Below are 55802 nucleotides of genomic sequence, written 5' to 3' on the forward strand. Positions count from 1 at the left end.
GGTCTGCCACTCGGCCCGCGGCCGGTCGGCATAGATCTCGATGCCGTTGCCCTCGGGGTCGCGCAGATAGGCGGCCTCGCTCACGAGGTGGTTCGAGGCGCCGTCGATCCGCAGCCCGCGCCCGATCGCAGCCCGCATCCAGCGGCCGAGGTCGGCGCGCTCGGGCAGCAGGAAGGCGGTGTGAAAGAGGCCCGCCCCGCGCGGAGCAAAGACGGCGGCCGGGTCGTGGCGCAGCTCGAGAAGCGGTGTCGATCCGATCCCGAGCACCAGGCTCTCGCCATCGCGGCGCAGGGCCGCAAGGCCGATCGCGGTCTGGTAGAAATCGCCGACCCGGTCGAGGTCGCGCACCGTCAGCGCCACGCGGTTGACGGTCATCGGGGCATCATTGCTGGCCATGGTCCTGTCTCCTGTGTCGGGATGGAAGAAGGGGCCGGGCGTATCGCCCGGCCGGGCATCAGAGGGATCGGGCGGTCAGGCCAGGGTGAAGGCGAGGAAGCCGCCACCGATCAGCGCCTGAACGAAGAGGGCGAGCCCCCAGAAAGCCGGGTATTCCCAGCCGCCGTTGGGGTTGGTGAACCAGAAGCCGTTCTTGCGGTGGCCGAACCAGGCGGCGCCCAGGATCACCGGGATCATCACCAGCGCCACGAGGCTGGTCTCGAAGCCGACGATCAGCGCGATGCCACCCAGCACCTCGGCCGCCATCGTCGCATAGGCGAACCAGCCGGGCAGGCCGAGCGAGCGGAAATAGCCCGCGGCGCCCGCGGGGGTGAAGACGAAGATCTTCAGCCAGGCATGCGCCAGGAAGAGCCCGCCGAGGCTGACGCGCAGCACCAGCGCGGCGAGAGCGATGGCCTCGGCCGAGCCGAAACCGAAAGTCGAGAGAAGCGAAGTCATGATCCGTATCCTTGTCCGTGTCGGCGGCCGCCGTGGCCGTCCCTGTGATGGGGAAGAGATAGCGCCTTGCATCACGGCACAGAATGGGCATTATCATTCAATCAATTTCGCCATTTTGGAGATAATCTGAATGGATCTGCTCGACGGCATCCGCACCTTCGTCGCCGTGGCCGAGAGCGGCTCGTTCACCGCCGCGGCGGCACGGCTGGGCATCACCAACAAGGTGGCGAGCAAATACGTCGCGGCGCTCGAGGAGCGGCTGGGCCACACGTTGCTGTACCGCACCACGCGGGCGGTCTCGCTGACCGATGACGGGGCGCGCTGGCTGCCCTTTGCGCGGGCCGCGATCGATGCGGTCGAGGCGGCGCAGGGCGCCTTGCAGGAGCCGGGCGAGGGGCTGACCGGGCGGCTGCGGCTGGCCTGCGGCACGACGCTGGGGGAACTCGTGGTGGCCGACACGGTGCGCGCCTTCCTGGCCGAGCATCCGGGGATGCGGGTCGAGATGGTGATGTCGGACGGGCTGACCGACCTTGCCGCGGGCGGTTTCGACATGGCGGTGCGCATCGGCATCCCGCTCGATTCCAGCCTGCGGATGCAGAAGGTGGGCGAGACCGTGCTGCGTGTCGCGGCGAGCCCCGCCTATCTCGCGCAGGCGGGCGTGCCGCTGCATCCGGCCGACCTTGCCCAGGGCCATCGCGCGCTTCTCGACCTGAACGAGGCGCGCCCGGGCCGGTGGGGCTTCGAGACGCCCGAGGGGCCGGTGACGATGACCCTGCCGGGCAGCCTTGCGGTGAACAGCGCGGCGATCACCATTCGCATGGCCCTGGCGGGCGACGGGCTGGTACATGCGCCCGATATCTTCCTGGCGCCGCATCTGGCGGCCGGAACGCTGGTCGAGGTGCTGGGGGATTTCGCCGGGCCGGCGCATCCCATTCACCTGCTGACCCTGCCCACGGCCTTTCGTCAGCACAAGACCACCGCCTTCGCCGCGGTGCTGCGCCGCCGGCTTGCCGCGCTCTAGCGGCCGCGCAGGCGGTCGCGCAGCAGGAAGGCGGCAGTGGCGATCTCGGCCCCCGCCCGCCAGAAGCGCTGAAGCGGCATCGGCGTGATCCGCGGCCGCACCGGCAGGTCGATCCGGGCGCGGCCGCCGCTGGCGATGCGGGTGGCGATCGCCGCGCCCGCCACCGTCGCCATCGCCACGCCGCGGCCGTTATAGCCCAGCATCAGGTGCACGCCCGGCTCGGGCGCGATCAGATGCGGGAAATGGTCGGCGGTGACGGCCACCTGGCCATGCCAGCGGAAAGGCCAGTCGAGCCCCTTCAGCGCCGGCCAGCGCGCCTCGGCATGGCGGGCGAGGTGGCGATAGTCGGCGGCGCTGCGGGCGTCGCGCTGCGGCCCGCGGCCGCCGATCAGCAGCCGCCCGGCCTCGTCGAGCCGGTAATAGACCCCCTCCCAGTCGGCCTCGTACAGCGCCGATCCCGCCGGCATCACGGCGCGCCGCAGCGCCTCGGGCAGCGGGTCGGTGGCGGCGATATAGGTGTAGACCGGCGCGATCACCCGCTTCAGCCCGGGCCAGAGATTGCCGGTATAGCCGTTGGTGGCGATCACCAGCTCGGGCGCCAGCACCGCGCCCTGTGCCGTGCGTACCCGCCACAGCCCGCCTTGGCGGGCGACGGCAAGGGCGGGGCTCTCGCCATGCAGCCGGGCGCCGGCGCGCTGCGCGGCAAGGGCAAGGCCGCGGGTATAGGCGAGCGGGTTCAGATGCCCGCCGCGCGGATCAAGCGCCCCGGCGCGGTAGAAGTCGCTGCCGGTCGCGGCCCGCATCTGCGCACCATCGAGCAGCCGCACCGCCCCGCCGCGCGCCGCGCTTTGCCGGACAAGTTCACGCAGCTCGGCCACCCCCGCGGCATCGACCGCGGCGCGGATCGTGCCGGTGCGGGCGGGGGCGCAGTCGATGCCGTGCTTGTCGATCAGGTCAAAGACCACCCCGGGCGCGCGATGCGCCAGCGCCACCATGCGCCCGCCCAGATCCTGGCCCCACCGCGCCTCGACCGCGTCGGGCAGCAGTTTCAGCCCCGGGTTCACCTGCCCGCCATTGCGCCCCGAACAGCCATGGCCGATCGCCTGGGCCTCGAGCAGCGTGGCGGACAGTCCCGCCTCGGCCAGATGCAGCGCGCTCGACAGCCCGGTCAGGCCGCCGCCGACGATCGCCACATCGGCGCGGATCTCGCCGGCAAGCGGCGGGGCGTTGACCTGTGGCTTGGCGGTGGTGGTGTAGAGGGGGCGGAAAGCGTCGGGCATCGGCGGGCTCCGGGGCAGGGGAGCCCCAGATCTGCCCCGGCGCGGCGTCGCCGTCCAGCCCGATCGGGGCTCAGCCGCGGGCGCTGAACTCGAAGGAGAAGCGCGCGGGCGTCTCGGGCGGCGGCGGGAAGGGCGCGGCGCGGCGGATATGGTCGAGTGCCGCGGCATCGAGCGGTGCCGAGCCCGAGCTGCGCAGGATCGTGACCCGCGCCAGCCCGCCGCCCGGAGCGATCTCGAAGCCGACCAGCGCCGTGCCGCGGCCCGAGCCACGGTGCTGCGGCACGGCGCGGATCTTGCGGATCACCGCGGCGGCATAGCGCGCGGGCGAGGCGGCGGTGCCAGAACCGCCGCCCCCCGCCGTGCCCTGCGCCTGCGTGCCGCGGCCGGCCTCGCTGCCCTGTGCGGCGCCGCGGCGCGCGTCGTGATCGGCATTGCCGCGGGCCTGCGCCTTTTGCGGCGCGGCGGCGGCCTTGCGCGGCGCCTCTGCGGCCTTGCCGGGGGCTTTCGGGGCGGGCTTCGGCTTTGCGGCGGGGGTCGGCTGCGGCCGAGGCGCGGGATCGGGCAGGGCGGTCAGGGGCTCGGGCGTGGGCGCCGGGGCCTGTACGGCCGGCACCACGGGATCGAGCGCCTCGGCCACGGGAGAAAGCGCCGCGACGGGCGCGACCGGCTGCGCGCCCTCGGCCGTCTCGGCCGGCGCCACCGGGGCAAGGGTACCCTGAGCGAGATCGGCAAAGCCGTTGCCGAGAAGCGCGATCTCGGTGCCACCACCGCCGCCGGGCGGCGCCTCGTTCAGCCCCGGGGCCGAGCCGGCCAGAACCAGCGCGTGGACCGCGCCCGACAGCAGCAGCGCCGCAACCGCCACCGTGCGGCCAAGGATGGATCTGCGGGTCATTCCTTCCCCTCCCGTTCGGCGAGAATGCGCACCTCCTGCGCACCGGCGGCGCGCAGCGCGCGGGCAAGTGCCACCAGTGCCGCGGCGGGGGCGGCGCGGTCGGGCAGGATCCGCGCGGTGCCGGCGGTGTCGGCGGGCAGGGTGGCGACGAAGCCTGCCGCATCTGCCACCCCCTCGGGCCAGAGGGCCGTGCCCTCGGCATCGAGCGCGACGGTGCCGCGCATCGGGGCCGGGTCGCCGCCCGTCAGATGCGCCAGCTGCAGCCCGGCGGGCGGGCGCGCGCCGATCGCGCCGGCGACCAGGAAGAAGGTCAGCAGCAGGAAGACCACGTTGATCAGCGCGATCGTCGGTTCCGAGCGGCGGCGGGCGAAACGGTGCATCGGCTTACCCCAGCACCTGCACCCGGGCGCCCGGCACGCGGCGCAGGGTGGCAAGGAGATCGGCAAGGCGCTGACTGCTGACGCCGGGCGCCAGCGCGACGAGCAGGCGCGGCGAGGTCTGGCCGGCCAGCGCCTCGGGCAGGGCCTCGGTGTCAAGGGCGCGGCCGTTCAGGCTCAGCCCGTCCGCGCTCAGCCGCACCAGCATCGGCCGCTCGCCCGTCGTGACCGCCCCCGCGCCGCCGGTCGCCAGCGGCAGTTCGGTGGTGCGGGTGAAGGTGGTGGCGAGCATGAAGAACATCAGCAGAAGGAAGATGACGTCGATCAGCGATGTCATCGACAGCGGGCGGCGGAGGCGGGGACGGGTGGCCATGGCTCAGCCCTGCACGGCAACCAGCGGGCGGGATGCGGTTTCGGGCGTCTCGGGCAGGGCCGGGCCGCACAGCACCTCGACCATCAGCGCCGCGCCCTGCGCCTCGCGCGCGATGCGGCTTTCGGTCCAGCTGAGAAACAGCGACACCGGCATCGCGATGCCGAGCCCCATCGCCGTGGTCAGCAGCGCGACCCAGATCCCGCCGGCGAGCTGCGACGGGTCGACCGAGGACCCGCCCGCCTGCAGCGTCTGGAACGCCTCGATCATCCCCAGAACCGTGCCGAACAGGCCCAGAAGCGGCGCCGTCTGCGCGATCGCGTCAAGAAGGCGCAGCCCGGCCTCGGCGCGCGCGGCATGGGCCTCGGTCTCGGCCTGAAGGCGGGGGCGGAGCGTTTCGGGCGCGCCCGCGGCCATCGCCCGCGCAGCGAGCCGGTCAAGCGCACTGCGCCCCGAGGCGAGGCGGGCCATCGCGGCGGTGCGCTGGCCTGCCTGCCAGTCGGCGAGCGCGGCGGCAAGCGCCGGATGCGGGCCGACGCGCAGCATGGCCAGATCCCACAGTTTCCACAGCACCGCCGCGCCGGCGATCACCGAGATCGCGAGCAGCAGCGCCACCACCCAGCCCCCGAGGGCCACGAAATCGACGAGCGCCGCATGCGCCGCCGCGAACCATCCGCTCATCCCGTCACCTCCATGCCCGCAACGCGCGAGGCGGGGGCGAGGGCGCCGATGCAGGCCCCCTCCGCCACGCCCTCGCAGCGCGTCGCGCCGTTGATCAGAACCTGCCCGATCGTGCCGCAGTCGGTGCCGGCCAGATCGAACTGCCGCAGCCGCGGCTTGCCCGCCGGCAGGTCGCGGAAATCGAGCAGCATCAGCCGCTCGACCTCGCCCGCCTTGGTGAACACCACCGCTTCCAGCACCAGCGCCGAAAGATCGGCGCCAAGCTGGTTCTCGGCCAGGAAGCTCAGCCGGCAGGCCGCCCCTTCGGGGGCGGCTCCGGCCAGTGTCAGTCCGAGCCGGGGGGCGTCTTGCGCGGCAAGCGGGGTCGCCGCCGCGCAAAGCGCTGCAAGAAGCGCTGCCCTTACCACGTGATCGCCTTCGCCAGCGACAGCTTGACGTTGCGCCCGGGCGCGTTGTCGAGCGACAGGTTGTTGCGATAGTCGCGGTCGAAGACGTTCTCGACGCCGAGGTTGACCTGGAGCCCCTGCAGCGCGCCATCCTGCGGCGCCCAGGTGACGAAGAGGTCATGCACCGCAAAGCCCGCGCCCGAGGTCGTGCTGGAGGCGGTGGTGATGCCCGAGAAGCCCTGCACCCGCCAGCCGGCCCGGATGCCCTGATCGGGGAACTTGGCACCCAGCGTCAGCGCGATGTTCTCGGCCGGCGTGTCGGTCAGGGTCTTGCCGGTCGCGTCGTCCTTCGACTTCACCTTGGAATAGGCAAGCTGACCGAACCAGCGCTCGGCCTCATAGGCCGCCTCGAGTTCGCCGCCCCAGATCTTCGCCGAGTCGATGTTGTGGAAATAGGGCACGTTGACCGACCCCGAGGGGTTCGCCGCGATCAGGTCGGTGAGGTCGTTGTGGAAGAGCGTCGCCTTCGCGGTCAGGCTGTCACCCTCGCTGAGCAGGCCCTGGGTCTGATAGGTCAGGCCCGCCTCGATCGTGGTCGCCTTTTCCTTGTCGAGGTTGAGGCTCGGGGTGCGGCCGGCGCTGCCGCGGCCGTCGCTCTGGTACAGCTCGTCAAGCGTCGGCATCCGCTCGGTGCGGGCGAGCGAGCCGAAGACGCCCCAGCTGTCGTTCAGCTCGTAAAGTGCGGCGATCTTCGGCGAGACGGCGGTGCCGCTCTGATCGGTGCCGCCGGCGGCCGCGGCCGCGCTGTCGGGGCTCAGCCAGCTGCGGTCGGCGCGCAGGCCCGGGGTGATCGTCAGCCGGTCGTTCCAGACGAATTCACCCTGCACATAGAGGCCGAGCTTGTCCTCGGTGCCGCCCGGGTGGAAGGCCAGCGCGCCGAGCGAGGAAGTGGCGAAGCGGTTCTGATGCGAGAGCTGCGCGCCGAGGGTGACATAGTTCTCCCAGGCGCCGCGGCTCATCTCGATGGTGTTCTCGACCTTGAGCGCCGTCGTCTCGTAGCTTGCGGTGTTCGGACAGAGCACCTGATAGCTGCCGGGCGAGCAATAGGCGCCGAGCGAGAAGTTGTCGCGCTCGGTCGAGGTCTTCGAATAGCTGAGCGTGGCGTTCAGGTTCAGCCAGGGATTGCCCGCGCCCTCGTGCGCATAGGTCAGCGCCACGGTGTCGTCGATCGCATGCAGGTCCGAGGTGCCGAAATAGCTGGCCACCGCGCCGCCGGTCTGCGCCACCGCGGCCTTGTCGAGGTCGCTGTCGGTGCGCGACAGGCTGAAGGTCAGGCGCTGGTCCCCCGCCTCGCCGAAGTGGTAGTTGCCCTTGATCAGCCCCGACCAGCGCTCGCCCGCCGTCGCCTGGATGGTGTCGCCGGCGCCGTCCTTCATGTCGCCCGAGTTGCCGGTCGAGAAGCTGGCGAGCAGGTCGGCGTTCGCACCGAGCTTCTGCGCCAGCGTCACGGTGCCGACGGTGCCGTCGCCGTTGCTGTCATAGCTGCCCTTGAAGCGCACCGCGCCGGTCTGGCCCTCGGGGATGAAATCGGTGGCGTCCTTGGTGGTGAAGTTCACCACGCCGCCGATCGCGCCCGAGCCGTAGAGGGTCGAGGACGCCGGCCCGCGCAGCACCTCGACACGCTTGTAAAGCTCGGGGTCGCCGAAGAACGAGCCGGTGCGATACTGCTCGAAGAACTTCACCGCGCCGTCGACGGTGACGATGATCCGGTTCTGGCTCGAGGTCTGCTCGGCATTGCCGATGCCGCGGATGTTGAAGGCCTGACCAAGGGCGCGCGCCGAGGCGCCCGCCGCCTGCACGCCCGGCACATTGGCGAAAAGATCGCCGATGCTGCGCGGCTGTTCGCGGTCGAGGTCCTGCTGGTCAAGCACGGTCACCGCCTGCGGCGTGTCGATCGCCACTTTCGGCGTGCCCCAGCCGAAGACCAGCCGGCCAAGCAGGGTGAAGGCGCTTTCGGCCTCTTGCGCCGCAAGGGCGCCGGGTTGGGCCGCGATCAGCGCGGCGGTGGTGACGGTGAGCAGAAGGTGCCCGCGACGGGCGGAAGGCAAGCGTGCCATGGTGTCCCCTTTGTGTCTCTGCGGGGGGCTGGCACGAAGCTGGCGGTGCAGAATCTGGCTTGATCTCTCTGGCGACGGGCCTTAAGGAATCCGAGTTAATTAGTCAAGTATGTCTTCCGACATCTCATCGCGCCCAGCCGAGGCCCTGCCTCCCGCCAGATCCGCGCCTCCATCGACAAGAGGAACGCCATGGCCGCTGACGGCACCCTGACCCATCCCCTGACGAGCGACCGCATCCGCGCCCTGCGCGCGGAGGAGCCGAAACTGCGGGCGCGCGACTTTGCCGCCCGCCACGGCCTTGCCGAGGCCGAGCTGGTGGCGGCGCAGGTCGGCCACGGGGCAACCCGTATCGCCGCCCATCCCGATCAACTGATCCCGCTGGTGTGCACGCTTGGCGACGTGATGGCGCTGACCCGCAACGAGAGCTGCGTGATCGAGCGGCGCGGCACCTACGAGAAATACCACTCGGGCGCGCATGCGCAGATGGTTCTGGGCGACGAGATCGACATGCGATTCTTCGGCAGGCACTGGCTCCATGCCTTCGCGCTGGAAGACGGCGACAGCCGCTCGATCCAGGTCTTCGATGCGGCGGGGGACGCCGTGCACAAGGTGCATCTCAAGCCGGAATCCGATGTCGCGGCCTTTGCCCGGCTGGTCGAGGCGCTGCGGCTTGACGATCAGTCCGACAGCCTTGCGCTCGAGCCCCGCGCGCTGACCGAGGCACCGAAGGGCGATGCCGAGCGGGTCGAGGTGCTGCGCGCCGAATGGGCGAAGATGACCGACACGCATCAGTTCCTGCGCCTCGTCTCGAAGCTCAAGTTCAACCGGTTGGGCGCCTATCGCCATGCGGGCGCGCCCTATGCCGTGGCGATGGCGCCCGAGTCGGTGGGGCTGCTGCTCGACCGCGTCGCGGCATCGCAGACGCCGCTGATGATCTTCGTCGGCAATCAGGGCTGCATCGAGATCCACAGCGGCACGATCGAGACTGTCACCCCGATGGGGCCCTGGATCAACGTGCTCGACCCGCGCTTCAACCTGCACCTGCGCGGCGACCACATCGCCGAGGTCTGGCTGGTCGACAAGCCGACGAACAACGGCCCGGCGCTGAGCCTCGAGGCCTTCGACGCCGATGGCGGGCTGATCCTGCAGATCTTCGGCTCGCGCAAGCATGGCGGCATCGACGCCTTCAACGCGACGCTTGCGGGGCTGCCGCGCAAGGAGGCGGCGCAATGATCGGCGCGCGCCTTGCCGCGCCGCTGCTGGCGGCGTTGCTCGCCGCGCCGGCGCTCGCCGCGCCGCCCGAACGGGTGGTCAGCCTTGGCGGCGCGGTGACCGAGATCGTCGTGGCGCTTGGCGCGCAAGACCGGCTGGTGGCGCGCGACAGCACTTCGGACTATCCGCCCTCGGTCACGGCGCTGCCCGATGTGGGCTATGTCCGCGCGCTGTCCCCCGAAGGGGTGCTGGCGCTTGGCCCTGACCTGATCCTCGCCGAGGCGACGGCGGGGCCGCCCGAGGCGATCGAGGTGCTGCGCGCGGCGGGGGTCGCGTTCATCACCCTGCCGGGCGCGGCCTCGCCCGAGGGCGTTCTCGAGAAGATCGCGGTCGTGGGCCATGCCCTTGGCCGCGAGGCGGCGGCGGCCGAGCTGACCAGCAGTTTCCGCGCCCGGATGGCGGCGGCCGAGCGCGCCGCGGCCGAGGTCGCGCAGCGCAAGCGCGTGCTCTTCGTGCTGGCGATCCAAGGCGGGCGGGTGATGGCGGGGGGCGAGGGCTCCTCGGCCGATGCGATCCTGCGCCTCGCCGCGGCCGAGAACGCCGCGACCGGGTTCACCGGCTACAAGCAGATGACCGACGAGGCGGTGCTTCAGGCTGCGCCCGATGTGATCGTGATGATGGACCGCGAGGGCGATCTGGCGGTCACCGATGCCGATGTGCAGGCGCATCCGGCGCTTGGCGCGACGCCCGCGGCGCGGGCGGGCGCGGTGATCCGGATGGACGGGATGCTGCTTCTGGGCTTTGGCCCGCGCACCCCCGAGGCGGTCGAGGCCCTGCACGCGGCGCTTTATGCCCCGGCGGAGGGCGGCTGAGATGGCGATGGCGCTCGACCTGCCGCGGCCGGGGCAGCCGCGGGCGGCGCGGCTGCGGCCCTGGCTGGTGGCGCTGCTGCTGGCGGCGGCGCTCCTGTCGGTGGGCAGCGGCGCCGCCGGCGTCTCGCTGCACGGTGTGCTGGGCGATCTGCTCTCGGGGCAGGGGATCTCGGCACGCGACAAGGTGGTTCTGCTCGACATCCGCCTGCCGCGGCTGGCGATGGGGATCCTCGTCGGCGCCGGGCTTGCGGTGGCGGGCGCGGTGATGCAGGGGCTCTTCCGCAACCCGCTTGCCGATCCGGGCATCGTCGGTGTCGGCGCGGGGGCCGGGCTTGGTGCGGTGGGGGCAATCGTTCTGGGCGGGCTTCTGCCCGGCGCGCTGGTCGCGACCTTGGGGCAATACCTTGTGCCGGTCGCGGCCTTTCTCGGCGCCTGGGGCGCGACGCTGCTGCTTTATCGTGTGGCCAGCCGCGGCGGGCGGACCTCGGTCGCGGTGCTGCTGCTCGCGGGCATTGCACTTGCCGCGATGGCCGGGGCGCTGACCGGGGTGCTGACCTATCTCGCCGATGACCGGCAGCTGCGCGATCTGACCTTCTGGGGCATGGGCTCGCTTGCCGGGGCAAGCTGGCTGCGGCTGATCGCGGGGGCGGCGCTGATCGCGCCGGCACTGCTGCTTGCGCCGCGGCTTGCGCGCGGGCTTGATGCGCTGGCGCTTGGCGAGGCGGCGGCCGCGCATATGGGCACGGATATCGAGCGGCTGAAGCGGCACAGTGTCCTTGTCGTCGCGGCGCTGGCGGGCGCCGCGGTCGCGCTGGCGGGCGGCATCGGTTTCGTCGGCATCGTCGTGCCGCATCTGCTGCGGCTGCTGGCCGGGCCCGGCCATCGCCGGTTGCTGGTCGATGCGGCGCTGCTGGGCGCGGCGCTGCTGGTGCTCGCCGATCTCGTCGCGCGCCGCGTCGTGGTGCCGGCAGAACTGCCGATCGGCATCGTCACCGCGGTCTTGGGCGCGCCGGTCTTCCTGTGGATCCTGCTGCGCCGCCGCGGCTTCGGGGGGCTGTGACATGCTGCGCATCGCCGATCTGCATGTGCGTCTTGGCCGGTCCGAGGTGCTGGCGGGCATCGACCTTGACGCCGCGCCGGGCGAGGTCACGGTGATCCTCGGCCCGAACGGTTCGGGCAAGTCGACGCTTCTGCGCGCGGTCTCGGGCGAGATCGCCTATGCCGGCTCGGTCCGCCTTGCCGGCCACGAGGTGGCGCAGACCGCGCCCTGGCGGCTTGCCGCGCTGCGCGGCGTGATGGAACAGGCGAGCACCGTCGCCTTCCCCTTCACCGTCGCCGAAGTCGTGCGCCTTGGTCTGCAATCGGGGATCGAGGCGGGCGAGGAGATCGTCGCCGCGGCGCTGGCCGAGGTCGGGCTCTCGGCCTTTGCCCACCGGCCGATCCAGGAGCTGTCGGGCGGGCAGCAGGCGCGGGCGCATCTGGCGCGGGTGCGGGCGCAGGTCTGGCACCCTTCGGGCCATGCCGGGCCGCGCTGGCTCTTGCTCGACGAGCCGGTGGCCAGCCTCGACATCGGTCATCAGGTCGAGGTGATGGCGATCCTGCGCCGCTTTGCGCAAGGCGGTGGCGGCGTCGTCGCGGTGCTGCATGACCTGAACCTGGCGGCCAGCGTTGCCGACCGGATCGTGCTGATGGCTGCGGGCCGGATCGAGGCGGCGGGCCCGCCCGAGGCGGTGCTGCGCGACGATCTGCTGTCGCGGGTCTACGGCTGCCCGCTGCGGGTCGGCGTGGCGCCGGCGCGCGGGCCCTGGGTGCTGCCGCCGCCGATCGAGGCGCTGTCGGCCTGATCCGGCCCGAACACATGAAAAGGGGGCGGCCGGGCCGCCCCCTTCGTCGTTTCAAGGGCCGGCGATCAGTTCGCCGCGCCCTCGGCCGCGATCTGCGCCCGCGCGACGTCGGTCAGCTTCGGCGAGACGCTCTCGGCCGCGCTCAGCCCCGCGGGCTTCGGCAGCGGCGCGCCGATGTCGCCCATCTTGCCCGCCGGCGTCGTCAGCCCGTAGGTGTTCGAGCCGCGCTGGAAGAAGCGGCGCGTGTCCTCGACCGAGCCGAGCCAGCGCGGGTCCTGCGGCCGCTGGTGGCTGTCGATGTAGAGCGCCACGTCCCAGGCATCGGCATCGCTGAGATCGGCATTGCCGAGCGGCATGTTGTGCTTGATGAAGCCCGCGGCCTTCTCGAGGTCGTGCATCCCCGCGCCCCAGTTGAACGAGTTCTCGCCCCACAGCGGCGGGAAGGCGACGTGATCGCCGTTCTTCACCCCGGCGCCGTCGCTGCCGTGGCAGGCGGCGCAGCGCGCCTCGTAGACGGCCTCGCCGCGGGCGTAATCGGGCTTCTGTTCGGGCACCGGCAGGTAGATATAACCGCGCGGCTCGATGATCGCGTCCGAGGGGATGCCGGTCGCCAGCCACTTCATGTAGCTTTCGAGCGCGACCATCACCTTGCTGTTCGGCGCTGGCGGCGTGCCGTTCATCGAATAGGTGAAGCAGCCCGCAAGCCGCTCGTAGAGCGTGTTCACATGCAGGTTCTTCGAACGATACTGCGGGAAGTCGACGGTCGTCGCCCAGATCGGCGCGGCATCGGCCTTGGCGCCGGCGTTCAGGTGGCAGTTGGTGCAGGCGAGGTCGTTGCCGACATAGGTGCCGCGCAGCTGCTGGGTGTTGATGAAGATGTCGCGGCCGAAGCGGATCATCTCGCCCTCGGGCCCCTCGGGGATCTGGTCGGGCGTGGGCGGGGTGTGGGTATAGACCTTCGGGTTGTTGATCCGCTTTTGCTGCTTCTCATAGGCGGTCTGCGCGGCGGTCCAGTCGATGGCGTCCGCGAGCGGCGAGGCCTTCATCTTCGGCATGTCCCAGGCGAGGTTCGCCGCGGTGTAGCCGGTGACATGGCCCGCGGTCGGGTCGAGCGTGGCGACGAAGGCCGCGAGCGCCGCACGGTCCTCGGGCGTGAGCTTGCGCGCGACCGCGGCCATCAGCGCCACGGTGCTGTCGTCCGAGGGCTGATCGCCTTCGGCCAGCTGCTCGAGCCGGGTCATCACATAGGCGGGCTCCTGTCCGGCGATGCGCGGGAAGGTGGCGCTCTGGCCCTCGCCGTTCTGGCCGTGGCAGCTGGCGCAGGCAGGCACGCCCGCATCCCAGGCGCCATTGCGGAAGATCGCCTCGCCGCGGGCGACATCGGCGGGGGTGTCGGTCTCGGGCAGCGGCCAGTCCTGCTTCTCGGGCGCAAGCGCGGCGAAATGCGCGGCAAGCGCATCGATCTGCGCCTCGCTCAGCTCGGGGGCGATGCCCGACATCGTGTCGCCGCGCCGGGTGCCGGCGGCAAAGCCGCGCAGCGCGCCGGCGAGGAAGCCCGCGTCCATGCCCGCGATCATCGGTGCACCGACATCGGCACTGCCGAGCCCGGTCTCGCCATGGCAGGTGGCGCAGGCGGGAACGGTGTCGGTGCCCTCGGTGATCAAGGTGGTGATGTCGTCTCCGGCCTGGGCTGCGCTCGCGGCGAGCAGCAGCGTCAGACCGGCAAGCGTCTGGCGACGGGCGTGCATGGCTGGACCTCCCTGTCCTGTCCCTGAAATGCGTGGTGCGATGTTTTGTCCTATTGGATCGTGCCGTGTCGGGATATCGGGGTTTACCCCTAGGGTGCCGCAAAAGCGGGCGATCCGCACGGAAAACCGTCAATCCACGGTTGCGCCGGGCCCCGCGGCGGCACGCAGCGCGTCGAGCCGGGCGCTCAGCTCGGCATGGAGCGCACGGCGCTCGGCCGGGGTGAGGAAGGCGCCCAGCTCGACTTCGCGCGGGCCGCCGGCAAGGGTCAGGTAATCGGCGACCGGGCCGCCGCTCGGGTGCAGGCAGGGACGCACCCACCACGGGTTCGCCTGCCATTCGCGCGGCACGGTGCCGCGCGCCTGCCGGGTCAGGGTGATGCGTCCGGGGCTCAGATCGAGCCGCTCGACGATCTCGCCCGCCCGCCAGGACCGGCCAAGCGCGACCCAGAGCGCCCAGAGCGTGGCGCCGATGAAGGGCAGCAGCCCCCACAGCACCGGCGAGCCGAGCGCGGCGAGCAGCGGCAGGCTGAGCAGCGCCGCGGTGATCGAGATGAAGGTGACGAAGCCCGCGGGCGGCAGCGAGCGATGGGGCCAGAGCAGGAGCCTGACCTCGGGCACAGAGCCTAACCAGCGGTAGGGCATGGGGATGCCTCGCAACATCGCGCCCCCCAGCCTAGGCGGGAGGGCGCGACGCGGCAAGCCTGCAGGCGGGCCTTCGGGGGAGGATCAGGCCGGCTGCAGGCTGCGCCGGGCGGCGAGGCGGGCGTGCACGATCATGCCGCCCGCCATCGCGAGGGTGAAGGAGAGGCCGGTGACCCCGCTCCAGCCGAGCGAGGCAAGCGCCGGGCCGGGGCAGAAGCCGGCCAGCGCCCAGCCCGCGCCGAAGAGAACCGAGCCCGCGACAAGCCGCGCGTCGATGCGCGGGGCGGGGGCGGGCGGGAAGGGGGCGCCGGTCAGCGCGCGGCGGGTGCGCGCGGCGATGCGCCAGGCGACGATCATCGGCGCCACCGCGCCGCCCAGCACGAAGATCAGCGTCGGGTCCCAGGCGCCGGCGAGGTCGAGAAAGCCCTGCACCTTCGCCGGATCGGTCATCCCCGAGACCAGCAGGCCAAGGCCGAAGAGCGCGCCCGAAAGGGCGGAAATCACGAGACGCATCAGATCGCTCCGAGCAGGTGGCGGACAAGGAACAGGGTGACGAAGCCGGCGCCCAGATAGACGAGCGTGGCGACGATCGAGCGCGGCGCAAAGCGCGCCATGCCGACGACGCCATGGCCCGAGGTGCAGCCATTCGCCATCCGCGTGCCGATGCCCACGAGAAGCCCCGCCAGCACCACGAGCGGCAGCTCGCGCGCCTGAGCGAAGGCCGGCGCGCCGAAGGCGAGGGCGGCGAGTGCCGGGGCCGCGATCAGCGCCGCGACGAAGGCAATCCGCTCGCGCGCCGGATCCTCTCCCGCCAGCAGCGTGCCGAGGATGCCGCTTGCGCCGAGGATGCGGCCGTTGCCGAGCAGCAAGAGCGCCGCCGAGGCGCCGATCATCAGCCCTCCGGCAAGGCCGGCGATCCAGTCATGGGGAATCATCGCGAACATGGCGGTCCTTTCGTTCCTGCCCGGGAATCTGGGGCGGGGCAGGGGCCAAGTCCACCGGTCGCGGGAAATAAGGACCGCGGCGCGTCGGGGCTGCCCGGCGTCGGAACCCGGGTTCGGTGCGGGGAGGAGGGGCGGAACGCGTGTGCGGAATCTGGCACCTGCGCAGATCAATGTTCTGTCTGTGCCGCGTGGATTTCCATCTGCCAGCACGTTTTCCCGGCGAAACGGCAAAAGGCCCCGGGGCTGCCGGGGCCTTTCGGTGCGATTGCTCCGCGCCCGTCAGTGGCTGTGGGCGTGGTCCCAGTCCTCGCGCTTCGGCAGCTGCTCGAAGGTATGCTCGGGCGGCGGGCTCGGCAGCGTCCATTCCAGCGTGTCGGCGTATTCGTTCCAGTAATTCGCCTTGGCCACGCGGCGCCCGGCGAGCAGCGTATAGGCCATGATCCCGAAGAACAGCAGGAAGGAGGCGAAGCTGATGAAGGCGCCGATCGAGGAGACCTTGTTCCAGGTCGCGAAGGCCTCGGGATAGTCGATGTAGCGCCGCGGCATGCCCTGCCGGCCAAGGAAGTGCTGCGGGAAGAAGATCAGGTTCGAGCCGATGAACATCATCCAGAAATGCAGCTTGCCCGCCCATTCGGGGTATTGCCGGCCCGACATCTTGCCGATCCAGAAATAGATGCCGGCAAAGATCGCGAAGACGGCGCCAAGGCTCATCACATAGTGGAAATGCGCCACGACGTAATAGGTGTCGTGATAGACCCGGTCGAGCGGCGCCTGGCTCAGCACCACGCCGGTCACGCCGCCGATGGTGAACAGGAACAGGAACCCGAAGGCCCAGAGCATCGGCGTCTTGAACTCGATCGAGCCGCCCCACATCGTGGCGATCCAGCTGAACACCTTCACGCCGGTCGGCACCGCGATCACCATTGTGGCCAGCATGAAATAGCTCTGCTGCGTCAGGCTGAGGCCCACGGTGTACATGTGATGCGCCCAGACGACGAAGCCCAGCACCCCGATCGCCACCATCGCATAGACCATCGGCAGATAGCCGAAGATCGGCTTGCGGGCGAAGGTGGCGATGACGTGGCTGATGATGCCGAAGCCCGGCAGGATGATGATGTAGACCTCGGGGTGGCCGAAGAACCACAGGATGTGCTGATAGAGGATCGGGTCGCCGCCACCGGCCGGGTTGAAGAAGGTGGTGCCGAAGTTGCGGTCCATCAGCAGCATGGTGATGGCGCCCGCCAGCACCGGCAGGCTGAGCAGGATCAGCCAGGCGGTGACGAAGACCGACCAGGCGAAGAGCGGCACCTTGTGCAGCGTCATGCCCGGGGCGCGCATGTTCAGGAAGGTGGTGATGATGTTGATCGCGCCGAGGATCGAGCTGGCGCCCGAGACGTGCACGGCAAAGATCGCCAGATCCATCGCATAGCCGCCTTCCGAGGTCGACAGCGGCGGATAGAGCACCCAGCCCACCCCCGCGCCATGCCCGCCGCCGCCGCCGGGCGCGAAGAGCGAGGCGATGCCGAGCGCGACGCCCGCGACATAGAGCCAGTAGCTGAGGTTGTTCAGCCGCGGGAATGCCATGTCCGGCGCGCCGATATGCAGCGGCATGAAGTAGTTGCCGAAACCGCCGAAGAGCGCCGGGATCACCACGAAGAACATCATCAGCACGCCGTGATAGGTGATCATCACGTTCCACAGATGGCCGTTCGGCGTGCATGGCTGGCTCGGATCGGCGATCAGCCGCGCGCCTTCCTCGCACATGTATTGCACGCCGGGGTTCATCAGCTCGAGCCGCATGTAGACCGTGAAGCCGACCGAGATCAGCCCGACGAAGGCTGCGGTGATCAGGTAGAGAACCCCGATGTCCTTGTGATTGGTGGACATGAACCAGCGCGTGAAGAAGCCGCGGCTGTCATGCGCACCGCCGTGAAGGGCTGCGTCCGCCATGTATTTCCTCCCTGTGTGCGGCCGGGTCTCCCCTCCCGTTTGCGCCGCATTGGGGGAAGCCTAGGGTGCAATTCCGCGCCGGGCAACGATTTCGAGAGAGGGGATGCGAAAAAATGTCGCAGGGCCGCGCGGATGCCGGGGGGCAGGGGCGCGGACATGGAAAGGCCCGGGCGGATCGCGCCGCCCGGGCCCGGTCGGGAAGATCCCGATCTTACTTCTTGACCGAAGCCAGGTAGGCCGCGACTTCCTCGCCGCCCTTCGGCAGCTTGAAGGTCATCTTCGAGGCGCCGGTGCCGCCGTGGCTGTCGATGAACTTGGTCGGGTCGACGACATATTCGGCGATCAGCTCTTCGTTCCAGACGAGGCCGGCGGCCGCGGCGCCCTTGATGCCGTCGCCATAGTTGAAGTCGGGATAGCTTGCGGCGGGGCGGCCCACGACGCCGTAGAGGTTCGGGCCGACCTTGCCGCCCTTGACGATCGCGGTGCCGTCATCGGCAACGATCGAGTGGCAGGCCTTGCACTTGGTGAAGAGCTTGGCACCGGCTTCGACATCGTCCGCGAAGGACGGGGCGGCGAAGGCGACGGCGGCGAGAGTGACGTAGAGGCTGAGCTTCATCGCGGGTTCCTTGGTTCTTGTCTCGGCCCGGGGTCCGGCCGGGCTGGCTGCTCTTGGCAGCCGGTCCCCCTCAATACCACGGGTCAAATGGTCGCGTTATTCAATTCTGCACAGGACCCCGCCGGGGTATCGAAAATTGCGACGAAAGTCTTGTGCAGCGCGGCATCGAGATCGGCCATCGCCACCGGTAGGCCGAGATCCACGAGCGAGGTCACGCCGTGATCGCGAATCCCGCAGGGCACGATTCCCCCGAAATGGCTCAGGTCCGGCTCGACGTTGATCGAGATGCCGTGGAAGCTGACCCAGCGGCGCAGCTTCACCCCGATCGCGGCGATCTTGTCCTCGGCGATGGCGCCGTCGGGCCCGCGCGGCCGGTCGGGGCGGCTGACCCAGACCCCGACGCGGCCCGGCCGGATCTCGCCCGTCACGTTGAACTCGGCGAGCGCCGCGATCACCCAGCGTTCGAGGTCGCGCACGAAGCAGCGCACGTCGCGGCCGCGCCGGTTCAGGTCGAGCATGACATAGACCACCCGCTGACCGGGGCCGTGATAGGTATATTGCCCGCCGCGGCCGGCGTCATAGACCGGGAAGCGGTCGGGATCGACCAGATCCTCGCGCCTGGCCGAGGTGCCCGCGGTATAGAGCGGCGGGTGCTCGAGCAGCCAGATCGCCTCGTCGGCCTCGCCGCGGGCGATCTTCGCCACGCGCTCCTCCATGAAGGCGAGCGCCTCCTCATAGGGAACAAGACGGTCGGACTGGATCCATTCGGGCATCGGCACCTCCTGCGGCTGTGCCGGAGGTAGGGGAAGAATCACCTTGCCTCAAGGGCGATTCGCCCAAACACTTCACGCCTGTTTGAACAGGGGCGGCGGGATTTTTGCCGTGGGGGCGGTGCGCCGCGCGATTTGAGGAGGGATGGATGAACAGCAGATTGCTTGGGGCGGGGCTGATCCTTGCCATCGCCGCGGGACCCGGTGCGCCGGCCTTCGCGGGCGGGTCCGACATCGTGGGCGGCATCATCGGCGGCATGATCGGCGGCGCGATCGTGAACGAGGCGAACCGCTCGCGGCCGCCGCGTACCGTGGTGCGCACCGTGCCGGCGCAGCCCTCGGTCAGCTCCTACCAGCGCGAGCAGAATCGCGAGGTGCAGACCGCACTGAACTATTTCGGCTATCCGGTCGGCACGCCCGACGGGGTGATCGGGGCGCGCTCGCGCTCGGCGATCTCGCAATATCAGGCGCTTCTGGGCTATCCGGCAAGCGGCGCGCTGAGCGAGGTCGAGCGGCAGATCCTCGTCACCGCCTATCAGCGGGCGATGATCGGCGGGCCGCAGATCCAGCAGGCGATGGCGGGCCCGCAGGGCATCCGCGGCCTGCTGCTGCAGCAGCGCGACCAGATGATGGGGGGCGGCGCGGGCGGCAGCTATGCCGCCAACAGCTATGGCGGCCTGCCGCCCGAGGTGGCGAAGGCGGTCGACGAGATCGCGCGCAACTCGGGCGTCGAGGGGCAGCAGCTGATCAGCCGCGCGGGCTTCATCCAGCTGGCCGACATGAACAGCGACGGCCGCACCGACTATCTGATCGACACCTCGGTCACCGGCTCGGGGTTCTGGTGCAACGGGTCGGCCTGCACGGTCGAGGTCTTTGCCTCGACCCCCTCGGGCTATCAGCGCAACGATTTCCAGCTGGCCGGGGCGACGCCCGCGGCCTTCAGCTGCCAGCAGGGGCAATGCGCGATCGTCGCGCCGGGGGCGGCGCCGGTGCCGGTGGCGACGCCCGCGCCCGTTCCGGCGGCTCCCGCGCTGCCGCCCGCGGTGATGGCCGCGCAGCCCGCCGCGCCGGCGATGCCGGGCTTTGCGACGCAGGTGGCGCAGCCCGCCCCGGCCGTGCCCGCGATGCCGGCCTTCGGCGCGGCGATGGTGCCCCCCGCGCCGACCTGGACCGGCTATTGTGCCAAAATCGCGGCGGCGACCGGCAGCAATGGCGGGCTGCAGACGGTGGCGGTGATGAGCGACCCGGCGCAGGCGCTGGGCGAGCAGTTCTGTGCCGCTGGGCAGGCGGTCACCGCCGAGGGCGAGCGTCTGGTGGCCCAGATCCAGGGCTTCACCGCCGAGCAGGTGGCGCAGCAATGCTCGGACTTCGGCGCGCTGCTCTCCGATCAGGTCGCCGCCCTGCCGCAGACGCCCCGCGACGACGAGATCGCCGCGGTGCAGGGCTTCCTGAAGAGCACGGGCATGAGCGCGGCGCAGCTGGCGGGCACCGCCAAGGTCTGCCTCTCGAGCGGCTATGCGCGCGACGCGATGCCGGTGGCGCTCGGCTCGGCGCTGGTGCTCGCGGGGACGGGGGATCTCGCCTATGCCGAGCTGGTGGGCCATCACCTTGTCGCGGGTCTTGGAACGGACAAGCGCCCCGATCTCGCGCTTGACTGGTTCGACATGGCGCAGGGCGCGCAGGTGCCGCTGCCGGTGGCGGGCGGGGCGGATCGCGGGGCGCTGATTCACAAGGCGGCGCTTGTGCTCAATGGCCGGGCCGAGGCGCCTGCCACGGCGTCGCAGCCGGTGCCCGGCGTGCCCGGATTCGCCGCCGCGGCCGGGGCGCTGATCCCGGCCGTGGGGGTGGCGGCGCCGATCCAGCCCGCGCCCGCACAGCCCTGAACCCGGAATTTCCAAGCAGGACTGGGGTTTTGCGAGGGGGCGCCACGGCGCCCCCGATTTTTTCGCAAAGAAATGCGAGGAAACGAAATTTTCCGCTTTTCATTCCCGATGGGCTCCGCTAAATGCCTCTCCACCAAGCCAGAACGTGCGGTTGTGGCGGAATTGGTAGACGCGCAGCGTTGAGGTCGCTGTGGGGTAACTCCCGTGAAAGTTCGAGTCTTTTCAACCGCACCATTCTAAACCCCCGGGGGCGCAAGCTCCCGGGGGTTTGGTTTTTCGGGGTGGCGATTTCCGCAGCTGCGTCACGGGGCAGGCCGCGGGGGCGGGGCTTGCATGCCGCCGCGCCGTCGTTCTAAGAACGGCGCAGCCGGGTGATTAGCTCAGTTGGTAGAGCGCCTCGTTTACACCGAGGATGTCGGGGGTTCGAGTCCCTCATCACCCACCATCTCTTCCAAGATCACGAACCGCGGAATTTCCGTGGCGCGGTTCCTGCCGTGCAGGGGCGGGGAGTGCTGTTTTCAGGCGCGAGCTTCGTTCGGGCGCAGGCCCGGGAGGGCGGCCGCCGCACGCTGTCGCGCCGGCGGCCGCCTGTCGTCAGTTCGCCTCGAACTGGTAAAGCCAGGTCTCGGTCAGCGGCTTGCCGTCGAGTTCGAGATACATCCGCAGGTCGACCACCGTGCCCGGCGACACCTCGAGGTCGAAGTTGCCGCGCCAGACGTTGCCGTTCGGCACGGGTTCCGAGAAGGTGCGGCTGATCGCGCCGGCGCTGGCGCTCGCCACCACCTTCGGGAAGACGCCGTAGGGGATCTGCGTCATCACCGAGGGGCGGTCGAACTCGACCGCGAAATGGTGCACGTTCGGCGGCCGCACATGGCCCGGCTGGCCGCCGCGGCCGATCCGGGTGGCGATGGTGCGGGCGATGTTGGTCGCCGGGAAGGGCTCGTCGCTCAGCCAGTGGAGCCGATAGTGCAGGTCGTAGCTCGCCCCCTTCAGCGCCGGCCCCTCGGGCACCCAGAAGGCGCCGATGTTGTCGTTGATCTCGTCGTCGGTCGGGATCTCCATCAGCTCGATCGCGCCCTTGCCGAGCGGGGTGATCGGCTCGACCCACAGGCTCGGGCGGCGGTCGTAGAAGACGCCGTCGAGGAAGTGGTCGAAGTTGCGGTCGCGTTGCAGCAGGCCGAAGCCGCGCGGGTTCTCGTCGGCGAAGGCCGAGATCCGGGTCTCGTCGGGGTTGTTGAGCGGGCGCCAGATCCGCTCGCCCATGCCGGTCCACATCGCGAGCCCGTCCGAATCGTGCACCTCGGGGCGCCAGTCCTGCATCCGGCCCTTGCCGTATTCGCCGAACCAGAACATCGAGGTCAGCGGCACCAGACCGAGCCGCTCGACATCGGCGCGCAGGAAGACCTTGGCCTCGATCTCCATGATCACGCCCTTCGAGCGGTCAAGCCCGCGGGTCATGCGGAAGCGATAGGCGCCGGTGACGCTCGGCCCGTCGAGCAGCGCGCAGACGGTGACCGGGGTGTCGGGGGTCGAGTCCCGTTCCTGCGCGATGTAGAATTCGCGGAAGTCGGGGAATTCCTCGGGCGTCGCGGCGGCGGCGTTCAGCACGATGCCGCGGGCCGAAAGCCCGTATTGGCCGTCCGCACCGATCGCGCGGAAGTACGATGCGCCCTGGAAGGCAACCCAGTCCTGCCGCACCCAGTCGTCGGCCTGATACCATTCCTGCAGCCGGAAGCCCGCGAAGCCCGCATCCGAGGGCAGCTGCCGCGCCGGGTTGTCGGCCGGCATGTCGAACAGGTCGGGATTGTAGCGGATCTCGGTCGCGAGCCCGTCCTCGACGAGGAACATCTGCACCCGCTTCGGCGCATACATGCCAAGCGGGAAGAACTCGAGCGGATAGCCCTGTTCCTTGCCGGTGTCGGGCTGGCCCGAGAACAGCGCCTTCTGCGTGCGGAAGACCAGCTCGCCGTGGCGGGCATAGTCGATCTGCTGCACCACCGCCGGATTGGGCATCAGCGGCGGGACATAGGCGGCGCCGGCCATCTTCTGCGCCCGCGCGATCAGCGCGTCATAGGAGAAGGGTTGCGCGTCGGGGGCGGCGAAGGCCTCGGCCGAGGGCAGGATCAGGGCGCCCGTGAGGAAGGTTGCGCCCTGCAGGAAAGTTCGTCTGTTCATGTCTGTGATCTGCGTTGAGATGCGTCCGGCGCACCATATTTCCGGGCCGCGACCTTGTGCAGATCAAAGCGTGCGGGCGACCATCGCGAGGCCGTCATTGTGGCTTTCGCGCCCGGGCGTCAGGCGGTGGGCGGGGTCGCGAAGGCTGTCGCCGCGGGGGAGCACTCGGGGCGCGCGTCGAACTGCATTGATTTCAGGCAGTCGTGGGGCGGTTTCGCCCCCCGGGGGGCTCGAAAACCGACTCGGGGCGGCGCGCAAGGAAAAAGGCGCCGCGCGGGGGCGGCGCCTTTCGGTGGGTCTTACCGGGCGAGGTCGAAGCGGTCGGCCTCCATCACCTTGGTCCAGGCGGCGGCGAAGTCGCGCACCACCTTTCCGGCGTTGTCGTCCTGGGCGTAAAGCTCGGCATAGGCGCGCAGGATCGAGTTCGAGCCGAAGACGAGGTCGAGCCGCGTCGCCGTCCATTTCACTGCGCCGCTCTTGCGGTCGCGGATCTCGTAATGGTCGCCCGCCTTCACCCAGGTGTTCGCCATGTCGGTCAGGTTGACGAAGAAGTCGGGCGTCAGCGCGCCGACCCGGTCGGTGAGCACGCCATGTGCCGATCCCCCGTGGTTCGCGCCGATGACCCGCAGCCCGCCGAGCAGCACCACCATTTCGGGCGCGGTCAGCCCCATCAGCTGGGCGCGGTCGAGCAGCAGCTCCTCGGGGGCGACGACATAGTCCTTCTTCAGCCAGTTGCGGAAGCCGTCATGGATCGGTTCGAGCGGGGCAAAGCTCTCGGCGTCGGTCATCGCCTCGGTCGCGTCGCCCCGGCCGGGCGAGAACGGCAGATCGAGCGCCACGCCCGCGGCCGCGGCCGCCGTCTCGACGCCGAGATTGCCGGCAAGAACGATGGTGTCGGCGAGGCTCGCGCCGGCTTCCGCGGCGAGCGGTTCGAGCACCGCCAGCACCTTCGCCAGACGCGCGGGTTCGTTGCCTTCCCAGTCCTTCTGCGGCGCCAGCCGGATCCGCGCGCCATTCGCGCCGCCGCGATAGTCGGACTGGCGGAAGGTGCGGGCGCTGTCCCAGGCGGTGGCCACAAGCTCGGCCGTGCCCAGCCCCGAGGCCGCGATCTTCGCCTTCAGCGCGGCGACGTCATAGCCCGTCGGGCCCTGCGGCACCGGGTCTTGCCAGATCAGATCCTCGGCCGGCACCTCGGGCCCGATGTAGCGCGCCTTCGGCCCCATGTCGCGATGCGTCAGCTTGAACCAGGCGCGCGCGAAGGTGTCGTTGAAATAGGCCGGATCGGCCATGAACTTCTCGCAGATCGCGCGATAGACCGGGTCGACCTTCATCGCCATGTCGGCGTCGGTCATCATCGGGTTGTGGCGCTTGCTGGGATCGGAGGCGTCAAGCGGCTTGTCCTCTTCCGCGATCGCGACCGGCTCCCATTGCCAGGCACCGGCGGGCGACTTGCGCAGCTCCCACTCATGGCCGAAGAGCATGTCGAAGAAGCCCATGTCGAAGACCGTGGGATGCGTTGTCCAGGCGCCCTCGAGCCCCGAGGTCACCGCATTCGCTGCCTTGCCGTGCTGGTTCGGGTTCGCCCAGCCCAGGCCCTGCATCTCGGGGCCGGCGCTTTCCGGATCGGGGCCAAGCGCCGCGGCCGAGCCGTTGCCATGGGTCTTGCCCACGGTATGCCCGCCCGCGGTCAGCGCCGCCGTCTCCTCGTCGTTCATCCCCATGCGGGCGAAGGTCTCGCGCACCTGGGCCGCGGTCTTCAGCGGGTCGGGCTTGCCGTTCACCCCCTCGGGGTTGACGTAGATCAGCCCCATCTGCACCGCGGCGAGCGGGTTCTCCATGGTCTCGGGCTTGTCGACGTCGCCATAGCGCTCGTCCGACGGCGCCAGCCATTCCTTTTCGGCGCCCCAATAGGTGTCGATCTCCGGCGCCCAGATGTCGGCGCGGCCGAAGCCGAAGCCGAAGGTCTTCAGCCCCATCGTCTCATAGGCGACGGTGCCGGCCAGAAGGATCAGGTCGGCCCAGCTGACGGCATTGCCGTATTTGCGCTTGATCGGCCACAGCAGCCGGCGTGCCTTGTCGAGCGAGACGTTGTCGGGCCAGGAGTTGAGCGGGGCAAAGCGCTGGTTGCCGGTGCCGCCACCGCCGCGCCCGTCCGCCGCGCGATAGCTGCCCGCCGCGTGCCAGGCCATGCGGATCATCAGCCCGCCGTAATGGCCCCAGTCGGCCGGCCACCAGTCCTGGCTGTCGGTCATCAGCGCCGCCAGATCGCGCTTCAGCGCGGCGACGTCGAGGCCCTTCACCGCCTCGCGATAGTCGAAGCCCGCAAGCGGGTTCGTCTTGGTGTCGTGCTGGTGCAGGATCTCGAGCTTGAGGGCATTCGGCCACCACTCCATCACCGAGCGCGCCTCGCTGGTGATCGCGCCGTGCATCACCGGGCATTTGCCGGCGGTTTTCATCTCGTTGCCGTCCATGGTCTCCTCCAGGGCTTGGGTCATGATCTGAAAGGGGCCGGCGCTGCGTCCGGTTCCCCGATGGATGCAGGCTAGCGGAGGGGCGTGATAAAGGATAATTGCATTTCCTTACGGCGTTGATAAGTTCACCTGATGAATCCGCTGACGATGAAACATCTGCGCTATTTCGAGGCGCTGGCGCGGCTTGGCCATTTCGGCCGGGCGGCCGAGGATTGCGCGATCACCCAGCCGGCGCTGTCGATGCAGATCCGCGAGCTCGAGGAGATCGTCGGCGCGCCGCTGGTCGAGCGCGCGGCGCGGCAGATCCGGCTGACCGCCCTTGGCGAGGATTTCGCCACCCGCGCGCGCGAGATCCTGCGCGCGGTCGACGAGCTGGGTGATCTGGCGCGCGCGGCGCGCGGCAGTCTGGCCGGCCGTTTCCGGCTGGGGGTGATCCCAACCGTCGCGCCCTATCTGCTGCCGCGCATCATCCACGCCTTGGCCGAGACCCACCCCGGCCTCGATCCGCGCCCGCGCGAGGCGGTGACCGGCAAGCTGATCGCCGATCTGCTGGCGGCGCGGCTCGATGCGGCGATCGTCGCCTTGCCGGTTTCCGAGCCCGCGCTCGACGAGGTCGCGCTGTTCGACGAGGAATTCGTTCTGGTCCGCCCCCCCGCCGATGCCGGCAAGCCGGTGCCAAGCGCCGAGAAACTGCGCGAGATGCGGCTTCTGCTGCTGGAAGAGGGGCATTGCTTCCGCGATCAGGCGCTCTCCTTCTGCAAGATCCCGCCCTCGGCGCCGCGCGCGCTGATGGAGGGCAGCTCGCTTGCCACGCTGGTGCAGATGGTGGGGGCGGGGATCGGGGTGACGCTGATCCCCGAGATGGCGGTGCCGGTCGAGACCCGCTCGGCCGAGGTCGCGATCGCGCGCCTGCCCGAGCCGCGGCCGCGGCGCACCATCGGCATGGTCTGGCGCCGGTCGAGCCCGCTCGCCGATCAGCTGGCGGGCATCGCGGCGATCGTGCGCGGCGTCGGGTGCGGTGACGTGGCGCACTGAGCGGGCGCTCTTGCGGTCGGGCATGGACAGCGGCCCGCGAAACCGCGACAAGCAGAAGGATTTGCCGCGGGCCCCGGCCCGGGCGCGCAGGGATTGCGGAAGGAATTTGGGCATGGCCGGAAAGAGCGCTGCAACGGAAGAGCGTCTGTCGCAGAACCCGCACGCGGTGCGCGAGACGCGCGAGAAGAACCTCGAGGTGGCGATCGGCCGCCAGGTGCGCGAGCTGCGCAAGCGGCAGCGGATGACGGGCTCGGACCTCGCCGCGCAGACCGGGCTGTCGGTCGGCATGCTCTCGAAGATCGAGAACGGGGTGATCTCGCCCTCGCTGACCACGATCCAGTCGCTCGCCCATGCGCTGCGGGTGCCGCTGGTGCAGCTCTTTTCGGGCTATGAGGAGCCGCGCGGCTGCATGCATGTGAAGGCGGGCGAGGGGGTCGAGATCGAACGTGCCGGCACCCGCGCCGGGCATCAGTATCACCTGCTCGGCCATATCGGCTCGAACAATTCGGGCGTGGTGGTCGAACCCTATCTGATCGTGCTGACCACCGAGAGCGACCGCTTCCAGACCTTCCAGCACGAGGGGATCGAGATGCTCTACATGCTCGAGGGCGTGGTCGACTACCGCCACGGCGAGCAGGTCTATCGCCTCGAACCCGGCGACACGCTGCTCTTCGATTCGGATGCGCCGCATGGGCCCGAGGAGCTGATCGAGCTTCCGGCGCGCTATCTGTCGATCATCACCTATCCGCAGGTTGCGTGAGGGGTGGGCGGGCGGGGTGATCTGCCCGGAATTGCGGCTTGGGGGGCTGGGGCGCGGGGAAAACTGCCCGGAAAAGCGGCACGATTTGCATCGTGAGAAATTCTTCTTCTCAAGAAGCAAAATGAATTGTGAAGAAAATAAATTGCCTGCTAGTCAATCCGTGACGGCTCAAGCCGAAGCTGAACGGAGAAGACCATGTGTGGCATCGTTGGCCTCTTTCTGAAGAAGGACGCTTTGCGCCCCCGGCTCGGGGACATGCTCACCGACATGCTGATCACCATGACCGACCGCGGCCCTGACAGTGCCGGGATCGCGATCTATGGCGATGCGTCGGAGGGGCTGAAGATGACGGTCCAGTCGGACACGCCGGAGACGGCGTTCGCCGGGCTCGACGCGGCGCTTGGCGCGGCGCTCGGCGCGCCGGTCGCGATGGCGGTGATCGACACCCATGCGGTGCTGACGATCCCGGCCGGGACCGAGGCGGCGGCGCGGGCCTTCGCGGCCGAGGCGGGCCTGCGGGTGATGGGCGTCGGATCTGCGATGGAGATCTTCAAGGAGGTCGGGCTGCCGAAGGACGTGGCGGCGCGCTTCGGGATCCGGGCGATGGCGGGCAGCCATGGCATCGGCCACACCCGGATGGCGACGGAATCGGCGGTCACCACGATGGGCGCGCATCCGTTCTCGACCGGCGACGACCAGTGCCTGGTGCACAACGGGTCGCTGTCGAACCACAACGCGATGCGCCGGGTGCTGAGCGCGAAGGGCTTTGCGCCGCAGACGCAGAACGACACCGAGGTGGCGGCCTGCTACATCTCCTCGCGGCTTGCCGAGGGCGCGAACCTCGGCGAGGCGCTCGAGGGCACGCTCGAGGATCTCGACGGCTTCTTCACCTTCGTCGTCGGCACGAAGAATGGCTTCGGCGTGGTGCGCGACCCGATCGCGTGCAAGCCCGCGGTGATGGCCGAGACCGAGGATTACGTCGCCTTCGGTTCGGAATACCGCGCCTTCGCCAAACTCCCGGGGATCGAGGCCGCGCGGGTCTGGGAACCGGAACCCGCCACCGTCTACTTCTGGGAGCGCTGATCATGCAGACGATCGACCTGTCCACCACGGCCCTTCGCGAGCTGAATGCCGCGCTGCAGGCGCAGGCCGCCAGCACCAACCAGACCGCCTGGGTGATCGAGAATCCGAAGGGCGCGCATGCCGTGGCCGTCGGCCTCGATGCGCCGATCGAGGTCACGGTGAAGGGCTCGACGGGCTATTACTGTGCGGGGATGAACAAGCAGGCCACCGTGCATGTGACGGGCTCGGCCGGGCCGGGCGTGGCCGAGAACATGATGTCGGGCACCGTCATCATCGAGGGCGACGCGAGCCAATATGCGGGCGCCACCGGCCATGGCGGGCTTCTGGTGATCAAGGGCAATGCGTCCTCGCGCTGCGGCATCTCGATGAAGGGCATCGACATCGTGGTCTATGGCAACGTCGGGCACATGTCGGCCTTCATGGCGCAATCGGGCAATCTGGTGGTGCTGGGCGATGCCGGCGAGGCGCTTGGCGACAGCCTCTACGAGGCGCGGCTCTTCGTGCGCGGCTCGGTCAAGTCGCTCGGTGCCGATTGCATCGAGAAGGAGATGCGGCCCGAGCATCTGGCGATCCTGGCCGAGCTTCTGGAGAGCTCGGGCGCGCCGGCGAAGCCCGAGGAGTTCAAACGCTACGGTTCTGCCCGCACGCTCTACAATTTCCACGTCGACCACGCCTCGGCGTATTGAGGACCCGACCCATGGACAAGACCCCCCAGACCCTGCCGCGCGACAGCTGGACCTTCTCGCCCGAGATCAACGCCGAGATCCGGCGCGCCGCGGCGACCGGCATCTATGACATCCGCGGCGGCGGTGCGAAGCGGAAGATGCCGCATTTCGACGACCTGCTGTTCCTTGGCGCCTCGATGTCGCGCTATCCGCTCGAGGGCTATCGCGAGAAATGCGGCACCGGGGTGGTGCTCGGCACGCGCTTCGCGAAGAAACCCATTGAGCTGAAGATCCCGGTGACGATCGCCGGGATGTCCTTCGGCGCGCTCTCGGGCCCGGCGAAGGAGGCGCTCGGCCGCGGCGCGACGATGGCCGGCACCTCGACCACCACGGGCGACGGCGGCATGACCGACGAGGAGCGCGGCCATTCGGAAAAGCTCGTCTATCAGTATCTGCCGAGCCGTTACGGGATGAACCCCGACGATCTGCGCCGCGCCGATGCGATCGAGATCGTGGTCGGCCAGGGCGCCAAGCCCGGCGGCGGCGGCATGCTCTTGGGCCAGAAGATCACCGAGCGGGTCGCGGGCATGCGCAACCTGCCGGTCGGCATCGACCAGCGCTCGGCCTGCCGGCATCCGGACTGGACCGGCCCCGACGATCTCGAGATCAAGATCCTCGAGATCCGCGAGATCACCAACTGGGAAAAGCCGATCTACATCAAGGTCGGCGGCGCGCGGCCTTACTATGACACTGCGCTCGCGGTGAAGGCGGGGGCCGATGTCGTGGTGCTCGACGGCATGCAGGGCGGCACCGCGGCGACGCAGGATGTGTTCATCGAGCATGTCGGCCAGCCGACGCTTGCCTGCATCCGGCCGGCGGTGAAGGCGCTGCAGGATCTGGGCATGCACCGCAAGGTGCAGCTGATCGTCTCGGGCGGCATCCGCACCGGTGCCGATGTGGCCAAGGCGCTTGCGCTTGGCGCCGATGCGGTCTCGATCGGCACCGCGGCGCTCGTCGCCCTTGGCGAGAACGACCCGAAATGGGCGGCCGAATACAGCAAGCTCGGCACCACCGCGGATGCCTATGACGACTGGCACGAGGGCAAGGACCCGGCCGGCATCACCACCCAGGACCCCGAGCTGATGAAGCGGCTCGACCCGGTCGAGGCGGCGCGCCGGCTGCGCAACTATCTCGCGGTGCTGACGCTCGAGGCGCAGACGATCGCGCGGGCCTGCGGCAAGAGCCATGTCCACAATCTCGAGCCCGAGGATCTGTGCGCGCTGACGATCGAGGCGGCGGCGATGGCGGGTGTGCCGCTTGCGGGCACCAGCTGGATCCCCGGCCAGTCCGGGTTCTGAGCGGACGGGCGGGGCGACCCGCCCGTGCCGATCCTCCGTCACGTGAAAAGGGCCACAAGGCCCGCGAGGCCCGAGAGGCCGCAACAGGGAAACGACGATGACCGATCTTGCCGCCTTCGCCCGCGAAAAGGGCGTGAAATACTTCATGATTTCCTACACCGACCTCTTCGGCGCGCAGCGGGCGAAGCTGGTGCCGGCCTCGGCGATTGCCGACATGCAGGCCGACGGTGCGGGCTTTGCGGGCTTCGCGACGCATCTCGACCTGACGCCGGCGCATCCCGACATGCTCGCCGTGCCCGACGCGCCCTCGGTGATCCAGCTGCCCTGGAAGAAGGACGTGGCCTGGGTCGCCTCGAATTGCGTGATGGAGGGCGCCGACCTTGCGCAGGCGCCGCGCAACGTGCTGTCCCGCCTCATCGCCGAGGCCGCCGAGATGGGGCTCGAGGTGAAGACCGGCGTCGAGCCCGAGTTCTTCCTGCTCACCCCCGACGGGCTCACGATCTCGGACGCGGCCGACACCGCGGCGAAGCCCTGTTACGACCAGCAGGCGGTGATGCGCCGCTATGACGTGATCGCGGAGATCTGCGATTACATGCTCGAGCTCGGCTGGGAGCCCTATCAGAACGACCACGAGGACGCGAACGGCCAGTTCGAGATGAACTGGAAATACGACGGCGCGATGGCCACCGCCGACAAGCACAGCTTCTTCAAGTTCATGGTGAAATCGGTCGCGGAAAAGCACGGGCTGCGCGCGACCTTCATGCCGAAGCCGATCCAGGGGCTGACCGGCAACGGCTGCCACGCCCATATCTCGGTGTGGGACACGACGACCGGCAGGAACGCCTTCGCCGATGACACCAAGGAGCTCGGCCTGTCGGACAGCGGCCGCGCCTTCCTCGGCGGCATCATGAAGCACGCCTCGGCGCTTGCGGTCATCACCAACCCGACGGTGAACAGCTACAAGCGGATCAATGCGCCGCGCACGCTCTCGGGGGCCACCTGGGCGCCCAATACCGTGACCTGGACCGGCAACAACCGCACCCATATGGTGCGCGTGCCGGGCCCCGGCCGGTTCGAGCTGCGGCTGCCCGACGGGGCGGTGAACCCCTATCTGCTGCAGGCTGTCATCATCGCCGCGGGGCTCTCGGGTCTGAAGACCGACGCCGATCCGGGCCCGCGCTATGACATCGACATGTATGCCGAGGGCCACAAGATCGAGGGCGCGCCGAAGCTGCCCCTGAACCTTCTCGACGCGATCCGCGCCTATGACGCCGACCCCGGCCTCAAGGCCGCCATGGGCGAGGAGTTCTCGGCGGGATATCTCAAGCTCAAGATGCAGGAGTGGAACGCCTTCGTGAACCACTTCTCCCACTGGGAACGCGACAACACCCTCGATATCTGAACCAAAAATGCGCGCCCGCGATGCCGGGCCCGCTTCCTCTACTCGGATGAACACAATGCGCTTTTCCGGCTTTCGCGTCCTCAAAGAGGCCCTGACCGGCCACCACGGGTGGAAACCCCTGTGGCGCAACCCCGAGCCGCAGCCCGCCTATGACTATGTCATCGTCGGTGGCGGTGGTGGCGGGCTCTCGACCGCCTATCACCTTGCGAAAGTGTTCAAGGGCAAGCGCATCGCGGTGCTGGAGAAGGGCTGGCTCGGCTCGGGCAACATCGGGCGCAACACCACGATCATCCGCTCGAACTATCTGCTGCCGGGCAACGAGCCGTTCTACGAATTCTCCATGAAGCTCTGGGAGAATATGGAGCAGGAGTTCAACTTCAACGCGATGGTGAGCCAGCGCGGGATCCTGAACCTGATCCATACCGACGGCCAGCGCGACGCCTATCGGCGGCGCGGCAATGCGATGCTGCTTGCCGGCGCCGATGCCGAACTGCTCGACCGCGAGGGCGTGCGGGCGATGTATCCCTGGCTCAACTTCGACAATGCGCGCTTCCCGATCAAGGGCGGCCTGCTGCAGCGCCGCGCGGGGACGGCGCGCCATGACGGTGTCGCCTGGGGCTATGCGCGCGGCGCCGATCTTCTCGGCGTCGACATCATCCAGAATTGCGAGGTCACCGGCTTCCGCATCGAGGCCGGCAAGGTTCTGGGCGTGGAAACCTCCCGCGGCTATATCGGCGCGAAAAAGGTCGGCGTGGCCGTGGCGGGGTCCTCGAGCCGCGTCATGCAGATGGCGGGCCTGCGCCTGCCGATCGAAAGCCACGTCCTGCAGGCCTTCGTGAGCGAGGGGCTGAAGCCCGTCGTCGACGGCGTCATCACCTTCGGCGCGGGGCATTTCTACGTCAGCCAGTCGGACAAGGGCGGGCTCGTCTTCGGTGGCGACATCGACGGCTACAACTCCTATGCGCAGCGCGGCAACCTGCCGGTGATCGAGGAGGTGGCCGAGGGCGGCCTTGCGTTGATGCCTGCGATCGGGCGCGCGCGGCTTCTGCGCGTCTGGGGCGGCATCATGGACATGTCGATGGACGGCTCGCCGATCATCGACCGCACTCCGGTGGACGGGCTCTATTTCAACGGCGGCTGGTGCTATGGCGGCTTCAAGGCGACGCCGGCAAGCGGGTATTGCTTCGCGCATCTGCTCGCCACCGACCGCCCGCACGAGACCGCGCGCTTCATGCGCCTCAACCGGTTCGAGCGCGGCTACGTGATCGACGAAAAGGGCATGGGCGCCCAGCCCAACCTGCACTGACCTCCGGATATCAAGGCAAGATCATGCTGATCCCCCATCCCCTCCTTGGCCCCCGCGACGCGCAGGAGTTCACCTATCTCGGCGATGCGTCGCTTCTGAACCGCCCCGACGGCATGGCAGAGGGCGCGCTCGATGCCTTCAACCGCCATGTCTATCTGCGCGACAACCCCGCCGGCGTGCACCGCGAGCTGTGGTTCCACGAACAGGGCGACCGCAGCTGGCTGGTCGTCACCCGCAACACGCTGACCCATGAAATCCTCGGCGCGGAACTCGCCCGCGACGTGGCGCTCGCACAGAAGGGAGGGGCGAAATGACCCGTCTTTCCGGTGGTCTGATCGACCGCTCCGAACGCCTGAGCTTCACCTTCGACGGCAAGTCCTTCACCGGCCATCCGGGCGACACGCTGGCCTCGGCGCTGCTTGCGAATGACGTGCGGCTGATCGGGCGCAGCTTCAAGTATCACCGCCCGCGCGGCGTCGTCGCGGCAGGCTCGGAGGAGCCGAACGCGCTCGTCGAGCTGCGCTCGGGCGCGCGGCAGGAGCCGAACACCCGCGCCACCATGGCCGAGCTTTACGACGGGCTTGTGGCGAACAGCCAGAACCGTGTGGGCTCGCTCGAGCGCGACTTCCTCGCGGTGAACGACCTGCTGTCGCCCTTCTTCGCGGCGGGCTTCTACTACAAGACCTTCATGTGGCCGAAGGCGTTCTGGGAAAAGCTCTACGAGCCGATGATCCGTCGCGCGGCGGGGCTGGGCAGCCTGTCGATGCTGCCGGACCCCGACAGCTACGACAAGGGTTTCCTGCATTGCGACCTGCTGGTGATCGGCGCCGGCGCCGCGGGCTTGACCGCCGCGCTGACCGCCGCGCGGGCCGGGGCGAAGGTGATCCTGGCCGACGAGGACTTCCGCCTTGGCGGGCGGCTGATGGCGGAAACCCACACGCTCGACGATGCCGCCGCGATGGATTGGGTGGCCTCGGTCGAGGCCGAATTCGGCGCGCTGCCAAACCTGCGCGTGATGCGCCGCACCACCGTCTTCGGCGCCTTCGATCACGGCATCTTCGGCGCGGTCGAGCGGGTGTCGGACCATCTCGCCACGCCGGGGACCGCGGTGCGCCAGACGCTGTGGCGGATCACCGCGACGCGCACCGTGCTTGCCGCCGGTGCGACCGAGCGGCACATCCCCTTCGCCAACAACGACCGGCCGGGGATCATGCTGGCGGGCGCGATGCGCGCCTATGCGAACCGCTGGGCGGTGTCGCCCGCGCAGACCGTGGCGATCTTCACCAGCGGAGACGACGGCCACCGCACCGCGCTGGATCTGAGCGCGAAAGGCGTCACCATCGCCGGCGTGATCGACACCCGCGCCGATGCGAAGGCGCTTGGCAAATACCCGCTTTTCGCCGGCGCCGTGGTCAGCGACGCGAAGGGGCGGCTTGGGCTCGAGCGGATCGCCGTCACCCGCGAGGGGCAGACGAGCTGGCTCGAGGTTGGTGCGCTCGGCGTCGCCGGCGGCTGGAACCCGAATGTGCATCTCGCCTCGCATCACCGTGGCCGGCCGCTCTGGGACGACGCGGCTCAGGCCTTCCTGCCCGAACCGGGCGCGGTGCCGGGCCTTGTCGCTGCAGGCGCTGCCGCGGGGCAGGGCACGACTGCCGCTGCGCTTGCCTCGGGCGCCGCGGTGGCACAGGCGGCACTCGCCGAGCTGGGCATCACCGCAAGCCTGCCCGTTCTGCCGCGTGCCGAGGATGCGCCGCAGCGCCAGGCCGCCTTCTGGCATGTGCCGGGCAAGGGCCGCGCCTGGGTCGATTTCCAGAACGATGTCACCGTCAAGGACATCAAGCTGGCCCATCAGGAGAACATGCGTCCCGTCGAGCATCTGAAACGCTGGACGACGCTGGGCATGGCGACCGATCAGGGCAAGACCGCCAACGTCACCGCGCTTGCCGTGATGGCGGAGCTGACCGGCAAGACGATCGCCCAGACCGGCACCACGATCTTCCGCCCGCCCTATACCGGCGTTGCGCTCTCGACGCTGGGCAATGGCGACACCGGCACCCATTTCCGCCCGCGCCGCCTGACGCCCACCCATGAATGGGCGAGCGCGCAGGGTGCCGTCTTCGTCGAGGTCGGCCAGTGGATGCGCGCACAGTATTTCCCCCGCAAGGGCGAGAAAACCTGGCGCGAGACCGTCGATCGCGAGGTGCTCGCCACCCGCGCGGGCGTCGGGCTGTGCGACGTCACCACGCTTGGCAAGGTCGATGTGCAGGGCGCCGACGCGGGCGAGTTCCTGAACCGCGTCTATGCCAATGCGATGGCCTCGCTGAAGGTCGGCATGGTGCGCTATGGCCTGATGCTGCGCGAGGACGGCCACGCCTATGACGACGGCACCTGCGCGCGGCTCGGCGAGGATCACTACGTCGTCACCACGACGACGGCGCAGGCCGGCCCCGTCTATCGCCACATGGAGTTCTGCCGCCAGTGCCTCTGGCCCGAGCTCGACGTGCAGCTGATTTCGACGACCGACGCCTGGGCACAGATCTCGGTCGCCGGCCCCCATGCGCGCAAGCTGCTCGAACGGGTGGTGGACGGGTTCGACCTCTCGAACGACGCCTTCCCCTTCATGGCCTGTTCGGAACTCACCGTCTGCGGCGGGCTGCGGGCGCGGCTCTTCCGGATCTCGTTCTCGGGCGAACTCGCCTATGAAATCGCGGTGCCGGCGCGCTATGGCAATGCGCTGATGGCGCGGATGATCGAGCTCGGCGCCGATCTCGGCGCCACCCCCTACGGCACCGAGGCCTTGGGCGTCTTGCGCATCGAGAAGGGCCATGCCGCGGGCAATGAGCTGAACGGCCAGACCACGGCGCAGATGCTCGGCATGGGCAAGATGGTGTCCACGAAGAAGGACGCGATCGGCGCGGTGATGAGCCGCCGCGAGGGGCTGCTTGCGGAAACCCGCGTCCTCGTCGGGCTGCAACCGGTCGATCCGACGCAGCCGGTCACCGCCGGTTCGCATCTCTTCGCGCAAGGGGCCGAGCAGAAGACCGAGACCGATCAGGGCTGGATCACCTCCGCCTGCTACTCGCCGCATGTCGGCTCGATGATCGGGCTTGGCTTCCTGACGGGGGGCGCCGCCCGCATGGGCGAGGTGATCACCGCCGCCAACCCCTTGCAGAACCAGCAGATCGCGCTGCGCGTGGTCCCGACCCATTTCGTCGATCCCGAAGGAGGACGTCTCCGTGACTGACCTGTCCCCGATCCCTGCGCTCGGCGGTTCGACCGCGCGCCTCACCAAGATCGGCGCGCTCACGCTCGCCGAGAACGCGGGCCTCGGCCTTGCCTCGCTCGCGCTGCGGCGCGGCGGCGCGCAGCCGGTGCCGATGGGCCTTGCGCTGCCCGGCCCCGGGCTGTGGCACGCGGGCAACGGCATCGCCGCCTTCTGGACCGGCCCCGGGCAATGGATGCTCGAGGGCGAGGACCGCGCCGAGGAGGATTTCGCCCGCACGGTGAAGCTTGCCGCGCCCGACTGCTCGGTGACCGAGCAGACCGACGGTTTCGTCGCGCTCGAGGTGGTCTCCGCGGCCGGTGCCGCACCGATCGAGCGGCTGTGCGAGAAGCTGGTGAACGTCGATCTGGGCCGCTTCGGCCCGGGCTCGGCGACCCGCACGGGCCTGCATCACATGACGGTCTTCGTGATCCGCCGGGCCGAGGACCGGCTGGCGATCCTCGGCATGCGCTCGCTTGCGGGCTCGCTCTGGCATGCGGTGGAAGGCGCCGCGCAGCATCTGGAAGGGGCCGCGACATGACCGCGACGATCATCGACGGGAAGGCCTTTGCGGCCAAGGTGCGGGCGCAGGTCGCCGGGCATGTGGCGCGGCTGAAGGAAGAGCAGGGGATCACCCCGGGCCTCGCCGTGGTGCTGGTGGGCGAGGACCCGGCCTCCGAGGTCTATGTCCGCAACAAGGGCAAGCAGACCGTCGAGGTCGGGATGAACTCCTATGAGCACAAGCTCTCCGCCGAGACCACCGAGGCCGAGCTGCTGGCGCTGATCGCGCGGCTCAATGCCGATCCGGCGGTGCACGGGATCCTGGTGCAGCTGCCGCTGCCGAAACATCTCGACAGCGATCTTGTCATCAACGCCATCGATCCGGCGAAGGACGTCGACGGCTTCCACATCTCGAATGTCGGGCTGCTGGGCACCGGGCAGAAGGCGATGGTGCCTTGCACGCCGCTCGGCTGCCTGATGATGCTGCGCGACCATCTGGGCGCGCTGAGCGGCCTCGATGCCGTGGTCGTGGGCCGCTCGAACATCGTCGGCAAGCCGATGGCGCAGCTGCTTCTGGGCGACAGCTGCACGGTGACGATCGCGCACAGCCGCACGAAGGATCTGGGCGCGGTCTGCCGGCGCGCGGATATCCTGGTGGCGGCCGTCGGACGTCCCGAGATGATCCCCGGCGATTGGGTGAAGCCGGGCGCGACGGTGATCGACGTCGGCATCAACCGCATCGAGCGCGACGGCAAGACGAAGCTGGTGGGCGATGTCGATTTCGCGAGCGCCGTCGAGGTCGCCGGTGCGATCACCCCGGTGCCGGGCGGCGTCGGGCCGATGACCATCGCCTGTCTGCTGGCGAACACGCTCACCGCCTGCTGCCGCGCCAACGGATTGCCCGAGCCCGAGGGGCTCACGGCGTAAAACCCAAGACCATCACCCGCGCTTGGGAGAGCGCGTCCCGGCCCTGGCCGACCCAACACTCATACCGACGGGAGACCGAAATGACCAAATACTGCCTGACCGTGGCCTGCCCCACGACGCGCGGCATCGTCGCCGCGATCGCGACCTATCTCGCCGAGAACGGCTGCAACATCACCGACAGCTCGCAGTTCGACGACACCCAGACCGGCAAGTTCTTCATGCGGGTGAGCTTCGTCTCCGAAGCGGGGCTTGACCTCGCGGCGCTCGAGACCGGCTTCGGCCCGACCGCCAAGACCTTCGACATGGTGGCGAAATTCCATGACGAGGCGGAGAAGATGAAGGTCATCATCATGGTCTCGCGCTTCGGCCATTGCCTGAACGACCTGCTCTATCGCTGGCGCATCGGCGCGCTGCCGATCGACATCGTGGCGGTGATCTCGAACCACATGGATTACCAGAAGGTGGTGGTGAACCACGACATCCCCTTCCACTGCATCAAGGTGACGAAGGAGAACAAGGCCGCCGCCGAGGCCGAGCAGATGCGCATCGTGCACGAGACCGGGGCCGAGCTGATCGTCCTCGCGCGCTACATGCAGATCCTGTCGGACCAGATGTGCAAGGAAATGTCGGGCCGGATCATCAACATCCACCACTCGTTCCTGCCGTCGTTCAAGGGCGCAAACCCCTACAAGCAGGCCTATGAGCGCGGCGTGAAGCTGATCGGCGCGACCTCGCATTACGTCACCGCCGACCTCGACGAGGGCCCGATCATCGAACAGGACACGATCCGCGTCACCCATGCGCAATCGCCCGACGATTACGTCTCGCTCGGCCGCGACGTCGAGAGCCAGGTGCTCGCCCGCGCGATCCACGCCCATATCCATCGCCGGGTGTTCATGAACGGCAACAAGACGGTGGTCTTCCCGGCAAGCCCCGGCTCCTACGCGTCTGAACGGATGGGGTGAGCTGCGCTCGGGGCGCGCTCGCGCGCCCCGATGAAACGCTCCGGTGGAGCGTTTCAAGCGGCGAACGCCCGGAGCGCAAGCGAGGGCCGGGTGCCATTGGCGAACGCCGGGCAAGCAACCGGCCCTTCCCCGCTTCCAATTGCCCCAAATATCCCGGGGGTGAATGGCCGCAGGCCAGAGGGGGCAGCGCCCCCTTTTCCCGGCCCTCGCGAGTGCCCGGCCGGGGCAGGGGGCGCTGCCCCCTCGCGCCCTTGGCGCTCACCCCCGGGATATTTGGGGCAATTGGAAGCGGGAGACAGGAGGCCTGCGAGGCGCGTTTCGCGTCTGGATTTTCCTTGGGCAAAGCGGCTATTCTTTGGCCGTCCCGTGCGGGACTGCTCAAGGGAATTTGCAAGTGCCGCCTTCTTCCGGACGTCTTCTTTCCGCGCCGCAAAGCGAGCCTGTCGTCGGCGCGACGGTGCAATATGTCATCGACACGCTGACGACGCGGATCGTTTCGGGAGAATACGGGGTCGATGAACGTCTGCCCTCCGAACGCGCGCTGGCGCAGGATCTGGGGGTGGCGCGCAACACCGTGCGCGAGGCGCTCGATCAGCTCGAGGAGCGCGGCATGATCCGGCGCCGGGCGGGGTCGGGGTCCTTCGTCACCTGGGACCCCTCGGGCACGCAGGCGGCCGTCTCGACCGTCGCGGCCGAGACCGGGCCGCTGCAATTGCAGGTTGTGCGCGGGATCTTCGAACCCGAGATGGTGCGGCTCGCGATCATCAACATGCCACCGCGCGCGATCGAGGCGCTTGGCGAGACGCTGTCGCAGATGGAGGCGGTGCAGGCCGATGCCGGCGCCTTCGTGCGGCTCGAGGAGGAATTCCACCGCCAGATCGCGGCGGGCACCGGCAACCCCCTGCTGATCGCCTGCTACAATCTGGTGATCGACGCGCGCCGGCAGAGCTTTCGCGGCGCGATGTATCGCCGGCATCTGACGCCCAACCGCATCGCCTCGTATCAGCGCGGCTACAATGCGCTGTTCAATGCCATTGCCGCGCGCGACATCGAGGCGGCGAGCGAATTCATGAAGCTCACGCTGATCGAGGATCAGAAGCTTCTGATGCAGGAAGACTGATCCGGCGGCGCCGCGGCGCGGGGCGCAGGCGCTGGTGCCAGAGCTGGCCGAGCGCGCCGAGGTGCTCGGTGAGGCGCGGCCCGTGTGCCTCGAGCCAGCCGAGCACCGAGCCGAACTCGACGATCTTCGCGCGCCCGCCCTCGATCCGCACCACCGGCCAGTCGCCCACCAGCGCATTGTCGATGCCGAAGATCTCGGCCCCCCACCAGCGCGCCGGGCCGAAGGCGTGCGGCATGATCTGCGAGCGCTTCATCGCGGCGAGCACCGAGACCGGGTCGGTCGTCTCCGCGCTTTCGACGGCGGCGTGCCACAGATCGAGGATCGAGGCATATTCCCAGCTCACCGCCGACCAGCTGCCCGGAAAGCGCGCGCCATAGGCGGCGAAGAAGGCCTCGGGGCGGTGGAAGAAGAAGGCGGTGTCGGCCAGTGCCGGGTCGTCGAAATCGGGGAACTGGAAGGTGTAGCGCGCCATGAAGGCGGCCGAGGTGCGCGCGATCATCCGCGGATAGTCGTCGGCGGTGCAGGCGAGGATCTCGCCGGTGAAGCCCTGGGCGTGGGCCGCCTCGGTCAGGGCATGGATCATCGGTGGCGCCGATGAGCACCAGCACAGCACGTCGGGCTGTTCGGCCAGCATCGCGCGCACGATGCCTTCGGCGTCGGTCTCGGCGGGCGCATAGCGCAGCTCCTTCACCCGGGCGTGGCCCGCGGCCTCGAAGGCGGCGCGATAGACGGCGAGCGAGGGCAGGCCGAGGCTGTCGGTCTGGCTGCACAGGGCGACACGCCGCGCCGCGGGGCGGCTCTTCGCTAGCCACTCGACCCCGGTCACGTTGAACAGCGGATGCACCTCGGCCGGCGCGATCAGATAGGGCGTGTCGGGCGAGAGGTCGGAGGGCAGCAGCGTCGCCACCAGCGCGCGGGTCTTCATCAGCCAGGGCAGGGCGGGGGCGAAGCTGTCGCCGCCAAGGGTCAGGATCAGCCGGCAGTCGAGCCGCTCGACCAGCTCATGGGCGGCGTCGCGGGTCGCCGCGGCGCCCGTTGCACTGTCGCGTGCCACGATCTCGATCGGGTGGCGGCGCCCGCCCACCATCAGCCCGCCGCGCGCGTTCAGCCCCTCGGCCCAGAGCCGGCAGCCGTCGAGCCCCGGCCGGCCCCAGGATTCCTCGGGACCGGAGAGCGGCGTGAGGAAACCGATCCGCACCGGCGCGCGAGTCTTCACGCCGAGTCGGGGCAGGGAACCAGTTACCAGAAGGCGCTGCGCGAGTGTCGGGCTGCTCATAATTTGATCTATAGCCCTTTTTCGGCAGGCTGGAATGCCGAAAAATGCGGTGAAGCAATATTCCGCACAGGAAAATTTGTTGACCCAAAAGATTTTGGTCCGCCTCATTGGTCCATGCCGAAGGAACCAGTTTTGAAATCTGGTCCATACCGGATCGAACAGGGAGACTACCATGACCAAACGCGTTGCCATCATCGGTGCCGGCCCCTCGGGTCTTGCCCAGCTCCGGGCCTTCCAGTCCGCCGCGCAGAAGGGGGCGGAGATCCCCGAGATCGTCTGCTTCGAGAAGCAGGAGACCTGGGGGGGCCTGTGGAACTACAGCTGGCGCACCGGCACCGACAAGAACGGCGAGCCGATCCATGGCTCGATGTATCGCTACCTCTGGACCAACGGTCCGAAGGAGGGGCTGGAATTCGCCGACTATTCCTTCGAGGAACATTTCGGCAAGCAGATCGCTTCCTATCCGCCGCGCGCCGTGATGGTCGATTACATCGAGGGCCGGGTGAACAAGGCCGGCGTGCGCGGCTGGATCCGCTTCAACTCGGTCGTGCGCTGGATCGAGTTCGACGAGGAGGCCGAGGACTTCACCGTCACCGTGCACGACATGGAACGCGACCACGTCTACAAGGAGCGCTTCGACCACGTCATCGTCGCCTCGGGGCACTTCTCCTCGCCGAACGTGCCGGAATATCCGGGCTTCGACCAGTTCTACGGCCGCATCGTGCATGCCCATGACTTCCGCGACGCGCGCGAGTTCGAGGGCCAGGACGTGCTGATCGTCGGCTCCTCCTATTCGGCCGAGGACATCGGCTCGCAATGCTGGAAATACGGCGCGAAAAGCGTCACCTCCTGCTATCGCAGCGCGCCGATGGGCTTCAAATGGCCCGAGAACTGGGAAGAGAAGCAGGGCCTCGTCCGGGTCGAGGGCAAGACCGCCTATTTCAAGGATGGCTCGTCGAAGCATATCGACTCGATCATCCTGTGCACCGGCTACAAGCACTACTTCCCGTTCCTGCCCGACAGCCTGCGGCTGAAGACGGCGAACCGGCTCGCGACCGCCGACCTCTACAAGGGCGTGGTCTATGTCCACAATCCGAAGATGTTCTACCTCGGCATGCAGGACCAGTGGTTCACCTTCAACATGTTCGATGCCCAGGCCTGGTATGTGCGCGACATCATCCTAGGCCGGATCGCGGTGCCCGCCGACAAGCAGACGCTGATCGCCGACGTGGCCGAGCGCGAGGAACGCGAAGAGGCCTCGGACGACGTCAAATACGCGATCAAGTATCAGGGCGATTACGTCAAGGAACTGATCGCCGAGACGGATTATCCGTCCTTCGACGTCGACGGCGCCTGCGAGGCTTTCTTCGAGTGGAAGCACCACAAGGCGGAAAACATCATGACCTTCCGCAACCACGCCTACAAATCGGTGATCACCGGCACGATGGCGCCCACCCACCACACGCCGTGGAAGGACGCCCTCGACGACTCGATGGAAGCCTATCTGGCGAACTGAGCCGTGTCCCCCCTGGGCGGGGGGCCTCGGGCCTCCCGCCTCCTTTTCCTGACGGCCCAGCCTTTTTTCCTGACTGCAAGGACAGACCATGGTGCTTCTGCCCGCTGACACGCTCTTTCGCCCCGGTCCGCCCGTGCCCTCGCGCGCGCGCCGGCCGCAGGCCTTTCGGACCGGCCCGGCCGAGGAGCGTCACGCCGTGCCCGGTCGCGGGGCGCTCGTGCTCGAGATCCGGGCGGGCGACCGGATCGAGGTGATCAATGACGAGGGCGGGCAGCGCGCCGAGCTGCTGGCCGCGCACCCGGACGGGCGGCTCGACTGCGGCCTTCTGGGCTGGGCGGGAGATTGTGCGGCGGAGGGGCTGCGCGAGCTGCTCGCCTCGGGCGAGCCCTCGCTTGCCCGGCTGCGCCGTGCGCTTGAACGCCGCGGCATCGAGGTCAGCACTGCCCGCGCCATCGGGCTTTTCGGCGCCGGATCGCGCGCTGGCGAGGCCGTGGGCTTTACCGCGCAAGGCGAGGGTGTGGTGATCGTCGCCGCGCCGGGCCCGGTGATGGATTTCGAGCGCCAGGACACCGCGACGCCGCTGACGGTCAGGCTCACCCGTGCCACGCCGCGCGCCGCGGGCCGCTTCGCGCTGCCCGATCCGCTCGCCGATCCGCTTCTGGATCTGCGGGTGAAATCGGCCACCGCCGAGGCCTATGTGGTGAAGGCGGGCGAGTTCATCCAGATCCTCGACGTCGACGGTCGCCAATGCACCGATTTCCAGTGCTTCGACGCGCGCAAGCTCGACCGCGGCATCATCAACCCGCTCGACGTCACCACCACCCGCACGCTGATGGGGCACGCCTATCCGAACCCGGGGCTGCACGCGAAATACTATGACCAGGATTTCACCCCGCTGGTCGAGGTGATCCAGGACACCTGCGGCCGCCACGACGCCTTCGCCATGGCCTGTTCGTCGAAATATTACGACGACATCGGCTATCCGGGGCACGCGAACTGCTCGGACAACTTCAACACCGCGCTGGCCGCCCATGGCGTGCCCGCCCGCGCGGGCTGGATGGCGGCGAACTTCTTCTTCAACACCGGGATCGACGCGCATGGCGTGCTGGTCGCCGACGAGCCCTGGTCGCGGCCCGGCGATTACGTGCTGATGCGCGCGCTGACCGATCTTGTCTGCGTCTCCTCGGCCTGCCCGGACGACACCTCCTCGGCCAATGGCTGGGATCTCACCGACATCCATGTGCGCAGCTATGGCGCGGGCGAGCGGTTCTCGCGCGCCTCGGCCTGGCGCGCCACCCCCGACGCGGAGCCGATCATGACGCGTGAAAGCGCCTTCCACGACAGTTTTGCCGCCCTGACCCGCGATTTCGTCGAATATCGCGGCTTCTGGCTGCCGAATGCCTTCCCCGAATGCGATGCGGTCGAAAGCTATTGGGCTGCGCGCGAGGGCGTGGTCGCGATGGACCTGAGCGCGCTGCGCAAGTTCGAGGTGACCGGCCCCGATGCCGAGGCGCTGATGAACTGGGTTCTGACGCGCGACGTGACGAAGCTGGGCCACGGTCAGGTCGTCTATTCGGCGATGTGCTATCCGCATGGCGGCATGATCGACGACGGCACGCTGTTCCGGCTGGGGGCGCAGAACTTCCGCTGGATCGGCGGCTCGGACGAGGGCGGGGTGTGGATGCGCGAGGAGGCGGCGCGGCTTGGCCTCAACGTGATGATCCGCGCCTCGACCGATCAGATGCACAATCTGGCGGTGCAGGGGCCGCGCTCGCGCGAGCTGATGACGGAAATCATCTGGACCGCGCCGCATCAGCCCGCTTTGGCCGATCTGGGCTGGTTCCGCTTCACCGTGGGCCGCATCGGCGGGGCCGAGGGGGTGCCGGTCGTCGTCTCGCGTACCGGCTACACGGGGGAACTGGGGTACGAGATCTTCTGTCATCCGAAGGACGGGAAAACGGTGTTCGACGCGGTCTTCGGTGCCGGCGCCAAGTTCGGCATCAAGCCGATGGGGCTTGCCGGCCTTGACCTGTGCCGGATCGAGGCGGGGCTGGTGTTCGCGGGCTATGACTTTTCCGACCAGACCGACCCGTTCGAGGCCGGCATCGGGTTCACCGTGCCGCTGAAATCGAAAACCGCCGATTTCGTCGGGCGCCAGGCGCTGATCCGGCGCAAGGAAACCCCCGCGCGCAAGTTCGTCGGCCTCGAGATCGAGGGCCAGGACCCGGTCTTTCACGGCGATTGCGTGCGGATCGGGCGGGCGCAGGTGGGCGAGGTCTGCTCGGCCATGCACAGCCCGCGCACCAACCAGTGGATCGCGCTCGCGCGCCTCGACGTCGCCCATGCCGAGCCCGGCACCGCGGTCGAGGTCGGCAAGCTCGATGGCCACCTGAAGCGGATCGCGGCGCGCGTCGCGCCCTTCCCGCATTACGACCCGAAAAAGGAACGTCCGCGCTCGTGAGGGTGTGGCGGGCCGGGTGGGGAGACCCGGCCGAAGGCCCCGGGAAACCGGGTGGGGAGGCAAGAAAACGGGGCGGAAACAGCCCCCTTCCACTCAACAGGGAGTTTGGACGTGGAACAGAACATGGCTTCCGCAGCGCCGATGGCGCGCGGACCGGAGGGAACACCCTCCGCGGGGACGCTCAAGCGTGCCCTTGACTGGAAAGGCGCCTTCTGGGTCGCGGCCGGTGTGCCGCCGCTCGTGCTCTTCTCGATCGGCGGCATCGCCGGCGTCGCGGGCAAGGCCGCCTTCGTCGTCTGGATGGTCTCGATGGTGATGGGCTTCCTGCAAAGCTTCACCTATGCCGAGATGGCCGGCATGTTCGGCAACAAGTCGGGCGGTGCCTCGGTCTATGGCGCGACCGCCTGGCTGCGCTATTCGAAACTGATCGCGCCCTTGTCGGTGTGGTGCAACTGGTTCGCCTGGTCGCCGGTGCTGTCGCTCGGTTGCGCGATCGCGGCGGGCTATATCCTGAACGCGCTCTTCCCGATCCCGCTCGCGGAAAGCCAGCCGGTGCTCGACTGGGTCGCGGCGCATCTGTCGCAATACAGCGCCAGCACGCAGGCGGTCATCGACTACATCGCCGCCAACCCGGGCACCGCCCCCGAGGCCGCGATCCAGGCCGTGGCCTCGGCCGATGGCGTCGCCGCGCTGACGCCCGCCTTCCGCGTCTGGGAAGCCTTCGGCATTCCCGTTCCGGGCCTTGGCACGCTGCATTTCAACTCGACCTTCGTGATCGGCGTCGTGCTGATGCTGATGATCTTCGCGATCCAGCACCGCGGCATCGCCTCGACGGCGAAATCGCAAAAGATCATGGCGGTCGTCGTGCTGATCCCGCTGCTTCTGGCCGGGCTGATGCCGATCCTGACCGGTGCCATCGACTGGATGAACGTCACCTCGATCGTGCCGCCCTCGGCCGCCTATTCCGGCACCGATGGCAGCTGGTCGGTGGGCGGCTGGACGCTGATCCTCGGCGCGCTCTACATCGCGGCCTGGTCGACCTATGGTTTCGAGACCGCGGTCTGCTACACCGCCGAGTTCAAGAACCCTCATCGCGACACCTTCCGGGCGATCTTCTTCTCGGGCCTCCTGTGTGTGGTGTTCTTCTTCATCATCCCCTTCGCCTTCCAGGGCGTGCTGGGGCAGGCGGGGATGCTGGCGCCGGGGATCGTCGACGGCACCGGCGTCGGCGAGGTGCTGGGCCAGATGGTGGGCGCGGGGCCGCTTGTCGCCCATCTCTTCGTGATCCTGATGATCATGGCACTCTTCTTGGCGATCATGACCGCCATGGCCGGGTCGTCGCGCACGCTCTATCAGGGCGCCCGTGACGGCTGGCTGCCGAAATACCTCACCCATGTGAACGATCATGGCGCGCCGACCGGGGCGATGTGGACGGACCTTGTCTTCAACATCTTCCTGCTCGCGCTCGCCTCGGATGCGACGGGCTACTTCTACGTGCTCGCGATCTCGAACGTCGGCTACATCATGTTCAACTTCCTGAACCTGAACGCCGGCTGGATCCACCGCATCGACAGCCCGCACCTGCCGCGTCCGTGGAAGGCGCCGACCATCCTGATCGGCTTCAACACGTTGCTCGCCTTCGTCAACGCGCTCTTCCTCGGCGCCGGTGCCAAGGTCTGGGGCTATTCGAACGCGCTCTGGTCGGGGGTGATCTTCGCCGCGCTGATCCTGCCGGTCTTCGCCTTCCGCCATTATGTGCAGGACAAGGGCCACTTCCCGCGCGAGGCGATGGAAGACCTCGGCCTCACCGATCACGGCGATCTCGGGCCGCGTCGCGCCGGCTTCCTGCCCTATCTCGCGCTGATCGCGGGTGTGGCGGTGGTGCTCTGGGCGAACTGGTTCTTCCAGCTGCCGGCCTGAGCCATGCAATCCCCCGCCGCGACGCTCGCGGCGGGGTCCTTCAACGACTGACGAACCCCCAGGGAGACAGGGAATGACCGCATCTTGGAGATTTTCGACGCTGGCCGACCGGCACCGCGCGCTGGGCTCGGCGCTGGAAGACTGGAGCGGCATGGGCACCGCCTGGTCCTATGACGGCGATCCGCTCGCCGAATACATGGCGATCCGGACGAAGGCCGGGCTGATGGATGTCTCGGGCCTGAAGAAGGTCCATATCACCGGGCCGGCGGCCTCCCACGTCATCGACCGCGCCACCACGCGCAACGTCGAGAAGCTGATGCCGGGCCGCGCCGTCTATGCCTGCATGCTCAACGACGCGGGCAAGTTCGTCGACGACTGCGTGATCTACCGCACCGCGCCGAACGCCTTCATGGTGGTGCATGGCTCGGGTCAGGGTTTCGAGCAGCTGACGATGGCCGCGACCGGCCGCGACGTCTCGATCCGCTTCGACGACAACCTGCATGACCTGTCGCTGCAAGGCCCGCTTGCCGTCGATTTCCTCGAGAAATACGTGCCGGGCATCCGTAATCTCAATTATTTCAGCCACATGGGCACCTCGCTTTTCGGCGTGCCGGCGATGATCGCGCGCACCGGCTACACCGGCGAGCGCGGCTATGAGCTTTTCGTGCGCGGCCAGGACGCGCCGATGATCTGGGACCGCATCCTCGAAGAGGGCGCGGCGATGGGCATCATCCCCTGCCGCTTCACCACGCTCGACCTGCTGCGCACCGAGAGCTACCTGCTGTTCTTCCCCTATGACAATTCGGAAATGTATCCGTTCGAGGACGCGCCCTGCGGCGACACGCTCTGGGAGCTGGGTCTCGATTTCACCGTCTCGCCCGGCAAGACCGGTTTCCGCGGCGCCGAGGAGCATTACCGCCTCAAGGGCAAGGAGCGCTTCAAGATCTGGGGCCTCAAGCTCGAGGGCAAGGTGCCCCCCGAGAACGGCGCGCCGGTCTTGAAGGACGGGGTCAAGATCGGCGTCGTGACTCAGGCGATGTATTCGCCGCTCAACGACTGGACCGTCGCCATCGCCCGCCTGCCGGTCGATTGCGCGGTCGAGGGGATGCCCCTCACCGTCGCCAGCACCGAGGCCGGCACGATCGGCGCCACCACCTCGCCGATGCCCTTCTTCGACATCGAGAAGAAGCGCCGCACCGCCAAGGGCTGACGCGAAACGGGCAGGGGCGGCAGCAGACCGCCCCACCCAGACCCAACAGGAACCATGCCATGCCGCGCACCGAATTCTCCCCCTCGATCACCTCGCGTCCGGTCTATCCCGGGCTCACCCCGCAGGGCGCCACCCCGGCGATCATGCTCGCCGAAGGGCCGGGCGCCGAGGCGATCCTCGACCTCGCCGCGCTCGATGCCTCGGTGATGGATCTTGCGCATCTGATCTATATCCCCGCCGGCCATGACGCGGGGCCCCGCCTCGCCGCGCTTGGCGCGAAGATGTATCGCGAGGCGCCGAGCTATGCCTCCGCGCTCGAGCGCTATCGCAAGGCGCTTGCCGATGCCCGGATGGGCACGACGCTTTACCTCGCCGGCTCCGAGGGGATGATCGGTCAGGCCGTGGCCGAGGCGCTCGCCGCCGGCCTGCCGCCCGAGGCGATCCAGACCGAGCACCGCGGCACGATCGCGCGCCGGATGCAATGCGTCCACTGCAAGGGCGTGACCGAGAATGTCACCACCGACCCCTTCGTATGCAGCCATTGCGGCCTCACTCTCTTCGTGCGCGACCATTTCTCGCGCCGCCTCGGTGCCTTTCAGGGCGTCTGCGTCGATGCCGAAACCCCCGGCATCGTGCCCGCCGTGCAGGAGATCAAACCATGACCAGCCGCATGCTGCGCGTGAGCGCGATCGAGAAGCTTTCGCCCCTCGTCACCCGCTTCCGGTTCGAAGACCCGGAGGGGGCGCTGCTGCCGCTCTTTTCCGGCGGGGCGCATGTGGTCGTCGAAATGCCCGATGCGGGCGTGCTGCGCCGCAACGCCTATTCGCTGATCTCCGATCCGATGGACGGTTCGGGCTATGAGATTGCCGTGCGGCGCGAGGACGGCGGCCGCGGCGGTTCGAAATTCATGCACACGCAGGTCGCCGTGGGCGATCTGATGCGCATTTCCGCGCCGGTGAACCTCTTCTCGCTCGATCTGCGCGCGAAGAAACATGTGATGATCGCCGGCGGCATCGGCATCACGCCGTTTCTGGCCCAGCTCAAGCAGCTCGCCCGGCTGCAGATGCCCTTCGAGCTGCACTATGCCGCGCGGAGCCGGGCCGAGGCCGCGGGGCTCGCGCTGCTGCCTGCCTCGCCGCAGGTGCATGTGCACATCTCGGAGGAGGGTAACCGGATGGACCTGGGCGCCATTCTGGGCAGCCAGCCGCTTGGCACCCATGTCTATACCTGCGGCCCCGAGGGGCTGATCGAGGCGGTGGCCGAGACCGGCGCGCGGCTCGGCTGGCCGAGGACGACGCTGCATTCCGAGGTCTTCATGGCGCCGCCGCCCGGCGCGCCCTTCGAGGTGACGCTGGCGAAGACCGGCAAGGTGGTCACCGTGGGCCCGCACCAGAGCCTGCTCGAGGCGCTGGAACAGGCCGAGGTCGAGGTGCAGTGGATGTGCCGCGGCGGCGCCTGCGGGCGTTGCGAGACCGGGGTGCATGCCTGTCACGGCACGATCGAGCACCACGACCACTGGCTGAGCGACGACGAGCGCGCGAGCCGGACGAAGATCATGCCCTGCGTTTCGCGCTTCACCGGCGAAACCCTCGTTCTCGACCTCTAGGAGGCACGGATGACCATCCAGTTCCACGACGAAACCTTCCGCGACGACTACACCTTCCACAACTCGCCCGAGGGGGTGCGGCGCTTCCCGTTCCCCTTCGATCAGGACAGCTACATGTATTCGGTCAACCTCGAGCCGCACGCGGGCGGCAAGGCCGGATCGCCCTTTGAAAAACGCTTCGACGTCGACGAGCATTACGTCGCCGAGATGCGCGACCGGGCGATCACGCTGGCCGAAGACCCGCTGCGCTGTCAGTCGCTGGCGCATATGGAACTCGCCGGCTGGGATTTCCTCGAACTGGTGATGGTCTCGAAATCCGAGGATTACCCCGAGCTCTTCACGCTCAACCGCGACGGCGACCGCTGGCACTGGATCAACCGCCCGCTCGGGATCGAGCAGCGCTTCACCTTCCTCGATGCCACCACGCTGCCTTGCGGGCCGATGGAATACATCACCCGCCAGACCCAGGGCGATCATGCGCTCCTTGACCAGCGCGACGGCAACCTGTGGATGGATGCCGGCATGGTGACAAGCCAGGCCGACTGGTCGCTCGATTTCGACATCGGCATGAACTTCTTCGAGTGGCATGCGCCGGTGCCGAAGGCGCATGAGATGGGGGTGTTCCAGCGCGCGCTGAAGTTCCTTCTGAACCTGCAGCAGGGCGCGCCGGTGCGGCGGCTGAACTGGACGATGACGGTCAATCCGCGCCTCGACACCAGCCCCGAGAACTACCACAAATGGGGCCCCGAGAAGCGCACCGTCGCGGCCGATAACGTCGGTGCGAAACAGTATCTGCGGGTCGAGCTGCAGACGCTGTGGCGGCTGCCGCGCTCGAACGCCATCGCCTTCCCGATCCGCTGCTATCTGTGCTCGCTCGAGGATATCGTGACGGTGCCGAAATGGGGCCGCCGGCTGCACCGGGTGCTGCGCGACCTGCCCAATGAGCTGGCCGAATACAAGGGCTTCGCGGTGAACCGGCCGACCATCGTCGACTATCTCGCGCCCTTCGACGACGGCGCGCCGACCTCGCCGGGCATCTTCCCCGACTGACCCGGGGCAGGGGCCCCGGCGGGGCCCCGCCGCCTGGCCGTGGAGTTTTTGCCACGCTCTTTCGCAGTTGCAGCGAGAACCTTTCTGCAACGCAGAAAAGTCCGGGCGGGGCGCGTGAAACCCTGCTAAGACTCGGGTGCACCTGAACTCATGGAGGCACCATGTTCTCGCTGAAGGGACAGAAGATTCTCGTTGTCGGCATCGCCAACGACCATTCCATCGCCTATGGCTGCGCCCGCGCCTTCCGCGAACAGGGGGCGGATCTGGCCGTCACCTGGCTCAACGCCAAGGCCGAACCGCATGTCCGGCCGCTCGCCGAATCGCTCGGCGCCGAGATCATGATGCCGCTCGACGTCACCGTGCCGGGCGAGCTGGAAGCGGTCTACGAGGAAATCGGCAAACGCTGGGGCAAGGTCGACACGATCCTGCATTCGATCGCCTTCGCGCCGAAGGCCGACCTGCACGGCCGGGTCATCGACTGCTCCGCCGAGGGCTTCGGCAAGGCGATGGACGTCTCGGTGCATTCCTTCCTGCGGATGATCCGTCTGGCCGAACCGCTGATGCCCGAGGGCGGCACCTGCCTGTCGGTCTCGTTCTTCGGCTCGTCGCGCGTCGTGCAGCACTACAACATCATGGGCCCGGTGAAGGCCGCGCTCGAAAGCACGGTGCGCTATGCCGCGGCCGAGCTTGGCGAGAAGGGCATCCGCGTGCATGCGCTCTCGCCCGGACCGCTCGCCACCCGCGCCGCCTCGGGCATCGACCAGTTCGACAGCCTGCTGGCCGAGGCGACCGAGCGCGCGCCGACCCATGTGCTGACCACGATCGATGACGTCGGCGCGATGGCGGCCTTCCTCGCCGCGCCCGAGGCGAAGAACCTCACCGGCGGCATCCACGACATCGACGGCGGCTATTCGATCACCGCCTGAGCGCACCGTCCGCGCCTCGACCGGCATCGGGCCCGCCCGGTGCCGGTTTCGCATTTCTGCTCCTTTCCCGGTGGTTGTCCCCAGATATCGTGTCGGCAGGGGCAGTTATCCACGACAAATTGCTTTACAGGGGCCAGATCCCGCCGCACGATATCTTGTAGGGGTCGTGCGCTGCCACGCCGATCCTTGTGGATAGATCGAATCCTAGGGAAACATCCCGGGATCTGCACGAAACGCGTTGGGGGGTATCGGCATGGCACTGATCGAGGACTATCTCGGCGTCGAGGACATCCACCCGATCGACGTGGTGGAAACGCTGGCCGAGGCCCATGAATGGGATTTCGACCGCGTCGCCGATGACCAGATCGCGATGATGGTCGAGGGGCAGTGGCGCAGCTATTCGCTCACCCTCGCCTGGTCGGCGCAGGACGAGGTGCTGCGGCTGCTGTGCACCTTCGAGATCGACCCGCCCGCGGCGCGCGAGGGCGCGCTTTACGATCTGCTCAACCGCATCAACGATCAGTGCTGGACCGGCGCCTTCACCTTCTGGCGCGAGCAGAAGCTGATGGTGTGGCGCTATGGCCTGGTGCTGTCTGGCGGCCAGATCGCGGGGCCGGCGCAGATCGACCGGATGATCGGCGCCGCGGTCAGCGTCTCGGAACGCTTCTACCCGGCGATGCAGCTTGCCTGCTGGGGCGACGAGACCCCCGAAGCGGCGCTGAAGGTCGCCATTGCAGAGGCCTACGGCCGCGCCTAAGCTCTCCCCCGCAAAGGGGAAATGCGATGGACTTTTCGACGATTGAGGCACGCGGTCTGGTTCTTCTGGGCTGCGGCAAGATGGGCTCGGCGCTGCTTGCCGGCTGGCTGCGCGGCGGGCTGAGCCCGAGCGCGGTGCATGTGATCGACCCGCACCCGTCCGACTGGCTGATCGGCACGGGCGTGGCGGTGAACGGGCCGCTGCCCGGGGCGCCGGCGGTGGTGCTGGTCGCGGTCAAGCCGCAGATGATGGGCGCGGCGCTGCCGCAGCTGACGGCGATGGGGGGCGGGCGCACGCTCTTCGTCTCGATCGCCGCGGGCACGACGATTGCCACCTTCGAGGGGGTTCTGGGCGCCGGCACCCGGCTGGTGCGCGCGATGCCGAACACGCCGGCCGCGATCGGCCGCGGCATCACCGCGATCGTCGGCAACACTCAGGCCTCCGCCGCCGATCTCGACATGGCCGAGGGGCTGTTGTCGGCCGTCGGTCAGGTGGTGCGGCTCGATGCCGAAAGCCAGATCGACGCGGTGACGGCGGTGTCGGGCTCGGGCCCGGCCTATGTCTTCCACCTGATCGAGGCGCTCGCCGCCGCGGCCGAGGCCGAGGGGCTGTCGCCCGAGCTGTCGATGCGGCTCGCCAAGGCCACCGTCGGCGGCGCCGGCCAGCTGGCCGAGGATGCGGCCGAAAGCCCCGCGCAGCTGCGCGTCAACGTGACCAGCCCGGGCGGCACCACCGCCGCCGCGCTTGCCGTGCTGATGGATGCCGAGACCGGCTTCCCGGCGCTTCTGAAACGTGCGGTCAAGGCCGCCGCCGACCGCGGACGGGAGCTTGGCAAGTGACGATCAGTTTCGACGATTTCCTCAAGGTCGACATCCGTGTCGGCCGCATCACCGCCGCCGAGACCTTCCCGCAGGCGCGCAAGCCCGCCTACAAGCTGACCATCGACTTCGGTCCCGAGATCGGCACCAAGCGCTCCTCGGCGCAGATCACCAAGCATTACACGCCCGAGGAGCTGGTGGGCCGGCAGGTGATGGCGGTGGTGAACTTCCCGCCGCGCCAGATCGGCCCCTTCATGTCCGAGGTGCTGACGCTCGGCGTGTCCGACGAGAGCGGCGAGGTGGTGCTGATCGGTCCCGGTCAGGACGTGCCGATCGGCGGAAGGCTCTACTGATGAAGCTGCTCGTCACCCGTGCCCTCACCCCGGCTGTCGAGGCGCGGGTGCGCGCGGAGTTTCCCGACGCGACCTTCCGCAACGGCGCCGCCCCGATGACCGAGGCCGAGGCGGCCGCGGCGCTGGCCACCCATGACGCGCTTCTGGTGACGCTGGGCGATCAGGTCCGCGGTGCGGCCTTCGCCGGTCCGCTGCGCGCGAAGATCGTGGCGAACTTCGGCGTGGGCTATAACCATATCGACGCGGCGGCGGCGAAGGCGCACGGGATCACCGTGACCAACACCCCGGGCGCGGTGACCGACGCCACCGCCGATATCGCGCTGACGCTGCTCCTGATGAGCGCGCGCCGCGCCGGGGCGGGGGAGCGCTTCGTGCGTTCGGGCGCCTGGACCGGCTGGACGCCCACCCAGTTCCTCGGTCATCACGTCACCGGCAAGCGCGTCGGCATCGTCGGGCTCGGTCGGATCGGCAAAGCGATCGCGCGGCGCTGCCATTACGGCTTCGACATGGAGGTGGTGTTCCACAACCGCTCGACCGTGACCGAGCCGGGGCTGCCGGCGCGGCAGGTGCCGCTTCACGAGCTGCTGGCGATCTCCGATTTCGTGGTGATCGCGGTGCCCGCGACGCCGCAGACGCATCACCTGATCGGGGCGGCGGAACTCGCGCGGATGCAGCCCCATGCGCATCTCGTCAACATCGCCCGCGGCGACATCGTCGACGAGGCGGCGCTGATCGCGGCGCTCGAGGGCGGGCAGATCGCCGGGGCGGGGCTTGATGTCTTCGAGCGCGAGCCCTTCGTGCCCGCGGCGCTGCGCGCGCTCGACTGCGTCACGCTGCTGCCGCATCTTGGCACCGCGGCGCTTGAGGTGCGCGATGCCATGGGCTTCATGGCGCTTGCCAATCTGACCGCCTTCCGTGACGGCAAGGTGCCGCCGAACGCGGTCTGACCCTTGACCCCCGGCGCGGTTCGCAAGACTGTGCCGCGACTTTCGAGAGGACCAGATGTTCACCCCTGCGATCACCGGAACCGGGGTCTTCACCCCGCCAGAGACCATCACCAACGACGAGCTGGTCGCCGCCTTCAACGCCTATGCCGACCGCTACAACGCCGAGCATGCGGCCGAGATCGCGGCGGGCACGCTTGCGGCCAAGGATCATTCCTCGTCCGAGTTCATCTTCAAGGCCTCGGGCATCGAGAGCCGCTATGTGATGGACAAGACGGGCGTTCTCGACCCCGCGCGGATGTATCCGCAGCTGCGCCAGCGCAGCGACGACGAGCCCGGGATCATGGCCGAGATGGCGCTCGAGGCCTGCGCCAAGGCCCTTGCCGCCGCCGGACGCGAGGGCAGCGAGGTCGATCTGGTGATCTGCGCCGCCTCGAACATGGAACGCGCCTATCCCGCCATCGCGATCGAGATCCAGAAGCTTCTGGGCGCCTCGGGCTTTGCCTTCGACATGAACGTGGCCTGCTCCTCGGCCACCTTCGGCATCCAGGCCGCGGCCGACATGATCCGCACCGGCTCGGTGCGGCGCGCGCTGGTGGTGAACCCCGAGATCACCTCGGGCCATCTCGAATGGCGCGATCGCGACTGCCATTTCATCTTCGGCGATGTCGCGACCGCGACGCTGATCGAGCGGCGCGACGAGGCGAAGGCCGGCGGCTTCGAGATCCGCTCGAGCCGCTGCGCCACCGAGTTCTCGAACAACATCCGCAACAACAACGGCTTTTTGCGCCGCACCCGGCCCGACGGGCTGGCCGACCGGCGCGACATGCAGTTCATGCAGGAGGGCCGCAAGGTCTTCAAGGAAGTGCTGCCGATGGTCTGCGCCCATATCCTTGGCCATCTGGCCGAGGAAGGGCTCGAGCCCGCGGCGCTGCGCCGGCTCTGGCTGCATCAGGCGAACAAGACGATGAACGACTTCATCGGCCGCAAGGTGCTGGGCCGCGATCCGGCACCCGGCGAGCAGCCGAACATCTTGCAGGAATATGCCAACACCTCCTCGGCCGGCTCGATCATCGCCTTCGACCGCTTCTCGGGCGATTTCGCGCCGGGCGAGACCGGGCTGATCTGCTCCTTCGGGGCGGGGTATTCCGTCGGCTCGGTGATCGTCGAGAAGTTCTGAGACCGCGCGCGGCCGGGGGCGAAGCATGCCTCCGGCGCAAGGACCTGGGCAAGGAAAGGCCCGGGGGCAAAAGAACCGTCCCCTGGCTTTTCCTTGGCCTGAAGACTCACTCTTCCGCGGGGCCGGGGGCTTCTTCCATCGCCTCGCGCCAATGGCGGCGGCACAGGCTGACATAGGTCTCGTTGCCGCCGATCTGCACCTGTGCGCCCTCGCGCAGCGCGCGCCCGTCGGGCCCCATGCGCACCACCATCGTCGC

The 55802-nt window shown here is 68.8% G+C and carries 52 protein-coding genes and 2 tRNA genes (2 of these 54 cut by a window edge); 34 read left to right on the forward strand and 20 right to left on the reverse strand.

Annotated features, from left to right (window positions below; all coding sequences use genetic code 11):
* Together AC0QTQ_RS06210 and AC0QTQ_RS06215 are read right to left on the reverse strand one after the other, a co-directional pair.
* A protein-coding gene (locus AC0QTQ_RS06210) for a VOC family protein (RefSeq protein ID WP_480258735.1) crosses the window boundary here: on the reverse strand, nt 1-396 show its start. Its footprint begins 408 nt before the window's first position; only the first 396 of its 804 coding nucleotides appear in the window; the start codon lies at nt 394-396; its stop codon lies beyond the left edge, outside the window.
* 75 nt (nt 397-471) lie between these two features.
* On the reverse strand, nt 472-894 hold the full coding sequence (locus AC0QTQ_RS06215; protein WP_121534897.1) for a DoxX family protein: 423 nt from the start codon (nt 892-894) through the stop codon (nt 472-474).
* A gap of 130 nt (nt 895-1024) precedes the next feature.
* Here AC0QTQ_RS06215 and AC0QTQ_RS06220 point away from each other — a divergent pair, with 130 nt between their 5' ends.
* Complete coding sequence (locus tag AC0QTQ_RS06220) at nt 1025-1915, forward strand: LysR family transcriptional regulator (RefSeq protein ID WP_121534898.1); 891 nt, start codon at nt 1025-1027, stop codon at nt 1913-1915.
* On the opposite strand, the gene AC0QTQ_RS06225 is transcribed toward AC0QTQ_RS06220, so the two are convergent.
* The 7 genes from AC0QTQ_RS06225 to AC0QTQ_RS06255 form a co-directional block, all read right to left on the reverse strand.
* Entirely contained in the window at nt 1912-3195 is a 1284-nt protein-coding gene (locus tag AC0QTQ_RS06225) for an NAD(P)/FAD-dependent oxidoreductase (RefSeq protein ID WP_480258736.1), read from the reverse strand. The genes AC0QTQ_RS06220 and AC0QTQ_RS06225 overlap by 4 nt on opposite strands.
* 70 nt (nt 3196-3265) lie before the next feature.
* Nucleotides 3266-4087: an energy transducer TonB family protein gene (locus AC0QTQ_RS06230; protein WP_480258737.1), complete on the reverse strand. Its 822-nt coding sequence runs from the start codon at nt 4085-4087 to the stop codon at nt 3266-3268.
* Nucleotides 4084-4467, reverse strand: coding sequence for an ExbD/TolR family protein (locus AC0QTQ_RS06235; RefSeq protein WP_480258738.1), 384 nt, complete (start codon nt 4465-4467; stop codon nt 4084-4086). Before AC0QTQ_RS06235 ends, AC0QTQ_RS06230 begins: the two co-directional genes overlap by 4 nt.
* Nucleotides 4468-4471: 4 nt before the next feature.
* Nucleotides 4472-4837 (reverse strand): ExbD/TolR family protein, encoded by a 366-nt coding sequence (locus AC0QTQ_RS06240; RefSeq protein WP_480258739.1) that lies wholly within the window; start codon nt 4835-4837, stop codon nt 4472-4474.
* Between the two features lie 3 nt (nt 4838-4840).
* Nucleotides 4841-5515 (reverse strand): MotA/TolQ/ExbB proton channel family protein, encoded by a 675-nt coding sequence (locus AC0QTQ_RS06245; RefSeq protein WP_480258740.1) that lies wholly within the window; start codon nt 5513-5515, stop codon nt 4841-4843.
* The gene (locus AC0QTQ_RS06250; protein WP_480258741.1) at nt 5512-5922 is read right to left on the reverse strand and encodes a hypothetical protein; all 411 of its coding nucleotides are present in this window, start codon (nt 5920-5922) and stop codon (nt 5512-5514) included. Before AC0QTQ_RS06250 ends, AC0QTQ_RS06245 begins: the two co-directional genes overlap by 4 nt.
* Nucleotides 5916-8018 carry a TonB-dependent receptor domain-containing protein gene (locus AC0QTQ_RS06255; RefSeq protein WP_480258742.1) on the reverse strand — a complete coding sequence of 701 codons (2103 nt, stop codon included), beginning with the start codon at nt 8016-8018 and terminating at the stop codon, nt 5916-5918. The genes AC0QTQ_RS06250 and AC0QTQ_RS06255 overlap by 7 nt, the downstream gene beginning before the upstream one ends.
* A gap of 189 nt (nt 8019-8207) precedes the next feature.
* Here AC0QTQ_RS06255 and AC0QTQ_RS06260 point away from each other — a divergent pair, with 189 nt between their 5' ends.
* Genes AC0QTQ_RS06260 through AC0QTQ_RS06275 form a run of 4 tightly spaced genes read left to right on the forward strand, consistent with a single transcriptional unit; the run spans nt 8208 to nt 11946 of the window.
* On the forward strand, nt 8208-9251 hold the full coding sequence (locus AC0QTQ_RS06260) for a hemin-degrading factor (protein WP_121534905.1): 1044 nt from the start codon (nt 8208-8210) through the stop codon (nt 9249-9251).
* Nucleotides 9248-10102 carry a heme/hemin ABC transporter substrate-binding protein gene (locus AC0QTQ_RS06265; protein ID WP_480258743.1) on the forward strand — a complete coding sequence of 285 codons (855 nt, stop codon included), beginning with the start codon at nt 9248-9250 and terminating at the stop codon, nt 10100-10102. The genes AC0QTQ_RS06260 and AC0QTQ_RS06265 overlap by 4 nt, the downstream gene beginning before the upstream one ends.
* 1 nt (nt 10103) lies before the next feature.
* The gene (locus AC0QTQ_RS06270) at nt 10104-11162 is read left to right on the forward strand and encodes a FecCD family ABC transporter permease (protein WP_480258744.1); all 1059 of its coding nucleotides are present in this window, start codon (nt 10104-10106) and stop codon (nt 11160-11162) included.
* 1 nt (nt 11163) lies between these two features.
* Nucleotides 11164-11946 carry a heme ABC transporter ATP-binding protein gene (locus tag AC0QTQ_RS06275; protein ID WP_480258745.1) on the forward strand — a complete coding sequence of 261 codons (783 nt, stop codon included), beginning with the start codon at nt 11164-11166 and terminating at the stop codon, nt 11944-11946.
* A 65-nt stretch (nt 11947-12011) separates the two neighbouring features.
* Here the strand turns inward: AC0QTQ_RS06275 and AC0QTQ_RS06280 are convergent, their stop codons facing one another.
* The 7 genes from AC0QTQ_RS06280 to lipB all read right to left on the reverse strand — a co-directional run bounded on the left by AC0QTQ_RS06280 (nt 12012) and on the right by lipB (nt 18619).
* Nucleotides 12012-13694, reverse strand: coding sequence for a c-type cytochrome (locus AC0QTQ_RS06280; protein WP_480258746.1), 1683 nt, complete (start codon nt 13692-13694; stop codon nt 12012-12014).
* A gap of 129 nt (nt 13695-13823) precedes the next feature.
* Nucleotides 13824-14336, reverse strand: a complete 513-nt coding sequence (locus tag AC0QTQ_RS06285; protein ID WP_480258747.1) for a DUF2244 domain-containing protein — start codon at nt 14334-14336, stop codon at nt 13824-13826.
* 84 nt (nt 14337-14420) lie between these two features.
* Entirely contained in the window at nt 14421-14849 is a 429-nt protein-coding gene (locus AC0QTQ_RS06290; RefSeq protein ID WP_480258748.1) for a DUF6691 family protein, read from the reverse strand.
* Nucleotides 14849-15280 (reverse strand): YeeE/YedE family protein, encoded by a 432-nt coding sequence (locus tag AC0QTQ_RS06295; protein ID WP_480258749.1) that lies wholly within the window; start codon nt 15278-15280, stop codon nt 14849-14851. Before AC0QTQ_RS06295 ends, AC0QTQ_RS06290 begins: the two co-directional genes overlap by 1 nt.
* A gap of 279 nt (nt 15281-15559) precedes the next feature.
* Nucleotides 15560-17230 carry a cytochrome c oxidase subunit I gene (ctaD, locus tag AC0QTQ_RS06300; protein WP_480258750.1) on the reverse strand — a complete coding sequence of 557 codons (1671 nt, stop codon included), beginning with the start codon at nt 17228-17230 and terminating at the stop codon, nt 15560-15562.
* 211 nt (nt 17231-17441) lie between these two features.
* Nucleotides 17442-17846: a c-type cytochrome gene (locus tag AC0QTQ_RS06305; RefSeq protein WP_480258751.1), complete on the reverse strand. Its 405-nt coding sequence runs from the start codon at nt 17844-17846 to the stop codon at nt 17442-17444.
* Between the two features lie 83 nt (nt 17847-17929).
* Entirely contained in the window at nt 17930-18619 is a 690-nt protein-coding gene (lipB, locus tag AC0QTQ_RS06310) for a lipoyl(octanoyl) transferase LipB (protein WP_480258752.1), read from the reverse strand.
* Between the two features lie 146 nt (nt 18620-18765).
* On the opposite strand from lipB, the gene AC0QTQ_RS06315 reads away from it, so the two are divergent.
* The 3 genes from AC0QTQ_RS06315 (at nt 18766) to AC0QTQ_RS06325 (ending at nt 20944) form a co-directional block, all read left to right on the forward strand.
* Nucleotides 18766-20499, forward strand: coding sequence for a peptidoglycan-binding domain-containing protein (locus AC0QTQ_RS06315; protein ID WP_480258753.1), 1734 nt, complete (start codon nt 18766-18768; stop codon nt 20497-20499).
* 147 nt (nt 20500-20646) lie between these two features.
* Nucleotides 20647-20733: transfer RNA gene (locus AC0QTQ_RS06320), tRNA-Leu, on the forward strand.
* A gap of 135 nt (nt 20734-20868) precedes the next feature.
* A tRNA-Val gene (locus AC0QTQ_RS06325) sits at nt 20869-20944 on the forward strand.
* 149 nt (nt 20945-21093) lie between these two features.
* Here the strand turns inward: AC0QTQ_RS06325 and AC0QTQ_RS06330 are convergent.
* Together AC0QTQ_RS06330 and katG are read right to left on the reverse strand one after the other, a co-directional pair.
* Nucleotides 21094-22674 carry an OpgD/OpgG family glucan biosynthesis protein gene (locus AC0QTQ_RS06330; RefSeq protein WP_480258754.1) on the reverse strand — a complete coding sequence of 527 codons (1581 nt, stop codon included), beginning with the start codon at nt 22672-22674 and terminating at the stop codon, nt 21094-21096.
* A gap of 299 nt (nt 22675-22973) precedes the next feature.
* Nucleotides 22974-25145, reverse strand: coding sequence for a catalase/peroxidase HPI (gene katG / locus AC0QTQ_RS06335; RefSeq protein WP_480258755.1), 2172 nt, complete (start codon nt 25143-25145; stop codon nt 22974-22976).
* A 132-nt stretch (nt 25146-25277) separates the two neighbouring features.
* Here katG and AC0QTQ_RS06340 point away from each other — a divergent pair, with 132 nt between their 5' ends.
* The 13 genes from AC0QTQ_RS06340 (at nt 25278) to AC0QTQ_RS06400 (ending at nt 39529) form a co-directional block, all read left to right on the forward strand.
* Complete coding sequence (locus AC0QTQ_RS06340; protein ID WP_480258756.1) at nt 25278-26180, forward strand: hydrogen peroxide-inducible genes activator; 903 nt, start codon at nt 25278-25280, stop codon at nt 26178-26180.
* Between the two features lie 112 nt (nt 26181-26292).
* On the forward strand, nt 26293-26940 hold the full coding sequence (locus AC0QTQ_RS06345) for a helix-turn-helix domain-containing protein (RefSeq protein ID WP_121534918.1): 648 nt from the start codon (nt 26293-26295) through the stop codon (nt 26938-26940).
* Between the two features lie 195 nt (nt 26941-27135).
* Nucleotides 27136-28023, forward strand: coding sequence for a class II glutamine amidotransferase (locus tag AC0QTQ_RS06350; RefSeq protein WP_480258757.1), 888 nt, complete (start codon nt 27136-27138; stop codon nt 28021-28023).
* A 2-nt stretch (nt 28024-28025) separates the two neighbouring features.
* The gene (locus AC0QTQ_RS06355) at nt 28026-28709 is read left to right on the forward strand and encodes a protein GlxC (protein WP_480258758.1); all 684 of its coding nucleotides are present in this window, start codon (nt 28026-28028) and stop codon (nt 28707-28709) included.
* 11 nt (nt 28710-28720) lie between these two features.
* Nucleotides 28721-30046, forward strand: a complete 1326-nt coding sequence (locus AC0QTQ_RS06360) for an FMN-binding glutamate synthase family protein (protein WP_480258759.1) — start codon at nt 28721-28723, stop codon at nt 30044-30046.
* A 97-nt stretch (nt 30047-30143) separates the two neighbouring features.
* Nucleotides 30144-31448: a type III glutamate--ammonia ligase gene (gene glnT / locus AC0QTQ_RS06365; protein ID WP_480258760.1), complete on the forward strand. Its 1305-nt coding sequence runs from the start codon at nt 30144-30146 to the stop codon at nt 31446-31448.
* Nucleotides 31449-31503: 55 nt separating this feature from the next.
* On the forward strand, nt 31504-32754 hold the full coding sequence (locus AC0QTQ_RS06370; RefSeq protein ID WP_480258761.1) for a sarcosine oxidase subunit beta family protein: 1251 nt from the start codon (nt 31504-31506) through the stop codon (nt 32752-32754).
* Nucleotides 32755-32777: 23 nt separating this feature from the next.
* A complete protein-coding gene (locus AC0QTQ_RS06375) occupies nt 32778-33068 on the forward strand; it encodes a sarcosine oxidase subunit delta (protein ID WP_128149989.1) in 291 nt (96 codons plus the stop codon).
* A complete protein-coding gene (locus AC0QTQ_RS06380) occupies nt 33065-35998 on the forward strand; it encodes a sarcosine oxidase subunit alpha family protein (protein ID WP_480258762.1) in 2934 nt (977 codons plus the stop codon). The genes AC0QTQ_RS06375 and AC0QTQ_RS06380 overlap by 4 nt, the downstream gene beginning before the upstream one ends.
* On the forward strand, nt 35991-36557 hold the full coding sequence (locus tag AC0QTQ_RS06385; RefSeq protein WP_480258763.1) for a sarcosine oxidase subunit gamma: 567 nt from the start codon (nt 35991-35993) through the stop codon (nt 36555-36557). Before AC0QTQ_RS06380 ends, AC0QTQ_RS06385 begins: the two co-directional genes overlap by 8 nt.
* Nucleotides 36554-37444, forward strand: coding sequence for a bifunctional methylenetetrahydrofolate dehydrogenase/methenyltetrahydrofolate cyclohydrolase FolD (gene folD, locus AC0QTQ_RS06390; RefSeq protein WP_480258367.1), 891 nt, complete (start codon nt 36554-36556; stop codon nt 37442-37444). Before AC0QTQ_RS06385 ends, folD begins: the two co-directional genes overlap by 4 nt.
* An 80-nt stretch (nt 37445-37524) precedes the next feature.
* Entirely contained in the window at nt 37525-38409 is an 885-nt protein-coding gene (purU, locus tag AC0QTQ_RS06395) for a formyltetrahydrofolate deformylase (RefSeq protein WP_480258764.1), read from the forward strand.
* A gap of 394 nt (nt 38410-38803) precedes the next feature.
* The gene (locus AC0QTQ_RS06400; protein ID WP_113900136.1) at nt 38804-39529 is read left to right on the forward strand and encodes a FadR/GntR family transcriptional regulator; all 726 of its coding nucleotides are present in this window, start codon (nt 38804-38806) and stop codon (nt 39527-39529) included.
* Here AC0QTQ_RS06400 and AC0QTQ_RS06405 read toward each other — a convergent pair.
* A complete protein-coding gene (locus tag AC0QTQ_RS06405) occupies nt 39486-40805 on the reverse strand; it encodes an ABC transporter substrate-binding protein (protein WP_480258765.1) in 1320 nt (439 codons plus the stop codon). The two genes, AC0QTQ_RS06400 and AC0QTQ_RS06405, sit on opposite strands and share 44 nt — an antisense overlap.
* Before the next feature lie 172 nt (nt 40806-40977).
* Here AC0QTQ_RS06405 and AC0QTQ_RS06410 point away from each other — a divergent pair, with 172 nt between their 5' ends.
* From AC0QTQ_RS06410 to AC0QTQ_RS06470, 13 genes are all read left to right on the forward strand, one after another.
* Nucleotides 40978-42321 carry an NAD(P)-binding domain-containing protein gene (locus AC0QTQ_RS06410; RefSeq protein WP_480258766.1) on the forward strand — a complete coding sequence of 448 codons (1344 nt, stop codon included), beginning with the start codon at nt 40978-40980 and terminating at the stop codon, nt 42319-42321.
* 88 nt (nt 42322-42409) lie between these two features.
* Nucleotides 42410-44782, forward strand: coding sequence for a trimethylamine N-oxide demethylase (locus AC0QTQ_RS06415; protein ID WP_480258767.1), 2373 nt, complete (start codon nt 42410-42412; stop codon nt 44780-44782).
* 123 nt (nt 44783-44905) lie between these two features.
* Nucleotides 44906-46702 carry a trimethylamine N-oxide permease gene (locus AC0QTQ_RS06420; protein ID WP_480258768.1) on the forward strand — a complete coding sequence of 599 codons (1797 nt, stop codon included), beginning with the start codon at nt 44906-44908 and terminating at the stop codon, nt 46700-46702.
* A 73-nt stretch (nt 46703-46775) separates the two neighbouring features.
* Nucleotides 46776-47912 carry an aminomethyl transferase family protein gene (locus AC0QTQ_RS06425; protein WP_480258769.1) on the forward strand — a complete coding sequence of 379 codons (1137 nt, stop codon included), beginning with the start codon at nt 46776-46778 and terminating at the stop codon, nt 47910-47912.
* A gap of 59 nt (nt 47913-47971) precedes the next feature.
* Nucleotides 47972-48574, forward strand: coding sequence for a dimethylamine monooxygenase subunit DmmA family protein (locus AC0QTQ_RS06430; RefSeq protein ID WP_121533881.1), 603 nt, complete (start codon nt 47972-47974; stop codon nt 48572-48574).
* The gene (locus tag AC0QTQ_RS06435; RefSeq protein ID WP_480258770.1) at nt 48571-49518 is read left to right on the forward strand and encodes a PDR/VanB family oxidoreductase; all 948 of its coding nucleotides are present in this window, start codon (nt 48571-48573) and stop codon (nt 49516-49518) included. The genes AC0QTQ_RS06430 and AC0QTQ_RS06435 overlap by 4 nt, the downstream gene beginning before the upstream one ends.
* Before the next feature lie 9 nt (nt 49519-49527).
* On the forward strand, nt 49528-50568 hold the full coding sequence (locus AC0QTQ_RS06440; protein WP_480258771.1) for a heme-dependent oxidative N-demethylase family protein: 1041 nt from the start codon (nt 49528-49530) through the stop codon (nt 50566-50568).
* A 161-nt stretch (nt 50569-50729) separates the two neighbouring features.
* Nucleotides 50730-51494, forward strand: a complete 765-nt coding sequence (gene fabI / locus AC0QTQ_RS06445) for an enoyl-ACP reductase FabI (protein ID WP_480258772.1) — start codon at nt 50730-50732, stop codon at nt 51492-51494.
* Nucleotides 51495-51747: 253 nt separating this feature from the next.
* Nucleotides 51748-52251 carry a type III secretion system chaperone family protein gene (locus tag AC0QTQ_RS06450; RefSeq protein WP_121533999.1) on the forward strand — a complete coding sequence of 168 codons (504 nt, stop codon included), beginning with the start codon at nt 51748-51750 and terminating at the stop codon, nt 52249-52251.
* Nucleotides 52252-52277: 26 nt separating this feature from the next.
* Nucleotides 52278-53090 carry a pyrroline-5-carboxylate reductase gene (gene proC / locus AC0QTQ_RS06455; protein WP_480258773.1) on the forward strand — a complete coding sequence of 271 codons (813 nt, stop codon included), beginning with the start codon at nt 52278-52280 and terminating at the stop codon, nt 53088-53090.
* Nucleotides 53087-53422 (forward strand): tRNA-binding protein, encoded by a 336-nt coding sequence (locus AC0QTQ_RS06460; protein ID WP_480258774.1) that lies wholly within the window; start codon nt 53087-53089, stop codon nt 53420-53422. The genes proC and AC0QTQ_RS06460 overlap by 4 nt, the downstream gene beginning before the upstream one ends.
* Nucleotides 53422-54369, forward strand: a complete 948-nt coding sequence (locus tag AC0QTQ_RS06465) for a 2-hydroxyacid dehydrogenase (protein ID WP_480258775.1) — start codon at nt 53422-53424, stop codon at nt 54367-54369. The genes AC0QTQ_RS06460 and AC0QTQ_RS06465 overlap by 1 nt, the downstream gene beginning before the upstream one ends.
* 55 nt (nt 54370-54424) lie before the next feature.
* A complete protein-coding gene (locus AC0QTQ_RS06470; protein ID WP_480258776.1) occupies nt 54425-55546 on the forward strand; it encodes a beta-ketoacyl-ACP synthase III in 1122 nt (373 codons plus the stop codon).
* A gap of 106 nt (nt 55547-55652) precedes the next feature.
* Here the strand turns inward: AC0QTQ_RS06470 and AC0QTQ_RS06475 are convergent, their stop codons facing one another.
* Nucleotides 55653-55802: the end of a thymidine kinase gene (locus AC0QTQ_RS06475; protein WP_480258777.1), read on the reverse strand. The gene runs 450 nt beyond the window's last position; only the last 150 of its 600 coding nucleotides appear in the window; its start codon lies beyond the right edge, outside the window; it ends in the stop codon at nt 55653-55655.

This window comes from Paenirhodobacter sp. YD-8 (genome assembly GCF_056590935.1).

Bases quoted from the DNA above. Each gene is read 5' to 3' on its own strand.
- AC0QTQ_RS06215 (WP_121534897.1), bottom strand. From the start codon at position 894: ATGACTTCGCTTCTCTCGACTTTCGGTTTCGGCTCGGCCGAGGCCATC.
- AC0QTQ_RS06220 (WP_121534898.1), top strand. From the start codon at position 1,025: ATGGATCTGCTCGACGGCATCCGCACCTTCGTCGCCGTGGCCGAGAGC.
- AC0QTQ_RS06225 (WP_480258736.1), bottom strand. From the start codon at position 3,195: ATGCCCGACGCTTTCCGCCCCCTCTACACCACCACCGCCAAGCCACAG.
- AC0QTQ_RS06230 (WP_480258737.1), bottom strand. From the start codon at position 4,087: ATGACCCGCAGATCCATCCTTGGCCGCACGGTGGCGGTTGCGGCGCTG.
- AC0QTQ_RS06235 (WP_480258738.1), bottom strand. From the start codon at position 4,467: ATGCACCGTTTCGCCCGCCGCCGCTCGGAACCGACGATCGCGCTGATC.
- AC0QTQ_RS06240 (WP_480258739.1), bottom strand. From the start codon at position 4,837: ATGGCCACCCGTCCCCGCCTCCGCCGCCCGCTGTCGATGACATCGCTG.
- AC0QTQ_RS06245 (WP_480258740.1), bottom strand. From the start codon at position 5,515: ATGAGCGGATGGTTCGCGGCGGCGCATGCGGCGCTCGTCGATTTCGTG.
- AC0QTQ_RS06255 (WP_480258742.1), bottom strand. From the start codon at position 8,018: ATGGCACGCTTGCCTTCCGCCCGTCGCGGGCACCTTCTGCTCACCGTC.
- AC0QTQ_RS06260 (WP_121534905.1), top strand. From the start codon at position 8,208: ATGGCCGCTGACGGCACCCTGACCCATCCCCTGACGAGCGACCGCATC.
- AC0QTQ_RS06265 (WP_480258743.1), top strand. From the start codon at position 9,248: ATGATCGGCGCGCGCCTTGCCGCGCCGCTGCTGGCGGCGTTGCTCGCC.
- AC0QTQ_RS06270 (WP_480258744.1), top strand. From the start codon at position 10,104: ATGGCGATGGCGCTCGACCTGCCGCGGCCGGGGCAGCCGCGGGCGGCG.
- AC0QTQ_RS06275 (WP_480258745.1), top strand. From the start codon at position 11,164: ATGCTGCGCATCGCCGATCTGCATGTGCGTCTTGGCCGGTCCGAGGTG.
- AC0QTQ_RS06280 (WP_480258746.1), bottom strand. From the start codon at position 13,694: ATGCACGCCCGTCGCCAGACGCTTGCCGGTCTGACGCTGCTGCTCGCC.
- AC0QTQ_RS06285 (WP_480258747.1), bottom strand. From the start codon at position 14,336: ATGCCCTACCGCTGGTTAGGCTCTGTGCCCGAGGTCAGGCTCCTGCTC.
- AC0QTQ_RS06290 (WP_480258748.1), bottom strand. From the start codon at position 14,849: ATGCGTCTCGTGATTTCCGCCCTTTCGGGCGCGCTCTTCGGCCTTGGC.
- AC0QTQ_RS06295 (WP_480258749.1), bottom strand. From the start codon at position 15,280: ATGTTCGCGATGATTCCCCATGACTGGATCGCCGGCCTTGCCGGAGGG.
- ctaD (WP_480258750.1), bottom strand. From the start codon at position 17,230: ATGGCGGACGCAGCCCTTCACGGCGGTGCGCATGACAGCCGCGGCTTC.
- AC0QTQ_RS06305 (WP_480258751.1), bottom strand. From the start codon at position 17,846: ATGAAGCTCAGCCTCTACGTCACTCTCGCCGCCGTCGCCTTCGCCGCC.
- lipB (WP_480258752.1), bottom strand. From the start codon at position 18,619: ATGCCCGAATGGATCCAGTCCGACCGTCTTGTTCCCTATGAGGAGGCG.
- AC0QTQ_RS06315 (WP_480258753.1), top strand. From the start codon at position 18,766: ATGAACAGCAGATTGCTTGGGGCGGGGCTGATCCTTGCCATCGCCGCG.
- AC0QTQ_RS06330 (WP_480258754.1), bottom strand. From the start codon at position 22,674: ATGAACAGACGAACTTTCCTGCAGGGCGCAACCTTCCTCACGGGCGCC.
- katG (WP_480258755.1), bottom strand. From the start codon at position 25,145: ATGGACGGCAACGAGATGAAAACCGCCGGCAAATGCCCGGTGATGCAC.
- AC0QTQ_RS06340 (WP_480258756.1), top strand. From the start codon at position 25,278: ATGAATCCGCTGACGATGAAACATCTGCGCTATTTCGAGGCGCTGGCG.
- AC0QTQ_RS06345 (WP_121534918.1), top strand. From the start codon at position 26,293: ATGGCCGGAAAGAGCGCTGCAACGGAAGAGCGTCTGTCGCAGAACCCG.
- AC0QTQ_RS06350 (WP_480258757.1), top strand. From the start codon at position 27,136: ATGTGTGGCATCGTTGGCCTCTTTCTGAAGAAGGACGCTTTGCGCCCC.
- AC0QTQ_RS06355 (WP_480258758.1), top strand. From the start codon at position 28,026: ATGCAGACGATCGACCTGTCCACCACGGCCCTTCGCGAGCTGAATGCC.
- AC0QTQ_RS06360 (WP_480258759.1), top strand. From the start codon at position 28,721: ATGGACAAGACCCCCCAGACCCTGCCGCGCGACAGCTGGACCTTCTCG.
- glnT (WP_480258760.1), top strand. From the start codon at position 30,144: ATGACCGATCTTGCCGCCTTCGCCCGCGAAAAGGGCGTGAAATACTTC.
- AC0QTQ_RS06370 (WP_480258761.1), top strand. From the start codon at position 31,504: ATGCGCTTTTCCGGCTTTCGCGTCCTCAAAGAGGCCCTGACCGGCCAC.
- AC0QTQ_RS06375 (WP_128149989.1), top strand. From the start codon at position 32,778: ATGCTGATCCCCCATCCCCTCCTTGGCCCCCGCGACGCGCAGGAGTTC.
- AC0QTQ_RS06380 (WP_480258762.1), top strand. From the start codon at position 33,065: ATGACCCGTCTTTCCGGTGGTCTGATCGACCGCTCCGAACGCCTGAGC.
- folD (WP_480258367.1), top strand. From the start codon at position 36,554: ATGACCGCGACGATCATCGACGGGAAGGCCTTTGCGGCCAAGGTGCGG.
- purU (WP_480258764.1), top strand. From the start codon at position 37,525: ATGACCAAATACTGCCTGACCGTGGCCTGCCCCACGACGCGCGGCATC.
- AC0QTQ_RS06405 (WP_480258765.1), bottom strand. From the start codon at position 40,805: ATGAGCAGCCCGACACTCGCGCAGCGCCTTCTGGTAACTGGTTCCCTG.
- AC0QTQ_RS06410 (WP_480258766.1), top strand. From the start codon at position 40,978: ATGACCAAACGCGTTGCCATCATCGGTGCCGGCCCCTCGGGTCTTGCC.
- AC0QTQ_RS06415 (WP_480258767.1), top strand. From the start codon at position 42,410: ATGGTGCTTCTGCCCGCTGACACGCTCTTTCGCCCCGGTCCGCCCGTG.
- AC0QTQ_RS06420 (WP_480258768.1), top strand. From the start codon at position 44,906: ATGGCTTCCGCAGCGCCGATGGCGCGCGGACCGGAGGGAACACCCTCC.
- AC0QTQ_RS06425 (WP_480258769.1), top strand. From the start codon at position 46,776: ATGACCGCATCTTGGAGATTTTCGACGCTGGCCGACCGGCACCGCGCG.
- AC0QTQ_RS06430 (WP_121533881.1), top strand. From the start codon at position 47,972: ATGCCGCGCACCGAATTCTCCCCCTCGATCACCTCGCGTCCGGTCTAT.
- AC0QTQ_RS06435 (WP_480258770.1), top strand. From the start codon at position 48,571: ATGACCAGCCGCATGCTGCGCGTGAGCGCGATCGAGAAGCTTTCGCCC.
- AC0QTQ_RS06440 (WP_480258771.1), top strand. From the start codon at position 49,528: ATGACCATCCAGTTCCACGACGAAACCTTCCGCGACGACTACACCTTC.
- fabI (WP_480258772.1), top strand. From the start codon at position 50,730: ATGTTCTCGCTGAAGGGACAGAAGATTCTCGTTGTCGGCATCGCCAAC.
- AC0QTQ_RS06450 (WP_121533999.1), top strand. From the start codon at position 51,748: ATGGCACTGATCGAGGACTATCTCGGCGTCGAGGACATCCACCCGATC.
- proC (WP_480258773.1), top strand. From the start codon at position 52,278: ATGGACTTTTCGACGATTGAGGCACGCGGTCTGGTTCTTCTGGGCTGC.
- AC0QTQ_RS06465 (WP_480258775.1), top strand. From the start codon at position 53,422: ATGAAGCTGCTCGTCACCCGTGCCCTCACCCCGGCTGTCGAGGCGCGG.
- AC0QTQ_RS06470 (WP_480258776.1), top strand. From the start codon at position 54,425: ATGTTCACCCCTGCGATCACCGGAACCGGGGTCTTCACCCCGCCAGAG.